The sequence below is a fragment of the Methylobacterium hispanicum genome, assembly GCF_022179285.1.
GTDB classification, from domain to species: Bacteria; Pseudomonadota; Alphaproteobacteria; order Rhizobiales; family Beijerinckiaceae; genus Methylobacterium; species Methylobacterium hispanicum.
This window is the reverse complement of sequence record NZ_BPQO01000022.1, coordinates 1-57,108: the sequence shown is the minus strand read 5'-3', so window position 1 is coordinate 57,108 and position 57,108 is coordinate 1. Positions and strand designations below refer to the sequence as shown.

Annotated in this window: 49 protein-coding genes and 1 tRNA gene (1 of these 50 only partly in view); 20 read left to right on the top strand and 30 right to left on the bottom strand. The window is 68.8% G+C overall.

Annotated elements, in window-relative coordinates; genetic code table 11:
* The 3 genes from MFF56_RS22115 to MFF56_RS22105 all read left to right on the top strand — a co-directional run.
* Positions 1-681 carry the 3' portion of an Eco57I restriction-modification methylase domain-containing protein gene (locus MFF56_RS22115; RefSeq protein ID WP_238231072.1) on the top strand. 693 nt of this gene lie to the left of the window's left edge, so only the last 681 of its 1,374 coding nucleotides appear in the window; its start codon lies off the left edge, out of view; it ends in the stop codon at positions 679-681.
* A gap of 176 nt (positions 682-857) precedes the next feature.
* Positions 858-1,801 (top strand): IS630 family transposase gene (locus MFF56_RS22110; RefSeq protein ID WP_238231070.1). Its coding sequence is split into 2 segments (ribosomal slippage): positions 858-1,194 and positions 1,194-1,801, totalling 945 coding nucleotides; the frame shifts between segments, so codons are not numbered across the junction.
* A gap of 46 nt (positions 1,802-1,847) precedes the next feature.
* On the top strand, positions 1,848-2,378 hold the full coding sequence (locus tag MFF56_RS22105; protein WP_238231068.1) for a hypothetical protein: 531 nt from the start codon (positions 1,848-1,850) through the stop codon (positions 2,376-2,378).
* A 144-nt stretch (positions 2,379-2,522) separates the two neighbouring features.
* Here MFF56_RS22105 and dinB read toward each other — a convergent pair whose 3' ends face one another.
* Complete coding sequence (gene dinB, locus MFF56_RS22100) at positions 2,523-3,662, bottom strand: DNA polymerase IV (RefSeq protein ID WP_283207440.1); 1,140 nt, start codon at positions 3,660-3,662, stop codon at positions 2,523-2,525.
* Between the two features lie 220 nt (positions 3,663-3,882).
* A complete protein-coding gene (locus tag MFF56_RS22095; protein ID WP_238231067.1) occupies positions 3,883-4,419 on the bottom strand; it encodes a DUF262 domain-containing protein in 537 nt (178 codons plus the stop codon).
* Between the two features lie 256 nt (positions 4,420-4,675).
* Here MFF56_RS22095 and MFF56_RS22090 point away from each other — a divergent pair, with 256 nt between their 5' ends.
* From MFF56_RS22090 to MFF56_RS22080, 3 genes are all read left to right on the top strand, one after another.
* The gene (locus tag MFF56_RS22090) at positions 4,676-5,038 is read left to right on the top strand and encodes a hypothetical protein (protein WP_238231065.1); all 363 of its coding nucleotides are present in this window, start codon (positions 4,676-4,678) and stop codon (positions 5,036-5,038) included.
* Between the two features lie 15 nt (positions 5,039-5,053).
* The gene (locus tag MFF56_RS22085) at positions 5,054-5,521 is read left to right on the top strand and encodes a hypothetical protein (protein WP_238231063.1); all 468 of its coding nucleotides are present in this window, start codon (positions 5,054-5,056) and stop codon (positions 5,519-5,521) included.
* Between the two features lie 138 nt (positions 5,522-5,659).
* Positions 5,660-6,406, top strand: a complete 747-nt coding sequence (locus MFF56_RS22080) for a metallophosphoesterase family protein (protein WP_238231061.1) — start codon at positions 5,660-5,662, stop codon at positions 6,404-6,406.
* Positions 6,407-6,426: 20 nt separating this feature from the next.
* On the opposite strand, the gene MFF56_RS22075 is transcribed toward MFF56_RS22080, so the two are convergent.
* Positions 6,427-7,326: a hypothetical protein gene (locus MFF56_RS22075; protein ID WP_238231059.1), complete on the bottom strand. Its 900-nt coding sequence runs from the start codon at positions 7,324-7,326 to the stop codon at positions 6,427-6,429.
* Positions 7,327-7,473: 147 nt separating this feature from the next.
* Here MFF56_RS22075 and MFF56_RS22070 point away from each other — a divergent pair, with 147 nt between their 5' ends.
* Positions 7,474-8,007, top strand: coding sequence for a hypothetical protein (locus MFF56_RS22070; protein WP_238231058.1), 534 nt, complete (start codon positions 7,474-7,476; stop codon positions 8,005-8,007).
* A gap of 82 nt (positions 8,008-8,089) precedes the next feature.
* On the opposite strand, the gene MFF56_RS22065 is transcribed toward MFF56_RS22070, so the two are convergent.
* The 4 genes from MFF56_RS22065 to MFF56_RS22050 form a co-directional block, all read right to left on the bottom strand.
* Positions 8,090-9,121 (bottom strand): hypothetical protein, encoded by a 1,032-nt coding sequence (locus tag MFF56_RS22065; protein ID WP_238231056.1) that lies wholly within the window; start codon positions 9,119-9,121, stop codon positions 8,090-8,092.
* Between the two features lie 134 nt (positions 9,122-9,255).
* Complete coding sequence (locus tag MFF56_RS22060) at positions 9,256-24,420, bottom strand: putative Ig domain-containing protein (protein ID WP_238231054.1); 15,165 nt, start codon at positions 24,418-24,420, stop codon at positions 9,256-9,258.
* A 151-nt stretch (positions 24,421-24,571) separates the two neighbouring features.
* The gene (locus MFF56_RS22055; protein ID WP_238231053.1) at positions 24,572-25,369 is read right to left on the bottom strand and encodes a hypothetical protein; all 798 of its coding nucleotides are present in this window, start codon (positions 25,367-25,369) and stop codon (positions 24,572-24,574) included.
* A 22-nt stretch (positions 25,370-25,391) separates the two neighbouring features.
* Positions 25,392-26,357: a hypothetical protein gene (locus MFF56_RS22050; RefSeq protein ID WP_238231052.1), complete on the bottom strand. Its 966-nt coding sequence runs from the start codon at positions 26,355-26,357 to the stop codon at positions 25,392-25,394.
* A 116-nt stretch (positions 26,358-26,473) separates the two neighbouring features.
* On the opposite strand from MFF56_RS22050, the gene MFF56_RS22045 reads away from it, so the two are divergent.
* Positions 26,474-26,656 carry a hypothetical protein gene (locus tag MFF56_RS22045; RefSeq protein WP_238231051.1) on the top strand — a complete coding sequence of 61 codons (183 nt, stop codon included), beginning with the start codon at positions 26,474-26,476 and terminating at the stop codon, positions 26,654-26,656.
* A 34-nt stretch (positions 26,657-26,690) separates the two neighbouring features.
* Positions 26,691-27,155 carry a hypothetical protein gene (locus MFF56_RS22040; protein ID WP_238231050.1) on the top strand — a complete coding sequence of 155 codons (465 nt, stop codon included), beginning with the start codon at positions 26,691-26,693 and terminating at the stop codon, positions 27,153-27,155.
* 4 nt (positions 27,156-27,159) lie between these two features.
* On the opposite strand, the gene MFF56_RS22035 is transcribed toward MFF56_RS22040, so the two are convergent.
* Positions 27,160-28,074 carry a hypothetical protein gene (locus MFF56_RS22035; RefSeq protein WP_238231049.1) on the bottom strand — a complete coding sequence of 305 codons (915 nt, stop codon included), beginning with the start codon at positions 28,072-28,074 and terminating at the stop codon, positions 27,160-27,162.
* A gap of 40 nt (positions 28,075-28,114) precedes the next feature.
* Here MFF56_RS22035 and MFF56_RS22030 point away from each other — a divergent pair, with 40 nt between their 5' ends.
* Positions 28,115-28,477 (top strand): hypothetical protein, encoded by a 363-nt coding sequence (locus MFF56_RS22030; protein WP_238231048.1) that lies wholly within the window; start codon positions 28,115-28,117, stop codon positions 28,475-28,477.
* Between the two features lie 21 nt (positions 28,478-28,498).
* On the opposite strand, the gene MFF56_RS22025 is transcribed toward MFF56_RS22030, so the two are convergent.
* The 3 genes from MFF56_RS22025 to MFF56_RS22015 all read right to left on the bottom strand — a co-directional run bounded on the left by MFF56_RS22025 (position 28,499) and on the right by MFF56_RS22015 (position 29,757).
* Positions 28,499-28,897, bottom strand: coding sequence for a hypothetical protein (locus MFF56_RS22025; RefSeq protein WP_238231047.1), 399 nt, complete (start codon positions 28,895-28,897; stop codon positions 28,499-28,501).
* Positions 28,898-29,035: 138 nt separating this feature from the next.
* Entirely contained in the window at positions 29,036-29,305 is a 270-nt protein-coding gene (locus MFF56_RS22020; protein ID WP_238231046.1) for a hypothetical protein, read from the bottom strand.
* 164 nt (positions 29,306-29,469) lie between these two features.
* Entirely contained in the window at positions 29,470-29,757 is a 288-nt protein-coding gene (locus tag MFF56_RS22015) for a hypothetical protein (RefSeq protein ID WP_238231045.1), read from the bottom strand.
* Positions 29,758-29,864: 107 nt separating this feature from the next.
* Between MFF56_RS22015 and MFF56_RS22010 the strand changes: the two genes are divergently transcribed.
* Together MFF56_RS22010 and MFF56_RS22005 are read left to right on the top strand one after the other, a co-directional pair.
* Complete coding sequence (locus tag MFF56_RS22010) at positions 29,865-30,338, top strand: hypothetical protein (protein ID WP_238231044.1); 474 nt, start codon at positions 29,865-29,867, stop codon at positions 30,336-30,338.
* Positions 30,335-30,682: an SPOR domain-containing protein gene (locus tag MFF56_RS22005; protein ID WP_238231043.1), complete on the top strand. Its 348-nt coding sequence runs from the start codon at positions 30,335-30,337 to the stop codon at positions 30,680-30,682. Before MFF56_RS22010 ends, MFF56_RS22005 begins: the two co-directional genes overlap by 4 nt.
* 4 nt (positions 30,683-30,686) lie before the next feature.
* On the opposite strand, the gene MFF56_RS22000 is transcribed toward MFF56_RS22005, so the two are convergent.
* From MFF56_RS22000 to MFF56_RS21980, 5 genes are all read right to left on the bottom strand, one after another.
* Positions 30,687-31,100 carry a hypothetical protein gene (locus MFF56_RS22000; protein ID WP_238231042.1) on the bottom strand — a complete coding sequence of 138 codons (414 nt, stop codon included), beginning with the start codon at positions 31,098-31,100 and terminating at the stop codon, positions 30,687-30,689.
* An 11-nt stretch (positions 31,101-31,111) separates the two neighbouring features.
* Positions 31,112-31,531, bottom strand: coding sequence for a hypothetical protein (locus MFF56_RS21995; protein ID WP_238231041.1), 420 nt, complete (start codon positions 31,529-31,531; stop codon positions 31,112-31,114).
* A gap of 59 nt (positions 31,532-31,590) precedes the next feature.
* A complete protein-coding gene (locus MFF56_RS21990; protein ID WP_238231040.1) occupies positions 31,591-32,619 on the bottom strand; it encodes a hypothetical protein in 1,029 nt (342 codons plus the stop codon).
* A gap of 168 nt (positions 32,620-32,787) precedes the next feature.
* Complete coding sequence (locus MFF56_RS21985) at positions 32,788-37,206, bottom strand: bifunctional RecB family nuclease/DEAD/DEAH box helicase (protein ID WP_238231039.1); 4,419 nt, start codon at positions 37,204-37,206, stop codon at positions 32,788-32,790.
* Positions 37,207-37,305: 99 nt separating this feature from the next.
* Positions 37,306-38,916: a pentapeptide repeat-containing protein gene (locus tag MFF56_RS21980; RefSeq protein WP_238231036.1), complete on the bottom strand. Its 1,611-nt coding sequence runs from the start codon at positions 38,914-38,916 to the stop codon at positions 37,306-37,308.
* A gap of 124 nt (positions 38,917-39,040) precedes the next feature.
* Here MFF56_RS21980 and MFF56_RS21975 point away from each other — a divergent pair, with 124 nt between their 5' ends.
* The gene (locus MFF56_RS21975; RefSeq protein ID WP_238231035.1) at positions 39,041-40,069 is read left to right on the top strand and encodes a COG3904 family protein; all 1,029 of its coding nucleotides are present in this window, start codon (positions 39,041-39,043) and stop codon (positions 40,067-40,069) included.
* Between the two features lie 86 nt (positions 40,070-40,155).
* Here MFF56_RS21975 and MFF56_RS21970 read toward each other — a convergent pair whose 3' ends face one another.
* Complete coding sequence (locus MFF56_RS21970) at positions 40,156-41,466, bottom strand: hypothetical protein (protein ID WP_238231033.1); 1,311 nt, start codon at positions 41,464-41,466, stop codon at positions 40,156-40,158.
* A 252-nt stretch (positions 41,467-41,718) separates the two neighbouring features.
* Positions 41,719-42,351, bottom strand: coding sequence for a hypothetical protein (locus MFF56_RS21965; protein WP_238231030.1), 633 nt, complete (start codon positions 42,349-42,351; stop codon positions 41,719-41,721).
* 149 nt (positions 42,352-42,500) lie between these two features.
* On the opposite strand from MFF56_RS21965, the gene MFF56_RS21960 reads away from it, so the two are divergent.
* Positions 42,501-42,576: transfer RNA gene (locus MFF56_RS21960), tRNA-Ala, on the top strand.
* 210 nt (positions 42,577-42,786) lie between these two features.
* Positions 42,787-42,993, top strand: a complete 207-nt coding sequence (locus tag MFF56_RS21955; RefSeq protein WP_238231027.1) for a hypothetical protein — start codon at positions 42,787-42,789, stop codon at positions 42,991-42,993.
* A gap of 4 nt (positions 42,994-42,997) precedes the next feature.
* Here MFF56_RS21955 and MFF56_RS21950 read toward each other — a convergent pair whose 3' ends face one another.
* The 3 genes from MFF56_RS21950 to MFF56_RS21940 form a co-directional block, all read right to left on the bottom strand.
* On the bottom strand, positions 42,998-43,912 hold the full coding sequence (locus MFF56_RS21950) for a cobaltochelatase CobT-related protein (RefSeq protein ID WP_238231025.1): 915 nt from the start codon (positions 43,910-43,912) through the stop codon (positions 42,998-43,000).
* Positions 43,913-43,923: 11 nt separating this feature from the next.
* Entirely contained in the window at positions 43,924-44,745 is an 822-nt protein-coding gene (locus tag MFF56_RS21945) for a hypothetical protein (protein ID WP_238231023.1), read from the bottom strand.
* Positions 44,746-44,815: 70 nt separating this feature from the next.
* Positions 44,816-45,856 (bottom strand): HD-GYP domain-containing protein, encoded by a 1,041-nt coding sequence (locus MFF56_RS21940; protein ID WP_238231021.1) that lies wholly within the window; start codon positions 45,854-45,856, stop codon positions 44,816-44,818.
* 223 nt (positions 45,857-46,079) lie between these two features.
* Between MFF56_RS21940 and MFF56_RS21935 the strand changes: the two genes are divergently transcribed.
* Positions 46,080-46,277 carry a hypothetical protein gene (locus tag MFF56_RS21935; protein WP_238231020.1) on the top strand — a complete coding sequence of 66 codons (198 nt, stop codon included), beginning with the start codon at positions 46,080-46,082 and terminating at the stop codon, positions 46,275-46,277.
* Positions 46,278-46,499: 222 nt separating this feature from the next.
* Positions 46,500-46,820: a hypothetical protein gene (locus MFF56_RS21930; RefSeq protein WP_238231017.1), complete on the top strand. Its 321-nt coding sequence runs from the start codon at positions 46,500-46,502 to the stop codon at positions 46,818-46,820.
* Between the two features lie 209 nt (positions 46,821-47,029).
* On the opposite strand, the gene MFF56_RS21925 is transcribed toward MFF56_RS21930, so the two are convergent.
* A complete protein-coding gene (locus MFF56_RS21925; RefSeq protein ID WP_238231015.1) occupies positions 47,030-47,419 on the bottom strand; it encodes a hypothetical protein in 390 nt (129 codons plus the stop codon).
* 175 nt (positions 47,420-47,594) lie between these two features.
* Between MFF56_RS21925 and MFF56_RS21920 the strand changes: the two genes are divergently transcribed.
* Positions 47,595-48,014 (top strand): hypothetical protein, encoded by a 420-nt coding sequence (locus MFF56_RS21920; RefSeq protein WP_238231012.1) that lies wholly within the window; start codon positions 47,595-47,597, stop codon positions 48,012-48,014.
* 51 nt (positions 48,015-48,065) lie between these two features.
* Here the strand turns inward: MFF56_RS21920 and MFF56_RS21915 are convergent, their stop codons facing one another.
* Together MFF56_RS21915 and MFF56_RS21910 are read right to left on the bottom strand one after the other, a co-directional pair.
* Positions 48,066-48,395, bottom strand: coding sequence for a hypothetical protein (locus MFF56_RS21915; RefSeq protein ID WP_238231010.1), 330 nt, complete (start codon positions 48,393-48,395; stop codon positions 48,066-48,068).
* A 51-nt stretch (positions 48,396-48,446) separates the two neighbouring features.
* On the bottom strand, positions 48,447-49,373 hold the full coding sequence (locus MFF56_RS21910) for a hypothetical protein (protein ID WP_238231008.1): 927 nt from the start codon (positions 49,371-49,373) through the stop codon (positions 48,447-48,449).
* A gap of 97 nt (positions 49,374-49,470) precedes the next feature.
* Between MFF56_RS21910 and MFF56_RS21905 the strand changes: the two genes are divergently transcribed.
* Entirely contained in the window at positions 49,471-50,355 is an 885-nt protein-coding gene (locus MFF56_RS21905; protein ID WP_238231007.1) for a hypothetical protein, read from the top strand.
* A gap of 70 nt (positions 50,356-50,425) precedes the next feature.
* On the top strand, positions 50,426-50,917 hold the full coding sequence (locus MFF56_RS21900) for a hypothetical protein (protein ID WP_238231005.1): 492 nt from the start codon (positions 50,426-50,428) through the stop codon (positions 50,915-50,917).
* Here MFF56_RS21900 and MFF56_RS21895 read toward each other — a convergent pair.
* The 6 genes from MFF56_RS21895 to MFF56_RS21870 form a co-directional block, all read right to left on the bottom strand.
* Positions 50,890-51,429 carry a hypothetical protein gene (locus tag MFF56_RS21895; RefSeq protein WP_238231004.1) on the bottom strand — a complete coding sequence of 180 codons (540 nt, stop codon included), beginning with the start codon at positions 51,427-51,429 and terminating at the stop codon, positions 50,890-50,892. The two genes, MFF56_RS21900 and MFF56_RS21895, sit on opposite strands and share 28 nt — an antisense overlap.
* Complete coding sequence (locus tag MFF56_RS21890; protein ID WP_238231003.1) at positions 51,426-52,010, bottom strand: metallophosphoesterase; 585 nt, start codon at positions 52,008-52,010, stop codon at positions 51,426-51,428. The genes MFF56_RS21895 and MFF56_RS21890 overlap by 4 nt, the downstream gene beginning before the upstream one ends.
* The gene (locus MFF56_RS21885; RefSeq protein ID WP_238231002.1) at positions 52,007-52,822 is read right to left on the bottom strand and encodes a hypothetical protein; all 816 of its coding nucleotides are present in this window, start codon (positions 52,820-52,822) and stop codon (positions 52,007-52,009) included. Before MFF56_RS21885 ends, MFF56_RS21890 begins: the two co-directional genes overlap by 4 nt.
* A gap of 398 nt (positions 52,823-53,220) precedes the next feature.
* Entirely contained in the window at positions 53,221-53,757 is a 537-nt protein-coding gene (locus MFF56_RS21880; protein WP_308445281.1) for a very short patch repair endonuclease, read from the bottom strand.
* Between the two features lie 33 nt (positions 53,758-53,790).
* Positions 53,791-54,141 (bottom strand): septal ring lytic transglycosylase RlpA family protein, encoded by a 351-nt coding sequence (locus MFF56_RS21875; RefSeq protein WP_238231177.1) that lies wholly within the window; start codon positions 54,139-54,141, stop codon positions 53,791-53,793.
* 505 nt (positions 54,142-54,646) lie between these two features.
* On the bottom strand, positions 54,647-57,108 hold a 2,462-nt coding region (locus MFF56_RS21870; protein ID WP_238231000.1), incomplete at its 5' end, for an Ig domain-containing protein.

Here is a 57,108-nt window from a genome sequence, read left to right as displayed (position 1 = left end):
AAGAACAGCGCTCCACGCGTCCATCCCGTCGAGGTCGTGCTCCGCCCCCTCGGCGCAGACGTTTTGCGGCTCTGCGGCCGCCCGATATCGCCGGACGGCGCCTTCGACGAGGCCCACGAGGGACCGCTGCTCGCCGACGTGGCCACGGTGAAGCTGGCGCCGTGGCTCGGCCCCAAGGGCATCTTCCTGCTCGACACCGAGCAGGCCCAGGCGCTGCCTGACGCGGATCTCCTGCCGGCGGTCGACAGCGACGACATCGATCCCGGCACGGACGTCCTGGGCCCGCCGACGCGGTTCGCCATCAGAACCAGCCGGGATGCGGAGCCCGTCGGCGCCGTCCGCGAACACCTGCTGTCGTCGCGCGAGCGGATGCCCAAGCGCGGACGCCTGGGCCGCTGGTGGATGCCGCCGGAGGCCATCACCCTGCCGCTCGACCGCCCGGCCCTCCTGGTCCCGCGCATCGGCAAGCGGATCCGCGCCGTCCGGCTTCCAGCGGGCGTGCTCCCCGTGAACCACAACCTCTACGTGGTCGCCGGGCAGGCCGGCCGATCCCTCGACGAGATCGAGGCCATCCTCCTCTCGGACGCGACGCAGGCCTGGGTCGCCCGCAACGCGCCGCGCCTTGAGGACGGCTACCTCGACATCCGCGCCGGTCTGATCCGGCGCATCCCCGTCGCCTGACGGAGCTGCAGGCGCTTCGACCATCCCGACCCGACTTCGGCGGCTGATGCCACGGCGCACTAGCGCCGGCGGTCGGCGGGATCTAGAGCGTTTTCGGTTTGGGCTGAGTCGGCTTGGCGGGGTTCACAGGGCTTTTGTGAGCTGATTCAGTGCTCGCTCCGGATGAGGAGCGAGACATGGGCCGACCCTACAGCTCGGACCTGCGCGAGCGGGTGGTGGATGCGGCCGCAGCGACGTCACGGCGTCAGGCCGCCGCCCGCTTCGGGGTCGGGATCGCCACGGCGATCCGCTGGGCGGCGGCCGTCGAGGCCACCGGCACGGTGGCGGCCCGTCCCCAGGGCCGTCCCCGCACCTCGAAGCTCGATCCGCACGAGGCGTTCCTGCGCGGCCTGATCGACGAGAAGGACGACATCACCCTGGAGGAGATGCGTGGCCGGCTGTTGGCCGAGTGTGATCTGAAGGTCGGACTGGGCACGCTGTGGGCCTTCCTCGACGCACGCCACCTCACCTTCAAAAAAAGACAGCGCATGCCGCCGAGCAGGAGCGGCCGGACGTGAAGGCGGCGCGGGAAGCTTGGTTCGAGGACCAGCCCGACCTCGACCCGGCCCGCTTGATCTTCATCGACGAGACCTGGACAGCGACCAACATGGCCCGCACCCGCGGCCGTTGTCAGCGCGGCCAGCGACTGCGCTCGCCCGTACCTCACGGCCATTGGAAGACGACGACCTTCGTGGCGGGCCTGCGCCTGTCCGGGATCGCGGCCCCGTTCGTGCTCGACGGGCCGATCAACCGCGTGGCCTTCCAGACCTATGTCGAACAGGTGCTGGTGCCCGAACTCATGCCCGGCGACATCGTGGTGATGGACAACCTCGGTAGCCACAAGGGCGGGGCCGTTCGGGCCGCCATCGAGGCGGCAGGCGCGCGGCTCTTGTTCCTGCCGCCCTACAGCCCGGACTTCAATCCGATCGAGATGGCCTTCTCCAAACTCAAAGCGCTGCTGCGCAAAGCGGCCCAGCGCACCGTCGAGGGGCTCTGGTCAGCCATCGGACGCCTTATCGACGCCGTCACCGCCGAGGAGTGCGCCAACTTCTTCACCGCCGCTGGGTATGATCCCAATTAAACCGAAAATGCTCTAGCGCTCGCCTCCGGCATCGGGAGGTAGGGACATGGAGCTCAAGGAGATCGTCGCCGTCGGTCTGGCGGCGATTTGCGTGATGCTGTTCCTGCACTTCCGGACAGCCGAGGCGGATCGGCGCAGGACCCGACGGCACGAGTCGGTGAGTGAAGCGAACGCCCGGGAGATCGCGTTCGCACGCGATCTCCTACTGGAACACGGCTACGCCCTGGAATCGAAGGAACTGGGATCGGACGGGACGGTCGAGCACGCCTACGCCAAGGAACTCGACGACGCGCAGACGTGCCGTCGCTTGTCGTGCCACTTCACCGAGGGCGGCACGGACGACGTCGTCTTCACCATCTTCGCCCACGACTTCCTGGCGCGTGTCGAGCTTCGGTATGCCGGCGGCCGGATCGACGCTGACGATCTCGCCCGGATGGAGGCGTTCAGCCACCCCAGGGCCACGAGGGTGAACGGAAACCACCGCTTGCCCTCCGCCCGCGTCGCCGATTGGCAAGAGCGGCACGGATCGTCCCATGCGGATGCGGCGGCGCAGAAGCGACCGAAGGCGATCTACTGATCGAGATCCGAACTCGGCCGCACGTCGGCGATACTTCAACCTGCGGCCCATGCAGCCTATGGTCGTCGGGCGCGCCCCTCGGGACACGCATCCCCGCGGGGCGCCACCGGAGGGCAATCCACGGCGCCCCGCGGGGGACCCGGCTCAGATCGCCAACGAGAGCTGCCGCGGCTCCTCGCGTTCGTTGTCGAGCCCCGACATCGTCACGCCGAGCAGCCTGACGCCGAGGCGCATCGGGAAGAGCTGCCGAAGCAGATCGGCCGCGATCCCCTCGAGGTCGTCCCGGGAGCCGACGTCGACCGCCGTCGAGCGACTGCGCGTGATCTGCTCGAAGTCGGAGAACTTCACCTTGAGGGTAACGGTGCGGCCGCGGACCCCGGTCGCCGCGCACCGCGACCAGACCTTGTCGACGATCGGCTGCAGGTGCTCCCGCATCTCTTCGATGCCCGCGAGATCGCGCTCGAAGGTGTTCTCCGCGCCGACGGACTTCCGAATGCGGTCCGGGCGCACGGGCCTGTGGTCGATTCCCCGGGCGATGCCGTGGAAGTAGGCGCCCGACTTGCCGAAGTGCTCCTGCAGGAAGGCGAGGGACTTGCCCTTCAGATCCGCGCCCGTCGCGATGCCGAGCCGCGCCATCTTGGCCTCGGTCGCCGGGCCGATGCCGTGGAAGCGGCCGACCGGCAGGGTCAGCACGAACTCGGGCGCCATCCGCGGCGTGATCACGAAGAGGCCGTCGGGCTTGCGATAGTCGGACGCCAGCTTCGCCAGCATCTTGTTCGGCGCGCACCCGGCCGAGGCGGTGAGGTTCAGCCGCTCGCTGATGGCCGTCTTGATCTCGCGGGCGATCTGCGTGGCGGTTTCGATCCCCTTCAGGTTCTCGGTCACGTCGAGATAGGCCTCGTCGAGCGAGAGCGGCTCGATGAGCGGCGTGTGCTCGGCGAAGATCGCCCGGATGGCCATGCTGACCTCGCGGTAGACCTCGAACCTTGGCTTCACGAAGACGAGCTCGGGACATTTGCGGCGGGCGGTCACCGACGCCATCGCCGAGCGCACGCCGAACTTCCTGGCCTCGTAGCTGGCCGCCGCCACGACGCCCCGCTCGCGCGAGCCGCCGACCGCGATCGGTCGACCGCGAAGCGAGGGGTCGTCGCGCTGTTCCACGGACGCGTAGAAGGCGTCCATGTCGACGTGGATGATCTTTCGGGGCCGATCGGGCGCCGTCGATGCGGATGCCGCATCGTCGTCCGCATCGACGAAGTCCGGCCCGGAGCCGTTGGAGAGCATGCACCGAGGATAGACCGGCTCGGCGCGATTGTCCCGGGCCTGAGGGCAACGATCCCTGAGCCTCTCCTCGACGACCCACCCACGGCACCGGGGTGCGGTCCGGGGACGGACCGGAACCTACCGGGCGGCGATCAGCCCGTGGGGCCGGGCCCGCGCAACTGGCGCCTGAGGCGTACCACTCCCGCCGGCGGCCATGGGCGACCGGAGGGGCGCTGCCCGACTAGCGGACGGAGGGAACGGAGCCGATCAGTTGGCGGTCGGCAGGATCGTGCGGCGTGCCGCCGTAAGCCAAACGGTCGTAGATGTCCCGAAGGACGTTCTCGTCCGCGTAGGCGGTGCGGATGCAGGTCCAGGGCCGATTCATGAAGAATCGTCTGTCGATGGTGGAGACCTCGCTCCAGCGGTATCCCAGAACGGGGAACTTGTCCTCCACGTAGTCGAAGACGGCCGTCCAGCGCTGCTGTCCGTCGATCAGCCACTCGTCGGTGTGGCAGTCCAACTCGTCCGTTTGATTGAAGACGTAGGCGGGCAACGGCATGCGCGACCAGACCGACTCGATCCAGCGGACCTGCTGATCCTGGTCCCAGACCGCGGGCCTCTGGAACGGCGGTAGGATGAAATGGCCGAGCGCGCGCTCGCCCGCGTCGACGTCGACCTCGCGCCGCAAACGGGCGAAGCCGAAGTCGATCGTGAATTCGCAGGTCGCTCCCCTGATGAAGGAGGAGTTGCGGAGGTTCGTATCGACGGTTGCGGACATGTCGGCTCCTTCGAGGGCAGCCTGACGCGGGAACGCGAAAAGGACAAAGGGCTGCACGCCGGCCGGAACGCCGACCGAGAGCCGAGGCCTGGGCGGTTCGGACGCCCTCGCCGGGTACGCGGCGGTCCAGTGACTGGCGTGGGTTCCGCCGCACGGCCCCGTTCTTTCGCGGCACGATTCGTTCCAATGCCGCGCCTCACCTTAACCCCTCGCAAGGCGGACAGATCTAGGATCCGGAGATCGTAGGGAGGATTCCATGCCCGAAGACTGGAAGGACGAGCTCCGTCAGCGGTACGCGTGGGCCGCCCGTACGCCGCTGGCCGTCGGCGAGGGTTGGCGGGCGCTGCTCGCGGACACTTTCGAACGCCTCGACGCCGCCATTCGGTCGGTGCCGGCCGACGCGAACGGGATGGCGTTTCAATGCCACGACGTGAAGGAGAAGTACGGCACTCTGCGGATCGAGATGGTGCCCTACGTCGAAGAGGTCGAAGCGATCTGCCTCGACGCCGAGAACCGCTCCGAGACCGTCTGCGACGTCTGCGGCAGCACGGGCCGCGTCCGGGAAGGAGCCTGGGTGATGGTTCGTTGCGACGCGCACGCGAAGGGGCTGGGAGCCTGAGGCCGGGAGTGATGCATGAGGAAGGTCGTTTCGCGCATTGCGGGCGCAGGGCTACCGCTCCTGGCCCTCATGCCCGTCGGAACCCTGGCCGAGGTGCCGGGCAGGCCGACGGCGTGGACGGCCGGACCGGCGAAGATCGAGATTCCGGCGCGCTTCCGAGGCGTATGGGCCTTCGTCGCCCAGCGGACCGGCGAGTGCCGCGCATCGGATTGGAAAGGCGTGGCCGCGAGCGACGACAGCCTCGTCGAGATCGGGCCCAAGTCCCTGAAGGCTTTCGAATCCGGTTGCGACGTCAACGGAGTGAAGCGTTCCGAAGGCCCTGCGGGGGAAGGACCGGCGACGATGTCCTTCACCTGCTCCGGCGAAGGCAGCACCGAGACCGTACGGGAGACGTGGGACATCGTCCGGCACAAAGGCGACGAACTCCTGATCACGTCGCAGATCGGCAAGCCGCGGATCGTCGCGTACATGCGCTGCCGCTGAGGGCATGCCGGCAGCTGCCGGCCGCGCCACGGGCGCACGTTTCAGAACCTGGGGCCGGGAAGTCCCCCCGACGCAAATGACGTTCCCTGTCTCTGCCTTACCGGCGCCCGTTCTTCATTCCGAGCCGATACCCGCCTGATGCCCCGTCTCTGGATCCTATCCGACCAGCACGAAGAGATCTCGCCGGAGACGGTGCGCAGATTCGATCCGCCCGATTTCGACATCCTGGTCTGCGCCGGCGACGTTTGCGAAGGCGACGTCCGTGGTTGCGTGGAAGGAGTGGCCCGCGTTGCCGCCGGCAGACCTGCGGTGATGGTCCTGGGCAACCACGATTACTATGGGCTCCCGATCGACCGAGCGGCGCTCGTCGCCCGGAAGATCGGGCTCCCTCTGGGCGTGCACGTGCTCGAACGCTCGTCGATCGAGGTCGGAGGCTTGCGCTTCGCCGGCGGAACGCTCTGGGAGCCCTTCGCGCTGCAGGACGGAGCCAAGCCGGACCTGACCGACATCCTGGCCGGAACGTCCCCTTCCTTCTTCGCTCCGATGCCGAGCGCACCCTTCGGCGAACCCGTGCAGGTGGAGGATGCCGACGGCAGCCGGCCGGCTACCTTCGCGGACATCCGGGCGCGGCGCCTGCACACCCTGGCGGCGATCGCAGCCGGCAAGGCCGACGTGATCGTCACCCACTACCCGCCGGTACGCGAGGATCTCGGGCACGCGGGCGGGGCGGCGACCTGGATCCATGGCCACACGCACACCTTCGCCCGGGAGGTCGTCGACGGGATCGACGTCGTCGTGAACGCCGTGCCGTTCAGGCTCTTCGCGGACAGGATGGTCGTCGACGTCCGGCCGCGGCAGCGCCCCGTACCCGGACAGGCTCCGTAGCACGGGGTTACCGCCCCGCTTCAGGCCACCCGCGGCGCGTACGGGGGATCGAGTTCGGCGTCGGTCAACCGGCGCATGACGGACGCGATCGCCTGCTCGCGCCGCTCGAGAGCGGCGGCGTCCGGGTAGTTGTCGGGCGCGATGGCGAGCTGCTCGTACAGACCCATCTCGCGGGCGATCTCCTGATAGCGGCGGAACGTCGGATCGGACCGACCGCAGGACAGGACGCTTCCGGCCGGCCCGGTGTTGAGTTGGGCGAGCTCCGCCTCCTGCTCGGGCGTGGGATCGGGCAACCCTTCCAGGCTACGGATGCGAGACATCGCGTCGATGGTCCCGAGGGTCAGCGTGCTGAGGATCGCCCTCCTCGATCCATCCCAGCCCCAGATCGGAGAGGCGAAGGTCTGCCCGATTGAGGACCCGGCCTCGAAGGCGCCGGGCTCGGGCGCGGCGGCCGTCTGCAGGAGGGCACCGTTCCGGGCCTCGACGTCGAACATCACCCGCTCGGCGAGGCTCCCCCTCCGCACGACCACGAGGCCCAGGGCGGCATGGACGATGCGGTCCGGCGGCGCGGGAAACCGCGTCTCCCGCATGTAGAAGCTCCCGAACGCCAGCTCGGGCGACCACCCCTCGGGTGGCCGCGTCCGGATCTCCGTGCCGAGCCCCGGGAGATCGCTCTCGCCTGCCCAATGAAACCCGGGATCGTAGGCCGTGCCTGCAAATCGCAGGAACAGCCCGCCGGCGTCCGCCCCCAGAAGGACATCCGCCATCCTCTCGTCTTCGACCGCTCCGCGCGGAGCCTCGACGAGGCCCAGGCCGAGCATGACCTGAGCAGGGCTCTCCCGATCGACGGGGCGCGTCTCCCAGGACGGCTGCGACGCGTCCCTCCGGTGGGCGACGGCATCGCGGAAGATCAACTGCATGCGCATGGTCGGAACGCCTTCGCGAAAGAGTCGTGGTCATCCTGGCGGTGCCCAGCGAAAACGGCCAACGGACCGGACCACCGGCGTCGCGACCCTTTTGCCTGGATCGCGGCTACGCTGTGCTCAAGGCCGGCGCGGACGAGAGCGATGACCCTCTTCGATCAGATCATGCGTCGCGGCATGCCGCAGGCGGCGTCGCCTTCGGAACAAGACCCCGTCTGGTCCTGGACGGAAGAGGAGATCCTGGCCCACTACACCCAGGGTCAATGCCACGTATTCGCGGTAGCGCTCAGCCGCCTCACCGGCCTGCCGCTGGCCGCGCTCTGGAATCCCTTCGAGTGGCACGTGCAACCCGACGAGGACGGCCATGGCGGCGTTCCAGAGATCGTCCACGTCTATGTGACGACGCCGGCCGGCACCGTGGTCGACGTCCGGGGCGAGCGCACGCTTGAGGAACTTCGTCGGTCCGAGGCCGGCCCGGACTGGCAGGTCTGCCCCTTCGGTCCGCTGACGGACGAGAGGCTCTACGGGCTCGTCCACGTTTCGGGCAACCTCCGACCATACGACGAAGCCGACATCGCGGACGCCCTTGAGGTGATCCGCCGAACGCCGCATCTCGCGGAGGCCGCCGCACGGTATGGCGAAGTCGCGGAGCCGGGGGCTTCCGCCCCGCGGATCTGAGACCTCCGAACCGTTCGAGCCCGCAGCACGGACCGGGACGGGCCACGGATCCAGTCCGGAACCGCAGACGGCTGCCACCGCTTCAGCGCGGCGCGCGGGAAGGATCCGGGCGGTCGCCGTCCAGGCGGGCCGCGATGCCGTCCCGCAGCGCATCCATCCGTTCGAGCAGGAGCCTCAGGTGGTCGGCGGCCTTCTCGGAATCGTACTCGCGGATCCGGTGCTCCAGTGCCGCGGCGGCCTGCCCGAGGCTCAGCATGGCGGCGCCTGCCACCTCGAGGGCGTTGACGTGCTGGCCGGCGGCGCAGGAGGGCAGCAGCGGTCGGTTGGCGTATGTGAGGCCGTATCCGGCGGCCCAGGTCTCCGCGAGCCCGAGCAGGGTCTCGCCGAGGTCGGGGTGAAGTTCGGCGCCGGACCGGACACGCGGGTTCAGGCCGCCGCGCGGTCCGCACATGAACGCCGTGAAGCAGGGGGCGAACTCGAAATGCCCGCCGCCGCCGAAGCACCGCGAGAGCGTCGGCAGCGTCTCGGTCCTACCGTCGAGGAAGACGTAGTCGGATCCCTTGCGGAGATTGAGAAGGTCGTAGCGCCCGGTATCGTAGTCGAGCGTGCGGTCGGCCAGTCCCGCGGCGGCGTCCCGCATCGCCTCGAGAACCGCTGCGGCCGCCTCCATCGGGGACGGCATGCCGTAGGTCGTGCCTGCGAGGTGCTGCCAAGTGGCGGCCGAGAAGACTGCCAGGCCGAGCACCTTCGGCTCCGGATCGTCGCCCCCGAACATCGGCATCGCGGGCTGGTAGGTCTTCAACGCCGCACCGGTGCGGAAATCGAGGGCCGTCGCGCCGAACGCGTCCCAGTCGGCGGCGCCCGCCATCTCGCAGGCGAATCGGACCGCGGCTTGGCCGGGATGCGGCACGAGGTCGTTGTATCCGCCTGCGAGGCCCCGGATCGGGAGCGAGGCGGCCTCGAAGAGATGACAGGGTCCGACCGCGGCGATCGCGGCGTGCCGCTCGGCGTCGGGATAGCCGCCCGTTCGGCGCGCGAGGACCAGCGCGACGACTTCCTCACCCTCTCGGAGCGACATGCCCGTCAATGCGTCGGCCGGCGCCGTCAATCCCATCGGACGTGCTCCTTCCTGCGACCACGCAGGTCTGCCCGAGCGCCATGAAAGATGGTTTTCCGGGCGGTGTGCGAACCTCCGGGAGAGAGCCAGCTCATCTCCGCTTGCCTCCCGGAGACGAGGCCGGTCCTTCCTCAGCGGATCCAGACGACGGTATCCTCCCCGTTGACGTTGGGTGCGGTCTCCATCTGTCCGATGCCGATCGCGTAGTCGACTTCGTAGGCGGTAGCCTGGGGATCCATGCTCAGCAATGCGGAAGTATCCTCGTAGCCCCCGCGCCCGCCGCCGCGGGAACCATCGGTGACTTTCCAGCGACACAAGTTCACCGGAGGGAAGCTGCCCAGCGAGGACGCAGAGGCACCCGTCGTGACGTTCGGGAGGGGTCCCCAGCTGATGCTGTCGAGCGATGATGCGAGCGAACTGCCGCCACCGGCGTTGGGCAAGTCGCAGATCGCGGCGTACTTTGCCCCCGCCACGGCACCGCTTCCTGTGTCTTGCCTGAACCCGACCCTGTTCAGGTAGCGAAGTTGCTTGGCCCGGACGTACATGACGGACAGCTGGTCGTAGATCTGCTCGATCGAACCATTCGCCAGGACGAATGCCTGCGTCCACCCGCCCCCGTCCGTGGTCATGTCGCAGTAGACATCGAAGACTACGCCCTGGGGGTTGATACGGTATACGCCGTCTCCCGTGGCGCCGTTGTAGACCTTGGGCGCGGCCGGATTCCGGTAGGCGTGGCAGCTGTCTGCATAGCTGCCGTCCGCCCAACCCAGATAACCAAGGAACTGTACGACCCCTACTTCGCGCGTGTCCCGAAGCCTGAACGTCGTGACCGAACTTCTGTTCAGCGCGTTCGTAGCGGTGACCTGGAAGGTGTCGCTGACGCTGTACCGCTTGCCGCTGGGGACCGACACCAACCCGGTTGACGATACCGTGATGCCGGCCGGCAACGTCCCGGCGACGTAGCTGAGGCCTCCCCCGCGGTAGGGGTCGCCGGAGGAGTACCGGAGCTGGAACGTGACGGCGCTGCCGGAGTAGTCGCCAACGAAGAAGACGCCCTGCCCATCGCTGCCGTAGCCGAGCGGGGTCGGAGCCGAACCCTGCGTGGCGCCGTCGATGTTGTACTCGCCGACCGTGATCGCGGACGCCCCGACGTTGCGCAGCCTGTAGGTACGGGCGATCCGCGCATCGCTGCCGTTCAGAAGACCGGCTTGGTTCTCGACGGCCGTCCAGCCTCCGATCTGGTTCGGGACCTCCAGCTGCCAGGACTGGGATGACAGATTTCGCCCGGTCGCCGCGGACTGCAGGTAGACGTACCTCGAGAACGTCCAGGTGATCGACTGTCCCGCCTCCAGGGTGCTGCCGGCTGCGGTCACGCCGTCGATCATCATGGTGAACAGGTCGGCATCTGTCGGGCTTTTGACGGTGGTCTGAGCCGGACGGAGCACCGCGTTGGCTCGTGCGGGATCCGGCGAGAAGTTCGTCACGCGAGTGACGCCGAAGCCACGCGGATCCGTCGCCTTGATCGGCATCTGCACGAGGCCGAAGGGGAAGGCTTCGCGGTCCGTAACCGTGAGCAGCCCGTCCGCCGAGAGGGTGAAGCCCTCCGGGGGCATGAAGCCGTTGCCCCAGGACCAAGCGAGACTGCCTTCGCCGGGCGACCTGACGGTTCCGAGAAGCCGCATGGTCAGGCCGGTGCTGTTGGCGGTCGGCGTGCCTCCCCCGACGGCATCGACGATCGTCGAGGGCGTGACGTAGCGCGTGCTCAGGGTCGTTCCGAAGACGGGAGCATAGGACCCTGCACCGTCCAGGCGCCACTCGATGAGCGGCGCGGACGCTTGGCCGACGTTGCGCAGGCGCCAGACCTTCGAGGGGTACGGGGTGCCGAGGTTGATCCCGCTCGATGTCCCCCCCGACATCGCGCGCGTCTCCATCGTCTGCCAGGAGCCGTCGGGAAGCTGGCGCTCGACCAGCAGGGTCGTAGAGGACGCGTTCGCCACGACGGACGACGTCGTGAGGAGATGCGTCCACTTCGGATAGGTCCAGGTGACGGACTGGCCGGGCGCCAGCGTGAGGGCGTTGGTCGACGAGGTCGATACGTCGTCGTCGTAGAGGCCCGCGTAGACGCTCTGTCCCGACGGATCGAGCACGGATGCGGGCGCGACCGTGGCCGCCCGGACGCTCTGCGGCACGAACGTGAACGTCCGGTCGAGGCTATGGAAGCCGAGGGCGCTCGTAGCGCGGATCGGCAGGGCGACGGTGCCGGCCGGAAACACCGAGGCCGCCGGGACCGTGAGCACGCCGCCGTTCGTGAGCGAGAAGCCCTCCGGGGGGACGAAGCCCGGCTTCCAGCCGTAAGAGACGGACGGGTCGCCCGGGTAGCCCGAGGTCGCCTGCATGATCAGGGTGAGGCCGTCCGTAAACGGGGCGGTCGTGCCGTTGTTCGTGGACGCGATGCGGTCATCCCCGACGAAGAAGGTGCCTCCCTGACCCCAGGTCAGGCCGTAGGAAGCGGGAGCGTCGAGACGGAACTCCTTCAGGCTGGTCGTGGCGGCCCCCGTGTTCCGCAGGCGGAAGATCCTCGACTGGTTCAACACGTTGTTGAAGACGGCCGAACTCGTGAAGGTGGAGTCCGTGATGGCGAAACGATGGGAGGCCCCCCAGCTTCCGTCCTGCATCGGCACCTCCAGAAGGAAGCCCCCGGTCCCGGACATGCTGGCGGCATAGGCGCCGGCCGCCGTGGACACGTCCGTGACGTTCACGAACCGGTCGAAGGTGAAGGTGACGGATGCGCCGGACTGGAGATCGAACGCGGTCGAGGTGTCGCCATCGTAGAGTTTGGCGAACAGATCCTCTCCGCCGGGTCCGACGACGGAGGCGGGCTTGATCGTTCTGGCGTCGACCGACGACGCGAGGAACCCGAAGTTCGCAGTCGCCCTGAAGCCCTTGGTGTCGACCGCCTGCACCGGCATGTTGACGAAGCCGAACGGGAAGTCCGGGCCTACCGGCACGGTCAGGAACCCCGCCGAACTCAACGTGAAGCCGATCGGGGTCGCGCCGGAGAGCGACCACGTGAAGCCGGCGGCGTCCGGATGGCCGGACACCGCGGTCAGCTGGATGGACAGCCCCTCCGCGCCGACGATGCGATTGTTCACGGCCGTCGTGATGGCGGCGCCGTAGCTCTGCGCCCGGTCCAGCCGGAAGTCGAAGAGCGTGATGGCAGGCGTACCGACGTTGCGCAGGCGGAAGACCTTCGAAGCACGTTGGGCGGAGATGTACGCGGCCGCAACGCCAGCGGAGTTCGTGTCGAAGAATGCGACCGTCTGCCAGCCGCCGTCCTGCAACGGTGCTTCGAGGCGGAGGCTGCCGTTCGCGACGCCGGACAAATAGTAGGCTGCCGAAGCCCCGCTATCGATGCCGGCATCGGCTACGGTGACGTAGCGGTCGTAGGTGTAGGTGACGGATGCGCCCGGCTGCAGCGTGAACCTAGTGTTTGCGCCCCCGTCGTACAGGACGGTGGCGAGATCCTCGCCGTTGGGACCCGCGACGGAGACGGGCGGCACCGTTCTCGCGCGGACGCTGTTCGCCATGAAGGAGTAGGTGGCGAACGCGGTGTAGCCTCTGTCGTCCTTCGCTTGCACCGGTACGGTGACGAGGCCGAACGGGAAGTCCGCCAGCGCCGGAACGGTCAGGAGACCGTCGGCACCCAGGGTGAACCCGGTCGGCGTCACGCCGGTCAGGCTCCAGGTCACGGACTTCGAGAGCGGATGCCCGGGCTGGGCTGCGAGCTGCAGGCCGAGGCCGGCCGGGGACGCGTCGCGGATCGTGTCGATGCCGTTCGTGTCGTCGACGTAGCGCAGCTGCGTTCCCGTGCCGATCGCCAGTCCGTAGCTGGGCGGATTGTCGAGCCTGAAATCGCTCAGCCGCGTCGCCTGACTGCCCAGGTTCCGAACCCTGAAGATCTTTGCTGTATTGTCCGCCCACGGGAGACTGGAGGCGTAGATCGACGAGCTGTCGGCCCAGAAGACGGCGACCTGCGTCCAGCCGCCATACTGGTTCGGCACCTCGAGCGAGAGCTGGTTGATTTGTCCAGCAATCAGTGAATTGCCGACGTAACCGCTGCCCGGCGAGACGCTGGAGACCTGGACGAAGCGATCGTAGGTGTAGGTGATCGACTGTCCGGCCTGCAGGGTGAAGGTCGAAGCGGATCCGTCGTACAGGGCGATGCGAAGGTCCTCGTTGTTGGGCCCGACGACCGAGTCCGGAGCGACGGTGTTCGCCCGGACGCTCGCGGCCTGGAACTGGAAGTTTCCGGTGGCGCCGAAGCCCTGATCGTCGAGGGCCCTCACCGGCATGTTCACTACGCCGAAGGGAAATTCCGGACCGGTCGGAACCGTGGCGAGGCCGCTTTCCGAGAGCGTGAAGCCCGTCGGCATGACGCCTGTCAGGGTCCAGCGGACGCTTTTGACTGCCGGATTGCTGGTCGAGGCTGCGAGTTGCAGAGAGGTACCGGCCGGGTTTGCACCGATGATTCCGGCACCGTTCACCGTCCTTGCGGCTTGGCTCGTCGCGATCGTGAGGCCGTAGCTCGGAGCACCGTCGAGACGGAACTCGGCCACGGACATCGGCCGTCGGGTGACGACCCTGAAGACCTTCGACGTCGTGAGATTCGGGTTCAGATAATCGCCGAAGGCGGTCGAAGAATTATAGTAGAAATACCCCGCGCTCGACCAGCCTCCGAACTGATTGGGGACTTGGAGTTCCACATTCGGGTAATTGGTATTGGTCGCATACCCGCCCGTCGATTGGGTGAAATTTTCCACGCGGACGAAACGATCGTAGGTGTAGACGACGGCATGGTCGGTGGCGAGGTCGGCGACGTAGTTGTTGACGGCATTGTCGTAGAGGCCGATCCGCAGATCCTTTTCGCCGGGACCGACGACGGAGACGGGCGATACCGTGGCGGCGCGCACCGAGTCCGGACGGAACGGGAAGGCCGCATCGCCGGCGAAGCCTCGGCTGTTGGTCGCCCGTGCGTAGACGGTGACGTTGCCGCTGGGGAAGGCGGTGCCGGGCGGCACGGTGATCAGGCCGTCCGCGCTCAGGGTCACGCCCTCCGGCAGCGGGTTGTAGGCCGACCACGTGATCCTGCCGCCTGCCGGATAGTTGTCGGTCGCGGCGAGCTGGAGCGTGAAAGCCGCCGGCGACGCGCCCCGTATGCCGTTCTCGTCGACCACCCGCCCCGTCGTGGACGTGGTGATCTGCGGGCGGAAGTTGGCCGCGCCGTCGAGCGGAGCGTTGTAGAAGAGGTTGCTGCCCGTCAGCGCGTTTCTGATCCTGAAGATCTTCGACGCGGCATAGTCCGCATTGTAGGTGTTCTGGGATCCGTTCTGGACGCCGACGGCGACCGTCCAGCCACCGTTCTGGTTCGGAACTTCGATGACGTAGGTGTTCGCGGTGTGCGTCTGGATGGCCGTCGTGCCATCGACGACGGTGACGAACCTGTCGAAGGTGTAGGTGATCGACTGGCCGGCGCCGAGCGTGAAGGTGGTGTCGCTGCGTCCGTCGTACATGGCGACGAACAGATCCTCGCCGTTGGGGCCGACCACGCTCTGCGGGATCACGCCTTTCGCTCGTACCGAGGCGGGTACGAAGGGATAGTCGGCATCGCGGGTGTAGCCGCGGTCGTCGACCGCCTGCACGGGCACGATCACGCGACCGAACGGGAAGTCCGACCCTCGGGGCACGCTCACGACGCCGTCGCCGCTGACTGCGAACCCGATCGGCGTGACGCCGCGCAGCATCCAGGACAGGCTCTTCGAGGCCGGATGGGACCACTTGCCGGCGAGCTGCAGATCGAAGCCGGCCTTCGTCGCGCCCGAAATCGTGCTTTCGTCGACGAGGCGCTGATCGGTCGGCGTCGTGATGCTCACGCCGTAGCCGGGCCCGTTGTCCGGACGCAGCTCGGAGAAGGCGGTCGGCGAACCCGAAGTGTTCACGATCCGGAAGGTGCGTCCGTATCGGTTGGCGCCCGACGCGGCGGTCGTGTCCGAGATCGATCCCGTCGCGGGGACCGCGTAGCTTCCGATCCGTCTCCAGGAGCCATCCTGAGCCAGGGTCTCGATCGCGTAGAGGACGCCCGGCGTGCGCGGAGCGGGGCTCGCCTTCACGACGTCGGCCACCTGGACCCAGCGGTCCCAGGTGAAGGTGACGGCCTGACCCGCGGCCAGCGTGTACGCGGTGTCGCCACGGTCGTCGTAGAGGGCGACGCGCAGGTCCTCTCCGTTCGGGCCGCTCACGGCCGCAGGGGGGACGCTCTGGGCGCGCACGGCGGCGGAGGGGATGAATGTCAGGGTCTGGTCGGCGTAGAAGCCGAGGCCGTCGCTGGCGCGCACGGTCAGGTCGACGCGGCCGCTCGGCATGTCGGACGCGGCCGGCACGCCGATCCGTCCGGCCGGGTCGACCACGAAGCCCTCGGGCACCGTTTGGCCCGCGACCAGGGCGTAGGTCAGGGCGCCCGTGGCAGGCGACTGCTTCGTCGCGGCCAGGGGCATCGACAGACCGGACTGGCCGGCGACCTTGTCGTCGTCGATGCCGAACGGCCCCGTTCCGGTCACCCAGGCGGGCTCGAGGGACGGAGCTTGATCGAGGCGCTGCTCCCGCAGCAGCGCACCGGTCGTACCGGCATTGCGGATGCGGAATGATTTCGAGGTCCGCTGGGCGATGTCGCCCCAGACGCCATCCTGGCTGTCGTTGACGATCTGCTCGAGCGTCGACCACGAACCGTCGACGTTCGGGCGCTCCGTGACGAGGGTGGCGACGTAGCCGGTCCCGAACCAGGACGAACGGTTGGCGATGCGGACGTACTGGGCGAAGTCCACGGTCACGGCTTCGCCGGGCTGCAGGACCACCGAACGATCCGTTCTGCCGTCGTAGAGTTCCGCGTAGACGCTGGCGCCGCTCGGCCCCGTCACGCTCGTCGGTTTGACGCTCGAGGCGGGGACGCTCGACGCGTGGAAGACGAGATTCTGATCCGCGTAGAAGCCGCGCGAGTCCGTGGCGCGGACCGTGAAGTCCGCCGAGCCGTGGGTGAAGCTCTCGCCCTGTGGCACGACGACGAGACCGCTCGACGAAAGACCGAAGTTCGACGGCAGCGCCTTGGATCCCGGCGCGAGAGCGTAGGTGAACGCGTCGGTCGAGTCCGGATAGGTCTTCCGGGTCCCGATCTGGAAGGACAGCGCCGCCGGCGTGGCTCCGAGGACCTGCGTCTGGTTCACCTCCCACGGGCCGCCCGTGGTTGCGAAGGTCGGCTTGTACGCCGGTCCCTGGTCGATGCGGTATTCGCCGAGCGTCAATGCGGCGGCGGTGTTGTTCTTCACGCGGAACTGTCGACCGACGTTGTACGGTGCGGTTTGCAACAGTTCGTTCGACAAAGCTACGGATCTGTTGCCGTTGACCGTCGAAATGACGAACCTATTGCTGGTGACCGGGATCCAAGTACCGTCGGCACGCATGAGCTCGACGGTGAGCGCGCCACCCATGTTGACGTCGCGCCAAGTCACCGCCGAGTAGCGGGTGACGTTCACGAATTTGGGGAAGGTGACCGTTACGCTTTGATTGGGAGCCAGTTCGACGACGCGGTCCACGAGACCGTCGTACAGGGTCGTGAAGACGTCGGCCCCGTCCGCTCCCGCGACGGAGGAAGGAGCGAGCGAGCTCGCGGCGACGGAAGCCGGATAGAAGTTGAACGTGCGGTCCGAGTAGAAGCCCCGGGTGTCGGTCACGCGGACCGGGATGACGGCGAAGCCGCCCGTGAAGCTCTCTCCGACGGGGACCCGCAGGCTGCCTCTCGGCAGGACCTCGAACCCGGCAGGCAGAACCGCTCCGGGAGCGGCGGCGTACGAGAGGCCGGTCGCTCCGGAGAAGACTTGGTTCGCGGACAGATCGACGCTGAGCTGGGTCGACGAAACCGCGCTCGTCGTCAGGCCGCCGACGACGGTCTGGGTCACCATGTAGGGGTTGGTGTTCGAAGTGTTCCAAGTCGGTGCCTGGGCGGGAACACCTCCGAGTCGGGCGCTGGATACCTGGATGTCGACGCCCGAGGTGTTCCGGAGACGGTAGGTCCTGCCGTAAGCGCCGACGACGCCGGTGGCCCCGGGATTGTTGGCGTAATGCAGCAGCGTCCAGCTTCCGTCCTGGGCCGGCGTCTCAAGCGCGAGGAAGCTCAGGTTTGTGTTCGCCACATAGAAGGAGGCGGCGGCGGGCGTCACGAAGCGCGGGAAGGTCCAGGTCACGGACTGGCCGGCCCGGATGGTCACGACGACGTCGTTGAGACCCGAATACAGCGGGACGAACACGTCCGGGCCATCGGGACCGGCGACGCTCGACGGCATCTGAGCCGTCATCGCCACGACCTCGGGCAGGAAGTTGAAGGCTAGATCGGCGAAGAAGCCGGTCGAATCCCAGACCCGGACGGCGAAGTTGACGGTGCCGACCGGGAAGGCGCTGGCCTTCGGCACGGTGACTAGCCCGGTCTGCGTCATCGCGAAGCCGGCCGGGAGCGGAGCGGAGCCCGGCGCGAGCTCGTAGCGCAGCGGATCGTTGGAGTAGGGCGACCGGTTGGTGGCCTGGAGCTGCAGCGAGAGCGTCGCGGGCGAGGTCGTGCCGATCGTCGTCTCGGTGACCGTCCGGCTGCCGCCGGCCGTCACCCATGCCGGGGACAGGAAGGTGCCGGCTCCGTCGAGACGGTACTCGCGGACGAGGGTCCCGGCGGCGGTCGAGCGGATGCGGAAGCGGCGGCCGATCGAGTCGACCGACGATGGGACGACCCATTCACCCTCGGCCCGCTCGACCTCGAAGACGAGGTTGCCGAGGTTGACGCCGTCGACGTTGGCCGCGGCGACGTTCTGGACGAAGCGCGGATAGGTCCAGATGATGCTCTCGCCCGCGTTCAAGGTCACGCCGGTCGCCGAGGTACCGGTCGCGCCGTCGTAGAGCGGGACGACGACGGAGGCGCCCGACTTGTCCAGGACGGAGGTCGGGGCGATCGAGTTCAGGCGCACGCTCGCAGGATTGAAGACGAAAGTGCGGTCCGACGTGTAGTCGTCGGCCGTGGCGCGGACCACGGGCATGACGCGACCGTAGGGGAAGCTCTCGCCGGCGGGGACGACGAGCTTGCCGTCGGCCGAGACCGCGAAGCCGGCCGGAGCCGTGAAGGCCGGCGCGAGCGCGTATCCCACGGGGGAAGCGGTCAAGGCGGTCTTGGACGCGCCCAGCGGGAGGGACAGTCCGGCCGGCGTATAGCCGACGATGGTGGACTGGTTGACCGTATAGGGCCCCGCCGAAGTCCCCCAGACGGGGCCGAGAGCCGGGAGGCCGCCGAGACGGGCCTCGCGGAGCGACGAACTGCCCGTGGTCTGGCGCAGACGGAACACGCGGCCGACCTGGTCGACGTGGGCCGCCGGGTAGATCGAGAAGGGCGCGGTGCTCAAGGAGACCCAGCTTCCGTCGCCTGCCTGCACCTCCAGGCCGAGGTTCGAGGTACCCACGTCGAAGAAGGCCGCGGCCTGGATCAGAACCCAGCGGTCGTAGGTATAGACGATGGTCTGTCCGGTGGTGACCGTGACGGCTTCGTCCGCGGCCGCCATGCGGCCGTCGAGCAACGCGACGCGCACGTCCGCGCCGTCGCCGGTCGCGACCGTCTTCGGCACGACGCCCGCGGCCGCGGTGCCGGCCGGGTGGAACGTGAAGGTCCGATCCGAGGTGTAGTCGTCGGTGGTGGCTCGGATCGGAAGGTCGTAGCGCCGTGCGGCGAAGCTCTCGCCCCGCGGGACGCTCACCTTGCCCTCGGCCGTCAGGGAGAATCCCGGCGGCGGCGTGTAGCCCGGCGCGAAGGCATAGGAGACGGGACCCGTGATGGCCGTCCGCGTCGTCGAAAGCTGGAACTCGAACCCTGCCGGCGCGACCCCGATGATCATGGACTGATCGACCGGATAGGGGCCCGCTGCCGTCTGCCAGACGGGTCCGAGGACCGGCAGTCCGCCGAGGCGGGCCTCGCGCAGGGTGGAGGAGCCAGTGACTTGGCGGATGCGGAACTTGCGGCCGCCCTGATCCTGGACGGCGGCGGGGAAGGCGGAGGCCGGGGAGGGGGTCATCTGCACCCAGCCGCCGTCGGCGGCGACCGTCTCCAGCACGGCGCCCGTCGGGGCGACGTCGAACACGGAGGCGGCGGCCACGCGCACCCACTGGGTGCCGTAGTCGTAGACGATGCTCTGGCCGGCCTGGAGCACGACGGACGCGTCGGACGCGGCGGTGCGGCCGTCGAGCATGGCCACGCGCAGGTCGGCGCCGGCGTCGCTCGCGACCGTCTTGGGCGCGAAGGTCGACGCCGGGACGGCGAGCGGGTGGAACGCGAAGGTGCGGTCGACGAAGTTGCCGACCGGATCGGTGGCGCGCACCGGCACGTTCACGCGGCCGGCCGGGAAGACGTCCGCGGAGGGCACGGAGATCAGGCCGGTGGCCGAGAGGGTGAAGCCCTGGGGCAGGCTGGCGCCCGGGACGAGGGCGTAGGCCATCGCGCCGGCGAAGGGCGAGTTGTTGGCGGCCACGGTCTGCAGCTGCAGACCCGTCTGGCCGGCGACGGCGGTGGGCGAGACCTCCCAGGGCTGGGCGGCGGTGGTCCAAGTCGGCAGGACGAAGGCGCCCACGCCGTCGAGGCGGTACTCGCGCACGGTCACGGCCGCGGTGGCGCGGATGCGGAAGCGCTTGCCGGTGTCGAGGGAGCTTGCGGGCACCCAGCCGGCGGGTCCGCCGTCGGTCTCGAGGACCAGGGCGGCAGGCGCGGTGGCGTCGACGACGTTGTCGGCCGGGACGACCTTCACGTAGCGCGGGAAGGACCAGACGACCGTCTGGCCGGCGGCCAGGGCGACGCCCGCGGCGGAGGAGCCCTTCACGTCGTCGTTGAGGATCTGCGTGACGGTCGCACCGTTCGGATCGACGACGTTCGACGGGATCACGGTCTTCGCACGCACGGAGGCGGGCTGGAACGCGAACTCCCGATCGGTCGCGAAACCGACGGCATCGGTCGCGCGCAGCACGAACGAGAGGGAGCCGGAGGTGAAGCTTTCCCCCGGGGGAACGACGAGCGTCGAACCGGAGAGCGAGAACCCCTGTGGGAACGGCTTGGTCGGAGCGTAGGCGATCGGCGACCCGAAGCGCGACTGGATCGACGTCGAGAGGGCGAGCGCGAGCCCGGCCTGATCGACGGTCCGCAAGGTACCCAGGGTATCCCAGATCGGAGGCAACTGGACTTCGAGGCCGTCGAGGCGCGCCTCGCGGATGATGCCTGGATCGGTCGCCCGGAAGCGGAAGCGCTTGGCGCGGCTGTTCACCGATCCGGGCGGGACCCAGCCCGTTCCGGTCTCGGCCTCGAAGACGTAGGAGCCCGTGGAGTCGATGGTCGACGAAGCGTACAGGAAGACGTAGCGACCGAAGTCGAACACGAGGCTCTCGCCGACGGCCAGGGCCGTACCGGCAGCCCCCGCTCCGACGACGCCGTCCGACATCTGGCGGAACAGGTCGTCGTCGCCGGCCGGGCCCTTGACGAACGGCTTCACGTGGATCGCGCGCGGGGCGGAGGGCATCAACGGGATCGAGAGATCGCTGTAGACGCCGACGCTGTCGGTCGCCCGCACGGTGACCGACAGAAGGCCCGCCGGCAGCTGCTCTCCGGATGGCGTGCTCAGGCTGCCGCCGTTCACCGCGAAGCCTTCCGGAAGCGGACCGGCTGCCGAGTATGTGACGGTCCGCTGGTCGGAGAACTCGGATTGCGGCCGCGCACTCAGACCGATGCTGGTCGGCGAAGCGATCTCGCGGACCGGCAATTGCGCCGTCAGCCATTCGGGGCCCGACTGGGCGGGCAGACCGTCGAGGCGGACCTCGCTGAGGAAGGCGTCGGTGACGGCCCGGACGCGGTATGCGTGAGCGATCCAGTCGGCATCCTTGGCGGGGATCCAGCCCGACGCGGTCTGGGCCTCGACCACGACGGTACCGGTCGAGGAGACGGCGGCCCCGTTCGAGGCGTTCACCCACTGACCGTAGCTCAGCGTGACGGCCTCGCCCGCCTTCAGCTGGACCCCGAGGTTCGAACGGCCATCCGACATGATGCCGAAGACGTCGGCGCCCGCGGGATCGCGCACATCGGGCTTGATCGGGCGCGCACGGACCCACTTCGGATTGAAGGCGAACGTGCGGTCCGCGTAGAAGCCGGTGCCGTCTTCGGCCCGGACGGTGACGCCGACCCGGCCCGACGGGAAGGCGCTGCCGTTGAGGACGGAGATCGTCTGCCCGCTGACCGTGAAGCCGTTGGGCAGTACGTTGCGCAGGGCGTAGGTGGGCGCCGCCGTCGTGAACGGATTGCGGGTCGTGGCGTCGAAATCCAGCGTGAAGCCGGTCCGTCCTTCGATCGAGCGGTCGTCGACGACGTACGGTCCAGCCGACGTGTTCCAGAGCGGCGCCTGTGGAGCCGCCGCGCCGTCGATGCGGAACTCGCGCACGTCGACCGCCGCGGTGGCGCGGACACGGTACCGGCGCGAGACGGTGTTGACGGCAGCGACGGGAACCCAGCCCTCGTCGGTATCGGCTTCGAGGGCGAGGCGGCTCGGATCGGTCGCATCCACCACGTTCGCTTGCTCGATCCGGACGAATCGCCCGTAGTCCCAGACGACGGTATCGTCAGCTTGGAGGCTGATCGCACGGGCGTCGGCACCGATCTCGCCATCGTTGAGGACGAAGAAGGGGTCGTCGATCCCACCTCCCGCGACCTTGGGCACGATCGACGCCGCGCGGACGCTCGCCGGCTGGAACGGGTAGACCTGCGTGGAGGCGACGCCGAGGCCGTCGACGGCCGCGAGCGTCACGTGCACGAGGCCCGCCGGGAAGGATTGGCCGTAGGGAACCCGGATGACGCCGTCGGCGAAGGTAAACCCGCGCGGGAGCGGCTTGGGAGCCGTGACGACGGCCGGAATGTCGGAGTAGGGATTGCGCTCCACGGCCGCAACGGCGAGCCGGAGGTCTCCGCTGCCGCCGATCCCGGCTTCGTCCACCGTCCGCAGACTGGCCGCGGGGGACCACGTCGGCTTCAGGATCGGCGAGGCTCCGTCGAGACGAAACTCCGACACCTTGACGGCCGCCGTCGCGCGGACGCGGAAGCGCTTGGCGATACCCGCGACCCGGGACGGATCGACCCATCCGTCGACGGTCTCGGCTTCCAGAAGAAGGGCATCCCCTTTCGAGGCGACCACGACGGCCTTGTCCTTGACCTCGACGTAGCGGCCGAAGGACCAGACGAGCTCCTCGCCGATCGCGAGATCGATGGCTGCGTCGGTCTCCCCGTCGTTGAGCAGCAGGGAAACGTCGCCGCTCGGGCCGGCGATGCTGGGCATGCGGGTCGCGGCGCGGACCGTCTCCGGCCTGAACAGGAACGTGCGCTCCGACCAGAAGCCCATCGGATCCGCCGCGCGCAGCTTCGCCGACAGCTGACCGGACGGAAAGTCCTCGCCCTTCGGCAACGTGAAGGCGCCGTCCCCAAAGATCAGGCCCTCCGGCAGCTTGGTCCCGGGGGCGACCATGACGGTCGCCGGCCCCTGGTCGAAGATGTTCAGGGACCGGGTCTCGATCGTCAGCTGGTGGGCGGGAACCTGCGCCGCCGCTTCGACGACTTTCCCCGAAACCGGATCACGCACGCCCGCGAAGGACATGCCCTCGGCGCCCACTGACCACGGGCCCTCGGCGGTCTTCCACTCGGGCGGATGGTTGTAGTCGGCTTCGTCGAGGCGGGCCTCGGTCAACGTCGCCGCGCCGCCGCTCTGGTTAACGAGCCGCCAGCGCTTGGCGATGCCCCCGACCAGGGTCGGATCCACCCACTGGTCGGGACCTGCTTCGGCCTCGAGCGCCATCGTGCCGACGTTCGCGCCGGCGAGAATGGTCCGGCCGACGACCCGCACGAAGCGGCCGTAGTCGAAGAGCATCGTGCCGCCGGCCGGGACGGTCTCCGAGGCGTCGTCGGAGCCGGTCTTGCCGTCCGACATCTCGAAGCGGACGTTCGGCCCCGAACCGACCGCGACGGTCTTCGGGTAGGCCGTCCGAGCCGGGACGGCGTCGGGGGTGATGAAGTAGTTCCGCTCGGTCCAGTATCCGATGCCGTCGGTAGCGCGGAGGCGGAAGTCGATGCGCCCGTAGGGGAAGCCCTCGCCGTCGGGCCCTGTGAACTCGCCGTTCTCCTTGATGCCGAAGCCCTGCGGCAGGGTGGATCCGCCGGCGAGTTCGAAGCGGGTGGGGAGGTTGGAGTAGGGGGACTGCTCGGGCGCGACGATCGAGACGCCGAGGGGGACCGGTCCGACGGCCACGAGCAGGCCCTCGGGGGTCTGCCAGGCCGGGGGCGGGTTGGGCGGGGCCGAGGCGATGCGCAGCTCCGAGAGGCGCATGCGGCAGCCGTTGGTGAGGTTGACGCGCCAGTCGGTCGAGACGAAGCCCGAGCGCGGGGTCGGCATCAGGTTGAAGGCGGAGAGCACGCCGCCGGAGGCGAGCGAGGAGGCGCGGTGGACCGGGCGCCACTTGTCGTCCTCGTCCTTGGCCTCGAGGTCGTACGAGCAGGCGCCGCCGGCGGCCTCGGTGGAGAAGGCGACCACGGCGGTCTTGGCGCGCACGGGCTGGTCGAAGCGGACCGCGACGGTGGATCCGAAGCCGGTGGTGGCGACGTCCGTGGTGGCGGAACCGTCGAAGATCGGCTGGGGGGAGGGGAGCTTGGCGCCGTCGACGAAGGCCTCGACGGGGTAGGCGTGGAACTGGCTCTCGTCGAAGTCGTCGAGCCACGTGACGGTGAAGGGGTCGGACTGGGCGATGCGGCCGCGCGCGTCCTGGACGGCCATGACGTAGGAGGCCGAGCCGGGCAGCTTGGTGGTGCCGACGAAGTTGCCTTTGCGGGGATCGAAGGAGAGGCCCTTGGGCAGGGCGGGGCCGATCAGCGAGAAGGCGTAGGGGCGATTGCCGCCCCGGACGTTGACGGTGAGGTCGGCCTTCTCGCCGATGAAGAACTTGCGGGGCTGGACGACCTTGACGACGGGGGTGTCGTAGAGGCTCGGGTCGAGGCCGTCGATGCGGTAGCGGAAGAAGTTGCCGTAGCCCTGGATCTCGCCTTCGGACTGCTGCGCGATCTGCTCGGCCAGCGTTTGGGCGTTGGCGGCCGCGCCCACCAGGGCGGCCACCGAGACGACCGACAGAAGGAAGGAACGAATGTGCATCGGCAGGCCCCTCGGTCCGCACGCCTTATGAGTGCGCAGAGACCGTACCTCTCCGCATACAGCGGGGCCCGGCAGCTGTCAAAGGAACGAAGCCGGCAGATCGCACCGGACTGCAGCATGCTTTTGCGGACCGGAAGGAGTGGGGCAGGGCCTATGGGGAGGGCGTGCCGGTCCCGTGACGCCAATGAAGCCCCAAGCCTTCGAGCACCGTCAGATCCCGGTCGAGATGCCCCGCGGCCTCCCAGCTCTCTCGCTCGTAGATGCGGCCGTCGTGAGAAGTCGGTGCACCGACGATCCGGGAGGTGACGCCGTCCCGCTCGTATGCGCCGTCGATCGAGGGCCACGCGCGGTACGCGTGCCCCGTCTCGGGATCGTGCCACGCGAAGGTCGGCTCGTCCTCGACGAACGATTCGATAGCCCAGCCGCCGTGCGCGAGCGCGTACTGGACGGACTGACCCTGATGCCCGAGGATGAATTCGAAGCATTCGTCGTCCGTGCCGACGAACCGCACCTCGCCCTCGTGCACGACCGCTTTCCGATCGGGACGCGCCTTCTCGAAGGCGGCCATCGCGTCGACGATCAAGGGGTGGTTCTCGGGCAGACCGAGTTCCAGGGCCGCCCGCACCAGGGGGCCGAGCGCGCGGAACATTTCGCGGGAGGCCGCCATCAGGCGGACGTTGTCTTCGAAAGAGGCGCGCACCGCCGGCCCGTTCGGCCGTCGGTGGAAGTCGACCGCCCGTATCTCGGCGACCGCGTCACCATTCGCGACCTGGACCAGCTCGGAGCTCTTTCGCCCGGTCGCCTTCTCGAAGTGCAGGAACCACGTCTCGCCGGTTATCATCGCGGGGCCACTATGGTCTCGTGCCGGAAGATGGGCCGCGGGCTGGCAACCCGCGAACGCAACAAAGGAACGGATCGGTCGCAGCCCCTGGCAGGCCGGCGCCTCCATCCAGCGTCGGCCGCCTGCGGTTTCAGCGGAAGTCCGGCCTGGATGCCGAGGCAGCCTTGAGGAGAGCCGGGTGGCGGTCGAACCATGCGGGCAGATCGGCGATCCTGCGGCAGGCCCGGCGGATCTCGCGCGCTTCGGCGCCATCCGCCCGGCCTATTGTTTCGCCGCCCCGGCGGACCTCGATTGCGACCTCGTCCGTCTCGACGACCGCGAGGCCATTCCACGGCTCGTTGCGGAGCGAGCGCGGGTAGGCGAGGTGCCGTCGGGCGATCTCCGGCATGCGGCCGTTGTGGAAGATGCCCACCTCCGCCCTGTTCGCCTCGAGCAATCGCAACGCGTCGTCACCTTCGAAGGAACCGGCGAGGCCCGTTCCGAGATCGCGGATGGTGAAGACGCCCCGCCGGTCGTAGGCCAAGTCGAAAGCGCTGCCGCCACCGGGAAGGGAGATGCTGCCGCGGCATCCTTCGCGGTCGAGCAGGTCGTGCGCCGCCGCGTTGGGCTTCCAGACGATGCCGAGCGGCTCGTCCGCACCGCACTGACCGTCGCCGAGGTAGGGGAGGGCGGTCTCGAGGACGATCGGGTTGATGTCGAATCCGGACCAGCCGAGCATCGAATTGATCCCGTCCCCGACGATCTCGATCCTTCCGCGGGAAACGGCCCCCGTGCGGGCGTTCGTCATCCACGACAGCCTGCGCAGGGTCTCGACGACGTTTCGGCGAATGGCCGGCTCGTCGCGCGGCTCGCGAATCCAGGGCTCGAGCTCGAACCGGGACATGGTCGCGCGGGCGGCGCTGCTGTCGAACCCGCGGGAGTAGCCGTGCAGGGAAATGCCGACGTGATATCGGTCGCGGTCGTCGACGACCACTCCGAACTCGCCCGCCGGCATGTCGAAGCCGTGCAGGATCGGGGAGCCGGGCTTCGCGAGTCGGACGAGGTCGCCCTTCTCCCACTCGTACTCGGTCCAGGTGCCGTGGTCGGTCGACTTCATGGGCCCTCTCCTCGGCCGACGCTAGGCACGAGGGCCGCAAGACGCCATCGGGTGCGAAGGAACGGTTGTGCTTTGCCTCCAGAGGCCCGATCCTTCCGAAACCTCAAGGGCGGATCATGCCGGTCACCCACAAGTTCGACGAGTTCGCCCTGCGGCCCTCGCGGTTCCGGAAGGCGCGTCGCGTCGCCGAGCGGCTCTCGGACGCGCTTGGCGTGCGCGTCCGAGAGCAGGGCCCCCCGGAAGAGGCACCGTACCTCGATCCTGACTACTCGGCGCCCTCTGGATCGAAGGCGGCCTGAGAGGACGGTGGCCCCGCGCGGCAGGCCTTCCCGGATGGGTCTTCATCGGCGTCTCGATGTCGAGGAGGCCGAGGTTTGCGGGGGTTCCAATGCCCAATCTGCCGGGCCCTACGTGATCGAGAACGGCGACGTCTGGGCCGTCACCGGGGATGGGACGCCGGGCGGACGGGCGCTGGGCCTGGACCGCCGCCATGTCTGTCGCGGATCCGAGCGCCTAGCCGCATGCTTCGGCGCGGAGAGCGGAACCCTGCACAAGCACGGGGGCGAGCAGGGGGTCGAGGCGTGGGCGGCGGCCACCCGAAAACGTCTCGCGGAAGCCGGTTTCCCCGAGATGGCGGACGAGATCGTCGTGGTGGCCTTCCCCCCGACTGTCCACACGGTCGCCGAGCTCAACGCGTGCATCGCGACGACGGGCAGGGTCCTGCGCCTCACCGAACGTCTCGCGGAGATCGCCGACGCCATCCCGCGAGACGAGTGGCCGCGGGTCTATCCGCGGTAGCCGATCAGGGCCCAGGCCGCGGCGCTGGGGACGGCAGCGCCGCGAGCAGACGGCGCGCGGCGTCGCTCGCATGCACGCCCTCGTAGGGCCATGCAGAGACCTCCAGCTGGTCGAACGCGACGGCGTGCACGTGCAGGCCGGCGGCGGCGGCGAGGTCCGCGGGCGTGTTCTCGCTGCCGATGCTGACGTCCGGGAACGTGAACATCCAGAGCCAGCGACCCGGCCCGATGTCGGCGACCAGCGACCGCTCCTGCGAGAACAGAGTGGCGAAAAGGTCCGACTCAGCCAGCCGGCTGGCCACAGGACCGAATGACTCCTCTCCCGGGACCGCCTCGGCGGCTTCGGGAGCCGGGAGCGCCCTCGGCGGCACGGCCTCCCCCGCTGCGGACCTGTAGGCGTAGCGGGGCGGAGGCCGGTCGCGGTCGGGCTCGTGCCGGCTGCGGCGTCCGCCCGGGGCATGGGCGTCCGGGAACCCCAGGGCCGCCAGCGTGTCGGCCTGCCGGGCACTCGTCCCCCGTCCGTAGACCAGGGACGAGCGGAACGAATCCGCGTGCACCCGGATCCAGCCCGCATCCTCCAGCTCGCCGACATGCTTCCCGAGCAGTGCGTGGGCTAGATCGTCGTGGGCGAAGAAGGCGCAGCCGTAGAAGCGACCCTCGGGCGAGAGCCAGCCCTGGTCCGACCAGGGGTCGAGAAGCAGGCGCGACGCGTGTTCGCGTTCCAGAGCGGCGATCTCGGGCGGGCGGCGTCTGAGAAGGGCGGCCGGATTCTCCGCCTCTACGACCGCGAGCGGCCGTCCTTCGTCGTAGGGCGTCCTGCGGGCCTTGAAGTCGATCCAGAAGGGACCGCCCTCCGCGTGGCCGAGCTCGCACCAACGCGGCATGCGGACGCCGTCGTCGACCAGAAAATACTCGGGCATGGTCTGCTCCTTCGGCGGGAAGCCTACCGCCGGGTGCCGCATGGGGCGAGCGCCAGCGCCGCTTGCGGGGGCCGCGTCCAATCTCCTCAAGCAAGGAAGGAGTGAATCCAAGGACGGCGAGAACAACACGCTACATCAGCTCGCGGAGGAGTTCCACGGAGCCAACGCCGACATCTGCGACGGGCTGGCTGCCGAATTGAAGGCGGCCGGAGCCGACCAGCACGCGCTCGACGACATCGTGCACGACGGCGCCGAGAACGACGGTCGGGACGTCGACGAGGCGAGCGACGTCGACAACCAGGGCTTCTCCCTGCAGGCCGCCTCGATCCTGGAGGGCAACGGAATCGAGGAGGGAACGCGCCTCGTCCGGTCCGCGATGCCTGCAGCCGCCCCCCGCGCCTGAACGGCTTCCGGTGTCGGCGCTTCACGGAGCCGGCACCGGCCCCTCGCGGACGACGGACCGGATCGCTTGGTTCCCGAGGCCCTCCATCAGGCGCGGAATATTGGAGGGGCGTCCCGCGCGGGATTGTTCGAGCACCGAGCACGCGGCCAGGAAGGCCGCTTCCGCCTCCGTCGCGGCCTCGACGGGTTCCTTCCAAGGGCTTCCGTTCGCCGCGACTCCTTCGACGATCCAGTCGACCCGTTCGCCGTCCGCAAGCTGCATGCCCGCGAACTCCCCGGTCGGGTTGGCTTCGGATGCGGCTGCGGCGGCCGACGGTATGGCGGCCACGAAGTCGGCGTAGACCGGATCCTCCGGCAGTTCGACATCGACGAGCACGTCCGCGTAGACCCTGCCGAGCAGCTGAACCACCTTCACGCGCATACGCAGATCCTCCACCTCAGATCCTAGCGGGATGCCGCCCCGCCCGCCATGCTCGGCTCCTTCCGTATGCGTCGGAGAAGGATCCGCGCGACCGAAAAACCACCCGTCCGAGGATCGGATCCCGAAACACCCGTACGATCAGTGTCTGACCGTCGCGGAGGGGCCGCAGGGGCCGTATCCGTGCCCGCGAAGGCAGGCGGCCATCCGGGCGAACGCCTCCGGGCTGCTGTCGCGGACGTGGCTCCAGTCCCAGCCGCCGTTGATCCCGGCGAGTTCGTCGGGATCGCGACGACCGAAGCCGTCGGCGAGGCAGTAGACCTCCCAGGCGATCCCCTCGGGAAGCAGATCGCTCCGGCTTCCCGAATGATGCAGATAGGCGATCACGAGCTCACGATCCTCGTCCACCATGCCCGTCCCCCTCTCAGCCTCGCGGCGCCGCCGGTGCCGTGCCCGGAACCGCATCAGGGATAGGCGCCCCGATCAGGATCTGGAACCAGGCCTCCGAGAAGGGGGCGTAGGGCAGGGCGCGCAGTGGGCCGCCGCAACCGCGAGGACGTCGTCCGCCGCCGGCATCAGCAGGCGGGCGCGAGGACGGAAACAGCCTCCGGCCACTCGGCCGCGATCGCCTCGGCGACGGCCTCCCGGAAGAAGCGCAGATGCCTCACGTTGCCGACCATCTGACCAATTTCCGCTGCCATGTCGTAGACGACGTCCGGATAGTCGTCGCGGTCTTCGGAGAGGGCGTCCGCGGCGGCGATCCCGGCGGCCTTCTCGGGAACGTCCGCCGTGCCGATGCTCTCCCCGTCGCACAGCACGTCGACGCGACCGTCGGGCAGGCGTTCGATGGTGTACCGGGTCACGTCGACCTCCAAGCTGCTGTCGCGGCAGATTGAGGAGCGCCGACGAAAAGGTAAATTCAGGGGGCCGTCGCATCCTGCGACTCGACATGTCCGCCTGGAGGCCGCGCTTGACGCACGACACCGTCCATCCTCCGAAGAACCGCTTGCCTGCGAGCCGTCCCATCCTCGATCTGGAGATCGAGCACCGGAGCGGGGTCGAGCATTTCGATCCGAACACGCAGATCATGGCGCTGGCCGCGCAGCCGGATTTCGTAGCCGGATGGCAGCCGGTCGAGGGCGTCGTAAGCGTCATCTCCGGGCAGCCCGCGATCGTCTACAGGGCGGCCGATCTCGAGATTCCTCTGACCGTGGACGAGTACGCCGGCCTCGTCGGCTGCGAACTCGATCCGGACGAGCACAGGAAGCTCCTGGAGGCGTACGGCATGTTCTACGAGATCCACGACGACTTCTACAGCCCGGCCACGGGAGAGGCGTTCCAGCCGAAGGATCTGCGCTCCCGGGTCCGAGAGGCGGCAGCGGCCCTGGCACCCGGTGCCGGTACGGCCGGCGGGCCGGGCGCCCTTCCCGGATCGAAAACGTGAGCGCGTCCGGGATCCGGGTCCTGCTCGCGGCCGCGCTTTCGGCGGCCGCCTGCTCCCATGCCGTCGCCCTCGACGAAGGCCTCTGGCTCGTCGCCGGATCCTTCCGGAACCCGGACTACGCGAATTTCCAGGCCGAGGCCGTCCGGAAGGCCTCCGCCGCCGTCAGACGCTGCGGCCTGAGGCCGTTCAACGACTTCAGCGGCAAGTTCGGCTTCGCCGAGGGCTTCGACGTGGTCGTGGTGGGGCCCTACCGGACGAGGAGCGAGGCGGACGCCGTCCTGCGCCGCCTGAGGCCCTGCATATCCGACGCCTTCGTGAAGCCGGGCCGCTATCTGGGCGAGTGACGACTTAGAGCGTCGGCGCGGACGGGGCGTCCGCCGGCCCGAGCGCCTCGCGCAGCCGCGCCTCAAGCGCCTCCATGTCGAGGGGCGCGCCCATACATCCGCTGTCGTCGGCGAGACGCAGCACCGAGTCCTCCTCGCCGGCTTCGCCGAAATACTCGGGAGGTCCGTCCCACGCCCTCCCGACGGCCTCGGCGCTCGATGCGCCTGCGGCGTCGTAGTAGTCCTCCCCCACCTTCAACAGGACGTGGTCGGCGTATTCGGGATGGCCGCCGTCGACGATGTGGAACTCGCCCACGTCGCCGAGCGCGTGGTTCAGCGCGATCGCGAAGCGGGCGCAGTTGCCCGAGAAGCCGTCGAAGCGGCCGCCGGCGACGACCTCGGCGATCGCCGTCGCGATCCGACTGCTGGAATAGGTCATCCCGCAGCCTCTCAGACGGCGCCCGGCGCCGGAGCAGCCGCGACGGCCTCCTGCATGCGGGCCCTGAGGACGCCGAGCCCCTCCTGAAGGGATTCGATCTGTATCGCGATCTGAACCGGATCGTCCTCGCCGCCGACGAGCAGACCTTCGAGCAGGCGGTAGAGCGGATCCGAACGGGAGCCCGTGGACTGGTCGATCGCGACGGAGTCGTAGGCCTGCCGCAGCGCGCCGATCAGGACCGGGTGCGAAGTCTCCCCGGAGGCGAGATGGTCGGCGTAACCCTCCATCGCCGCCAGCAGGGTCGGTCCGGTGCAAGGAACGGCGGGGTCAAGCAGACCGATGGCGACGCCGGTCCTGTGCAGCGTGTCGGCCAGCGCGTCGCGCTGGGCGACTGCCTGTTCGAGGTTCGCGGGCTTCTTGAGGAGAAGCATGGCGGGACTCCGGCTGCGGAAGGGGTCGGATCGAAGGTACGGATGCCTGATCGAAGGTATCACGGCCTCACGACATACGTCTTGTCCACGATGCCGATGGAGGGGTCGCCCCGGACGTGGTGCGACCACCAGTAGACGCCGGTGCTGCGGACCTTCAGATGTCCGCGGACCCAGTGGGCCTGCGTCTCGGCGTCCACTTCGCCGCCGCGGCCGGCGCCCAGCCGGACGACGTGGCGGGGCATGCGCAACGTCAGCACCTTGTGGTCGAGCAGGGGCGGGCGTCCGAGCCGCCGCCGGAGCCTGTGCGAACGTTCGTCGGCGCAGACGTCCCTGATCTCGACCCCGTTCTTGAGGTTGAGGATCACGAGGTTCTTGGCGGCCTCGCGTGCGGCCCAGACCGCGTAGTTGACGTCCTCGCCGGCGCTCGGGAGGCCCGTGACGACGTCCGGCGGGAGCCCTTGCCTGCGGAGCACCTCCGCCATCATCGGCATCACGCCGTAGTCGAAGCGGCCGTTGTAGGCCGCGTGAGCTTCGCGCTCGGCGTCGTCGGCCAGGTACCGCGCCATCCGGCGTCCGAGTTCGGTGTGGCCTGTCTCCCGGTACCAATCCTGCTGCCGGCGCACGTCGTACCGGGTGGCCAAAGGCCCTGGAGGAGGTGGATCGTCCCCGAAGTCGGCCGTGCCGGAATGCAGCATCAGGCGCATGCCGCCGTCGACGAATTGGACGACCGGCATCGCCCGATAGGCCCGCTCGCCGCCGGCGGCCTCGACCAGGATGCCGACCCGCCGAACGCGGCTTTCGTCCGGTCCGAGAGGTCTGGGATCGTCGCCGTCGTAGCGGCGGCGCGCCTCGGACACGTCCTCCTGGGCGTGCTCGAACCATACGAGGGGATAGGGGGAGCGGATGCTGCCCATCGCCGACATCAGCGTCGTCGGGCGACCGTAGACGAGGCTCTGCGTCATGCCGAGCGCCTCCGGCGTCAGAACGAACCGCTGCGCGCGCTCGACGCATTCGGCGAACGCGCGGTAGACGGCGTTCTGGTGCGGGTCGGCGCTGCGGAGCCGCTGTACCACGTCGTCGGCGAGCAATGCGGACCTCCGGTTGACGCGCGAGGCTACCGACTAGGCACGAAAAGGCGAACGTCGACGATCGGCGCCACGGGAGGGGCACCGGCGTGCTGGTGCGCCGGCGCGAACCGGATCAGGAAGTCGGCCGCGTGCGCGAGCCCCGATCGACGGATCGGATGCCCGGCCCGCTCATCCCGCCGCGGCCGCCGGCGCCGGATGGAGGACCCCGGTATGCGGCTTCGGCCCGGCCCTGCGGATCTCGCACCGTCCGAGGCCGGGGATGCGCGCATGGGCGACGGAGGGAAGGTGGCGGCCGACGAAGCCCTTCAGGAGCCTGGAGCCGCGCAGGACCGCGAGATCGCGCGGGAGATGGTCGGCGAGACTGCGGCTCATCACGACGACGAGCTTCGCCCGCGCCCGTGAGGCGATCACGTTGAAGCGGTTGAGACCGAACAGGAACTCCTCCTCGGCTGCGATCTGGTCGGCGTCGCCGATCCCGAAGCTCGCGACCATCACGGCCTTCTGCTGCCCCTGGAACCGCTCGACGGTGTCTACGGCGGCCGTCATCGCATCCCGATCGACCTCGGGCGGCAGCCGCGCGCCCAGTCGCTCCAGGATGGCGGCCTGCTGCGCCCTGTGCGGCGTCACGACCCCGACCCCCTCGCGGAAGAAGGAGACGCCGTCGAGGATCTCGCCGGGACGCTCGAGAGAGCCCAGGCGGCCGTACAGCGCCGAGATCGTCGCGGCGACGAGGTCGGCTTCCGCCTCGTTGCGCTGGCTCGAGAACACGTCCTCGTGCACGACCGCGACCAACGGCTCCTCCGGGTCGAGGATGGCCTCCAGCGCACGGGATGGCGCGACCTCTCCTGGGCCGGGACGACGGAGGTCGATGCGCAGATCCGGATGGGCCGAACGCAGATCCCGGCCGTAGCCCGCGTCCCTGAAGAAATCGACGATCTCGGCGTTCGAGCGATAGTTCACGTCGAGCATCGTCGGGGCGATGCCGTCGTCCGGGCGACCGGTGCGGTAGAGCCGGAAGAAGTCGTAGACCGAGCCGACGAGGTGGGCCCCGCCGTCCGGCGGATCCACGGGATGGATCGGCGGCATCTGAAGGTCGTCGCCGACCACCGTCAGACAGGCGTCCTCGGCCAAGGCCGTAAAGGCCACCACCGCGTGGGCGACGTCCATCTGCGAGGCCTCGTCGACCAGCATGAAGTCGACGATGGGCGCACGCGGCGCCTCCTTGTCCTGGCTGGCGATCTTGACGAGCCGCGCGATCTGCTCGGCGGTGCCCGACAGCACGACGTGTTCGGTTCGCGCTTCAAGGACGCCGAGCAAGTCCCTGGTCGCCTTGTCGTCCTTGGCCCCGCTCGGTGCCAGGATGTGGTCGCGCAGGTTCTCGTGGACGCTCGCGACCGTCGCCCGAGACGAGGCGAGGCGTACGTGGCGCACCGGCCCGATCCCGGCCCTGGCGAAGGCCTCCGGCAGTTCCGCGGCCACGTTCTCGATCGCGACCCAGGTCGGTCCGGTGACCGCGATGCGCAGCTTCCGATCCCGGCTCACCGCCAGAAGGGCGATGAGGAGCGAGACGGCCGTCCGGCTCTTGCCTGTTCCGGGCGGCCCCCAGAGCAGGCTGAGGCGCTGCCCGACCGCGCGCGATACGGCGTCCGCCTGCCGAGGCGTCAGGCTCCGGCCGATACGGGCGAGGAACGCCAGTGCCTCGACCCCCGAACGCCCGCTCGGCTCCTCGGCCAAGCCGTCGGCGTCCCAGACGAACCGCTCGGCCGGGACGGAGGGGCCGCTCCGTCTGGATCGCCGCAGCGCGACGTTCGAGACGTCACGCGCGAAAAGGGGTCTCGACACCGACAGCGGAGGCACGCCGTAGCTCCGCAGCGCCGGCTCGAGCCGGGGACCGACGAAGAAGTCGCGCGAGATCGGGTCGAGGATGCCGCCGGCTCCGGCCGAGCCGTCGAAGTCGAGGCTCCAGATTCCGAGCTCGTGGAAAAGGGTCGGAAGGCCCTCGTCGTCCTCGACGGCCACGATCCGCGCGATCCGGTCCAGTGCGAGCACCGTGACGGGGCAGTTCTCCCGGATCCGGCGGCCGTCCCGGACGAAGTCGTCCTTGATGCGCTTCGACAGTTCGGGGTGGTCGCGCTTCAGCATCCGGAGCGTCGCGTGCTGCAGCCGGAGGCTGTCTTCCGGCATCAAGGACAGGTTGAAGTCGCCGACCTTGATCTTGGCCTCCAGCGAGGACGCGCGGAACTCGAAGACGTGGATGCGGGGACCGGCGGCGACGCCGTTCGCGGCCATGAACTCGGCGGCCTCGGTGGCGGGCAGCCTGCGCAGCAGCCGCATGCTCCGGTAGCGCGCCTCCCGTTCCTGGGGCGGCATCGCCATGGCGAGATCGACGTCGAGAGCTTCCGCGGCCTTCATCAGACGCGCGTGGTGGCGGAGGATCTGGCCGTCGTCGGACACCCCGTCCAGACGGGCTTGATCGTGCATGACGCTGCGGATCGTCGGAGCCTGCGACGAGAGGGTCTCGTCTAGGTCGTCCGTCAGGCGGCGCACGATCGACAGCATCGCGTCGAGCTTGATCGCGACGGTCTGGCGCAGCTTCGCCGCGTGGGCGTCCCGCCCCATGGTCTCCACGAGCCGGCTTCCCGACCAGATCTCCAGACCTCGCTCGGACGGGACTTGGTCCGACAACGGGTCCTTGAAGAGGTTGCTCACGGGAAAGCGTCGGGTCGCCTTCGCGAGCTTGACGATGCCGACCATCTGGTAGCGGGCGGCGACCTCCAGGATCGAGTAATGGTGCGGGATGTCGACCGCGAGCAGGCGGACGGCTTCCGCGACGATGGTCACGGGCGAGTTCCGGCTGATGTTGCGTGCGTCCTTGAGCAGCTGCGCGGCCGGGAAGATCCACGACATGGGCGAGGCCGTGACGCCCTCCACCTCGGACTCGCGCACGGCATCCAGATGGCGCCCCATGAGGCGGGACAGGTGCTCGAACGAGTTGCGGTCCCAGATGTAAAACTGGACGGTCGGCGGCTGGCGCTTCGCCCTCTCCTTGGCCGCGCGGCCGAGGGCACGCTCGCGTCCCTCCAGGATGATCCGCTCCGCATCCATCAGGTCGGCCTGCAGGCGGGCCATGAGAGCCGCGAAGACCTGCCGCTCCTCCCCGAGGCTCTTGGATCCGACGAGTTCGACGGCCTCCCGGGTCTCGGCCGCGACCCCGCCCGACAGGATCAGGAGCTTGTAGCCGAAGGCGAAGGTGAGCCCGCTGGCCACGTCGTAGTCGACGGAGAACGCGACCCTGGCGTCGGCCCATTTCGGCAGGACCGCGGAGGTCCCCGCCTTGTCGGGCACGCCGATCGTCCGACCCTGCGCCAGCGCCTCCGCACGGTGGCGCAGCACGGCCCGGCCCGCCTTGAGGGCCTGATGCTCCTCGTAGGCCGGATCGTCGGGCGGGAGCGCCGCGAAGGCGGCGATGTCGCGGATCCCGCGGCGTGCGAGCTTGCCGCAGGCGCCGGCCGTCATGCCCGGTATCCGGCTGAGATGCCCTTCCCGGGCGGCGCGGTTCCAGCAGTAGTCCTCGCGCCCCGCTCCGGAGGCGTCCTCCGGCGGCGGAACGGGGTCCTCGGGATCGTCGCGACCCCACGAGAATCCGAGCCAATCGCAACCGCTGCAGCTCCGTCCGACGTGCCAGGGCAGCGCCCGCCAGTCGGGCTCGGAGACGACCTCGCGAAGTTCGGCCGCAAGGAAGCGTTTCACGCGCTCCACCACGACCTCGGCTGGCAGGACCTCCAGGCTCGCGAGCCACGCGGCCGCAGCGGTCTCTGGATCGATCGGGGCGCCCGAGGCTTCGTCAAGGAGCGCCTTCAGAGCCGACCCCTGGTGGTTGCCCGGCCAGATGCCGGCATCCGCGAGGACGAGGAAGCGGCCGCCGAGGCCTGCTTGGTCCAGCCACGCGTCGAGGGTCATCGCGTAGTAGGCGAGTTCTGCGAAATGGGCCGGGCCGGGCTCGCTCGCGAGCTTCACGTCGACGATGCGCAGCCCGAGCCGGCCGTCGTCGGGAGGTACGATCCGAATCTCCCCGTCGGCCCGGATCGCCCGCCGCTCTCCTCCCCCGCAGGCCTCGACCCGCACGATGTCGGGCCGGACCTTCGCGTACGTCATTCGGCCGCCGCCGGCGGTGGCCTCGCCCATCTCCAGATCCCTCAATCCGTGGGCGCGCCGGAAGCCGGCGCAGACGTCGAACTCGCCCTCGACGATGAAATCGCCGGGCTCGGCAGTAGGCAGATAATCGCCCAGGGCGATCTTCTGAAAGGCGCGCTCGTCGTCCGCCTCGACGACCTCGGGGCCGAAGAAGACCCGACCGGGAAACAGGTCGAAGAGTTCCTTGAAGGCCGCTCGCTCGTGCGCACGGCCGTGAGACACCAGGAGGCCGGGATTGCGTCCGTCCTTCGGCGGAATGCCGGCGCGGGAGCGCGAGACGTCGCCGGCATGCATCTCGAAGCGCAGCCGCAACCTGCATCCGGTCTGGACGTACTGCGAGATCGCCTTCTTGCCGAGCCGGTACAAACGCGGTTCCTTCGATTCGCGCGCCATCGCCGACGACGGACCATCCGCCGGGTCCGACGAACCGTCAAGCTGCCATCCCGCTCCTTCGTTCGTCTTAACGCGTTCGGCACGATTGCGGGCAATCGCTCAGGCGGACGGCGCGGGCAGGTCGTGCGCATCCTCGACCCCGGCTCCCATGTCCCGATCCGAGCCGAGAGCCGACGGGGCGCCGACGGCGCCCTCCCAAAGTCGCCCGTCCACCACGGCCTTCCTCTCGCCGTCGAGCGTCAGGACCGCCGGACCCACCCAGTTCCCGACGTTGCGGGCGATGTGATCGACGACCAGCAGTGCGCCGTCGGGTCCCGCCTCGAAGTGGTTCGAGAACCAGTGGGTCGCGATCGGAGCGACGCCGTGGTCGGCGAACACGGCCGCCTGGAACGCGCCCTTGGCGGAGAATCCGCCGTCGTCGGCCGCCGCACCTTCCGGAAGGGTCCCGGTCGTCGTCGGCGCTCCCCTGATGCCCCACGTCGCCGTGCCCTCGGGATGGACGGCGGTGACGCTTCCGTCAGCATGCAGCCGCAGGGCGAGCGGGCCGTCGCCGCACGCACCTTGGCGGACCAGGACGGTCTCCGCCTCGCCGCGGCTGCCCGGAATCCGTGGGCGGGAGAGTTCCTGCATGGCGAGGGCAAGATGACGCCGATCGCAGAAGACGATCTTGATGGATCCCAGCGCCAGTCGCGCGAAGCCGGCCGTCCACCCTCTCGCGTCGGCCTTTGCCCGGGTCGCCAGTACCGCGCGGTGCACGGCGTTGGAGCCGCCGTGCCAGAGTAGGGCCACGAGGTCGCGGGCCGCCGATCCGGCCCTCATCGCCCGGTCCATCGCTTGGGCGGCCCCCTGGACGATCCGATCCGCATGGGGCTGGAGGGCGTCGCGGATCCGGCCGCCGACGATCGTGCGCACGAGAAGCGGGGCGCCGACCAGGGCGACGACGGCGGCCCCGCTGCGCACGAGATCGGGACCGACCTTCGCATCGACGATGTTGGGCACCAGAACCATCGCGGCGAGCGCCCCCAGCCCGCCCGCCGCGCCTGTCGAGACGGCGTTCACGGCCCAACCGATCCACGTGTCGCGGCGGAAGGCCGCGAGCCCCGGGCAGAGCTTCGCCTTCGGGGAGAACTTGTTGCCCACGACCCGTGCCCCGAGACTGCGGTCGGGACGCATCGCCAGCGGGAGCCCCTCGACCGCCGAGGTCAGGTCGGCTTCCTGGAGATCGTTGCCGTACAGCGTGGCGTCGGCGAACCGCACGTCGACGAGCCGCGCGCGCTGGAAATGCCCGTCCACGAGAACCGCGCCCGTCATGTCCGCGCCGGAGGCGTCGGCGTCGTCGAAGCGGGCGCCTCGCGCGGCGAAACCGATCATCCATGCCTGCCGCAGGCCGGCGCCGCCGAAATTGCCGCCGTCGGCGATCGCTCCTTCGAGGACCGCCCCCGCGAAACCCGCGCCCTGCGCCGATACGTTCGCGAGGCTCGCGCGTGACAGAGAGGCGCCGTCGAATCGCGTCTGCCGCAGATTGGCGCCGTCGAGCCTCGCGTCGGGAAGGCAGGCCCGCCGCAGATCGAGCCCGGACAGATCGAGCCCCGCGAGATCGGCCCCCGGCAGCCGGCGGTTGCGTGCGACCGCCTCGACCAGCAGATCCCGGACGGAAGGGTGCGCCCCCTCCGCCAGCACCCGACCCGACTTGTCGCGAATGGCAACCATGGAATGCTCCTCGCCGAAGGAACGAACTTGGCAGATCGCCTCGAAATACGGAACGGAGGGCAAGCCGGGCCATTGAACGAGCCGGGGCGGTTCCATAGACTTCGCTCCGACCCGGGAGGCCATCTTGAGACCGTCCCCCATCGCCGTGATCGGCCTCCTCGCCATCCTTCTGTCCGTGCCCGCGGCGGCGGAGGCCCTCTCCTTCGAAACCGCGAGCTATCCGTCCTGCGGCGGCTGCACCGTGGTGTTCGCCGCCGGCGATATCGACATCGACGCAGGAGACCGCCTGCTCGCGGAGGCCCGCCGGCGCGGCCTCGGCCGCGGCACCGTTCTCGTCCTGGATTCGCCGGGCGGGCGACTTCTCGGGGGCCTGAATCTCGGACGCGCGATCCGTCAGCTCGGCTTCGACACCCGGGTCGGGCGTCTGGATGCGGAAGGCCGGCCAGCCGACGGCATCTGCGCCTCGGCCTGCGCCCTCGCGTTCCTGGGAGGCGTACGCCGCGACGTGTCGCCAGGCTCGAAATTCGGCGTGCACCGCTTCTACTTCCCGGGGGGCACCCGCTCCTACGACCCCGACGAGATCGGCGCCCTCCAGGAACTCACCGGCAACCTCGTCGCGTACGCCTCGGGCATGGGAGTCGACGCGCGCCTCGTTTCCGTCTCAAGCGCGCGGTCGGATCTCAGGCTGCTCTCCGCGGACGAGCTTCGCAGTTTCCGCGTGGTTTGGAATCCGATGGCGTTCTCGCCCTGGGAGGTCCGGACCTTCAGAGGGGGGCTGGCGGCGGTCTCGCACTCGGCTGACGGTCGGGCCGACCTGAGCCTCTTCTGCGACGAGACCGGTACGCGCAGGGCCGTGCTGGTCCACCGCTTCGACCCGCCGCTCGGAGCGGACGAGCAGACCCGTTACCGGCGGTGGTTCCGATCGGCGGGCGCCATCGAGCTTCTCGGACGGCAGGTCCCGGTTCGAGGGGCCGACTTCGCGTCCTCGGGAGACGAGCTGTACCTCGCCCTGCGGCTGCCCGCCGGCTTCCGCCCCAGGCCCGGCGCCGTGCCGCGCCTCGCGGAGGCGTCGGGGAACATCGACTACACGGTCGGCGCGGGCAACCTGGAGCCGGCGCTGGATGCGGCGTTCCGCAACTGCGTGGCCCGCTGAAGCGGTGCCCGAGCAGCATGGATCGGCTTCGGCGCGGACCGCATGTACATCGCCTTCATGGCCTGCCCACGACGGCCCGCCGTCCCTCACGGGAGGCATGCGGTCCTGAAGTCCGATACCGGCTTCTGGAACTTGCCCTGCTCGATCGCGAACGACCATTTGTCGATGGAGGTCGAGACCGAGATCGGCTTGCGTCGGAGGCCGTCGAAGTAGGTACCGAGCTGCTCCGGTCCGTCCAGCACCACCGTCCGGGCCTGCATGCCGAACAGCTTGGCGAATGCAGTCTCCTCCTGGGTCCCGGTAGGGGGCATTGCCACCGCGGCGCCCTGCGCGACGAGCGCGGCGACGTCTCCCGGCGCCGTCCTGGTGAAGAAGGTCATCGTCGGCGATCTGTAATCGCACGCAAAGGCGAGGCAGGCATTTCCCTTGCCCTCGTCGAGGTTGTCGCAAGACCAGACCAGCTTCCGGTCGGCGTCGTAGGTCCATTCGGTCAGCGTTCCGGGAGGCGGAGCCTCCATGCCGGCTTCGGTCGTCAGGGCAGCCGGGGCCGCACCGTCGCACCGCAGGTAGCTCCTGATCTTGCGCTCCTTGTCCAGGACGGAGAGCGTGCCGTTGGCTTCCGCCACGTAGGTCGCGTTCTCCTTCCAGGTCTCTCCCTCGCCGGTGCAGGACATCGCAAGTTCCCATCCCTCGCCCTGCATCGTCGCCCTGTCGATGGTGCACTCGGACTCCCAGCCTTTGTAGGTGGTCCCCTCGATCCGGAAGTTGCCGTCGGAGGGCTCCTTGCAGTCCTTGGCGTCCGAGGCCCAAAAGCCCTCGTAGGGGCGCTTGCCGGATTGCGGCCCGCAGGTCCTACCCGGCCCCGCGTCACGCTCGCCCATCGTTTCGAAGCTTACGCCGTTCCACACGAACGCCTCGGTGCGGCAGCCCTCCCCGATCCGCCATTTCGCGATCACCAGCCGGCTGCCGGGTCGATAGTCGAGATCGAGCTCCGGGTGGCTGTCGGAATTGAGTGGAAAGGTCGAGACGCGGCCGGTCGGCAGGTCGACGACAGGAAGGAAGACGCAGCGGGTCCCGCACCCGATCTCGATCATCCTGGTGCGGCCGGCGAAGTTGGGCGGTCCCTGCATCCCCTGCAGGATGCGCGTCCTGTAGTTGGCGTACGCCCGATCCCTCCCTCTGAAGTCGGGCGGCCGCGAAGGCCCATGGTGGACGTCGACGCGATAGGCGTCGAAATCCGGCTGGCGGGCGGCCGGGCGTTGCGAGGTCGCCTGCCGGTTCCCCTCGTCGTAGCATTGCAACCGCTTGAACGGGTCGTCGAGCGTCGAGCAGTCCCGCGCATGCGCCTGGGCGATCGTCCCGAGGAGGACGACGAGGGCGGCTGCGAACGGCTTCATGGCATCCTTCGAGGCTCGGCGCGGCAGCTTCGACGAGCTCGACGGGCATGGCAAGCGATCTGGGATCGAGTCTACGCCGAGGCAGGGCCGGGTGCCTCGTCGGATGTATCGGTGGGATCGAGGTCGCCGCGCCCGAGGGATCGCGTCGTCCAACGAGCCTTCGGACGTTCCACGTCAGACGAATGCCGCCGCTGGCTCGCTGCCGCAGGCTGCGACGCATATGGTCCAAACCGATCGGACACCGGTCCAGGTTCAGCCCAGCAGAGCCCGGCTGAGCGCGGCCAAGCCGGCCTCGAGCCGGAACGCGTCGGCGACCGAGAGAACCACGAACGTGGCGGCGAGCCAGATCGGGCCGGGCAGGAAGGGCGTCGTCAGGCGCGCCAGCTGCGGCAGAACGGGATCCTGCGGCCGCAACCCGGCGAGGCGGGAGAGCGAGACGCCGAAGCCGTAGACGACCGCCACGGCGCCGATCGACAGGAGGGCTTCCCGGGAGAAGGAGTATGCGAACGCGGCGTTCGCGGCGACGATGCCGCCTCCCGCCGAAAGAACGAGAACGGCCTCGGCGATGCCTCGGGCCTCGCGGCGGCCCTCGACACGCGAAAGCCGGGCCGGGAGAAGGACCAACGGTATCGTCAGGCTTTGGACGACCATCACGAACAGCGTCGCGGCCGTCGTGTTCACCACCGCGGCGAGGAGGGGACCGCCCATACAGCCGTAGCCGAAGGCTCCCAGCATCAGCGCCCAGAGCATCGGGATCCCGATCGCGGATCGTGTCAGATCGAGGAGCCCCGCGTCGTCCAGGACCGGTTCGCTCTTGCCGGCCGCCACGCGGGCGAGACGGCCGACGGAGGCCGCGAGGGGTTGGGCCGGATAGGTGGACGACATCGGTTTCCCCGGTGGCCTGCCCGGCGTCAACGGCATCTCCCTGCCACCGGGTTCCCCGAAGCAATGCATCCGGCCTGATCCAGGCCGGTTGACAACATCGGGGCGCGACCCTCATGGAAGGAACGGAGTGGGAAATCCACTCCATCGAAGGGGCCATAGCTCAGTTGGGAGAGCGCCTGCATGGCATGCAGGAGGTCGGCGGTTCGATTCCGCCTGGCTCCACCAATTCCGATCCCGGGGGGCGGCGCGGTGCTTCGGGTCGAGCGGCGGGGGATCCGGATGCGGCCATCCTCGGAAAGGCTTGAGGAACTCCGCCTCGCTCTCCAGGCTCCGAGCGAGCGCCTCAGGAAGATAGCCAGGGCCTACGCGGCAGAGATCGAAGCGGCGGGCCAGCCGGTTGCCGCAGGTCCGTCGATCGATCTCGCCGAAGCAATCATGATCCGTCACCGGGACCGCATGATGCGGATCCTCGCGATCGACGGCCGGCTTCGCGAGGGCATGGCCGATCCCGGCACGGTCGCGGCCGAAATGGAGGAGGCCGTCCTCGCGACGGAGGCGGACCTGCGCCTGATGGAAGGCGCGGCTCCGCATGTCGAGGCGGCCATGGCCGGGGCTCCGGAGCGGGTCCGCGTCCTGAACTAGCGGTCTATCCGCGCGGCGCAGCGGACGCCGTCGGCGCGGGACGAACACCGAGCGCCTCCAGAACCGCTCCGCAAGCCGCCACGGGATCCATCGGCCGACCCTCGGGCGGTTGGTAGGTGACCTTGGGGTAGAACTCCGCGATCCGCGCCTCGGCCCGGACCCCGACCGTCTCGATCGACACGCAGTCGCGCGCCGCGCGCCGGACGCTTCTCATCAGGTCCGCTTCGAGGAACTGCGGGCTCTCGACGGAGCAGGTGGCATCGTCGATCGGCGTCGCATCGCCGATCACCACGACGGCGCGATCCGCCTGCTCCCGTCCGCCCAGGCGGTCGAGCGCCCACCCGAGCGCCTCGCCGTCCAGCCCCTCCCGCTGGAAGGGATCGCGCATCATCAGGTCGAGACGCTCGCGAGGAGAGGGATCGCCCTCCGTCCAGACCTCGTCGAGGTCCTTGTGGACGACATGCAGAAGATCGTTCAGCCGTCCCGGGCTCTCCGGCCGACCTGCGGCGACCCATTTCTCGCGCGAGAGCCCTCCCTTCCAGCGCAATGTGGAGAAGGCGAGCACCTCGAATGGGACGCCGGCACGCTCGAGGGAAAGCGCAAGACGGTCGACGCATGCGACCATCCGATCGCTGTCGGGGCCCCTCAGACCGCCCGACTGGTCGACCAGGATCGCGACGACGCGACCGTCGGACGCCACGAGAGCCGGAAGCCCCGCCACGGCCTCCGGGTCGAGCAGCCGGGCGCTCCGACGTCCGGGATGTTCCAGGCACGTCTGCGGAAGCTCGGCCCGCCGCGCGAGCGAGGCGGCATAAGGTCCGAAGCCGGGATCGGCGAGGATGGCCGTGGACGAGCCGACATAGTCGAACTCCCGTGTGAAGATCCGCGTCTCCGCAGGGCCCGGCCTCGTTCTGCGCATGTGCTTGTCTCTCAGGCTGCCCGGCCGAGCCGCGGGCGGGTCATGGCGTCGAGCGCGGCCTCGGCGGCGAGCTTCGCCCACCGGACGGCGACGGGGTCCGGCGGAGAGCCGTCCAGTCGGGTCTCGCCGAACCAGTCGCCTCGAAGGCGTCCTTGGGCGGCGAAGTGAACCGTGTGGACGAACGTCGTGGAGTCGTCCCCGTAGCTGACGGCGTTGATCCGGCGCCAGGAGGGTGGGCGGCCCCGGGCCTGCCGGATCAGCCGTTCGGCCTCGTCCACGTAGTTGCCCTTGGCTCCGGTGCCCATCAGCACGACGAGCCGGGTCTCGGCGGGCAGCCGTCCGAGATGACGCTCGGCGCAGGCGCCGGCGACGCGACGCCCGAACTCATGGGAGACGAAGCCCCCCAGCATGTCGCCGCCGGTTCCTTTCCAGACCCCCTTCTTCTCGTCGAAGCGCTCGACCGTGCACCGGACCAGCGAGCCGAACGCGAAGCGTCCGTCCGGATCCGCCACGAGGCGGTCGATCTCGCGGTTCATCGCCTCGGTGCCCCCCGGGTCCGAGATCAGGCCGAGCCTCGCCAGGATGCGCGCGACCCATATCCGCTGGCCCTTGAAGGCGACATGGTCGTGCGGCGTGCGGGCCAGATCGCCGGCCTGGGTCGGCCCCTTCGAGAACCCGAGAACGAGCACCTGGGGGGCGCGGGCGCCCCAGGAGAGCGGGTTCGCCCGGATCCGCCAAGCGGGGGTGCCGGCCGCGACTTCGTCGAAGGCCGCCGGCGCGGCATGGCAGACCGTGCAGGAGATCCGGCCGTGGGCCGGCAGAAGACAGGTCATGGGCTATCCGTACGGTCGGCGGTCGCCGGCATCGTAGCCGCCCCGCAGCCCCGGAGAAAGATCCGTTCCTTCAGGCCGCCGCTTCCAGCGGCACGATCCCGTACACCTGCGCGATCTCGCCCCAACCTTCGACGAAGGCGTTCACGCAGCCCGGATCGAATTGCCGGCCGGCGTTTTCCTGCAGATAGGCGATCGCCCTGGCGGCGGGCCATGCCTGCTTGTAGGGGCGGTCGGAGGCGAGGGCGTCGAACACGTCGGCTACCGCCGCGATGCGGCCGGAGAGGGGGATCTCCTCGCCCTTCAGTCCCTTCGGGTATCCCGTTCCATCCCAGCGCTCGTGGTGCGAGCAGGCGATCTCGGCCGCGACCTGGACCAGCGGGATCGCGGAATCGCGGAGGATCTCGTAGCCCTCGAGGACATGGCCCTCCATGATCCGCCGCTCCGCCTCGTCGAGACGGCCGGGCTTGAGCAGAACGGCGTCGGGTACGCCGATCTTGCCGATGTCGTGCATCGGCGAGGCCCGATGGATCAGGCGGACGGTCTCCTCGTCCAACCCGAGACGACGCGCGATCACGCGCGCGGTCTGGGCCATGCGCACGATGTGGTTGCCCGTATCGTCGTCCCGTCGCTCCGCGGCCCGGAGCAGCCGCCCCACGAGCTCCTCGGCGCCTCGCTCGACCTGAACCCGATGCTCCGCGACGAGACGGCTCGTCGAGGCCTTCTCGTCGGCGAGCGCCTTCCTGGCGGCGACCAACTTGCGGACGTTGGCGATCCGGACGCGGAACTCCCGGTGGTCGAGAGGATGCACGAGATGCTCGTCGGCGCCCGCATCGAACGCCGCATAGCGGAGATCGCGCGCGGCCTCGGTCGTCAGCATCATGACATGCGGCTCGGAGCCGCGCGCATCCCGGTACCTGCGCACGAACTCGATGCCGTCCATGCCCGGCATGCCGTACGCGACGATCAGCAGATCCGGCGGCTCCCGGACGATATGGGCCAAGGCCTCCGCCGCGTCCGCGAACGTGGCGATCGCGCAGGCCCCGACGCCGCGCAGCATGCCTTCCATGACTGCCAGATCGGACCGATCGTCATCCACGAGGACCACGCGCATGCCTACCCCTTTCGTTGGTAGAGTTCTCGCGCATCGTACCTTTAACGGCAGTCAAAGGAACCGCGCGGATCCGGGTCCCAAGACCGTTCCAACCGACATCGTTAGCTTGGCTTTAACGCAACCGATTCAATGCTGACGGTCGCACGCCGTTTCGGACGCGCGGAAACACTTCGCGGAACCTGCGGCTGGGACCGCCCGTTCCTGCCATGCCTGGAGGAACGCCATGTTGCGGCACCCCTATCTGATCTCTGCGGCCGCGTTCGGAGCGACGGTGACGTTCGGCGCATTCGGTCTCGTCCTGGCCGCGGCACTGCCCGTCACCTTGCCGCCCGGCCTGCTGCCCGAGCCGGCTCCGCAGATCGCGGAGCCGGGCGCAAAGCAGGTCCGGATCGTGCTGCAGAGCCCGTTCAACCAGCACTGACCCGACGCTCCCCGCGACCGCCGTGGCGTCGCCGGACGGCGTTGCCGGCTTGCGCCTCGGGCCGATCCCACGTCCTGTTCCACGGCACCCGTCCCGGCCCGATCGCGCGTCGACCCACCTTGCGGCGGACGTGCGAACCCGACGCCCTGGCGTCGCGGCGTCCTACCCTGCATTGCTCCTTGCATCGGCCGACGCCAACTTGGCGCCGGAAGGAGCGCGAACATGCCCGCATACCTCGTCGCCGACGAAAACACGGCGCTTTGGCCCCACATCTTCCATGATCAGCGCGAGCGGATGACGCGTTTCGTCTACGACATGGACCAGAAACGCCTGCTCGCCGTCCAGATCCAGACCGGCCCTGTCGCCGGTTGGCGGGATGCGGAAACGCATGAGTTCGACGACGTTGCGGAGGACGTCTCCTGCAACGAACCCTTCAAGGATCCCGACGGCTGGGACCTGGTCGTCGTAGACGCCCTGCCGCTCTGGGCCGAGAGCATCGTCGCCGCACGCGCCGAAGCGGCCGGGGTTTCCCCCGGACCATGAGACGCCGCATTCGGTTTCGCCACCCGCACGGTCAATCGTCTCCGTACTCGGAGCCGAGGCCGCCGGCGACCGCCCTGACGACCCTCCCGCCGAGCTGCGACGCACCCCCTAGGCAGGAAGGTGCAGCGGACGGATCGCTGCGGCATGCACCACGACTCGCAGGCCGATGGCGGGGATCTGCAGTGCGTGGTCGTACCTTCCCGCTCCGATCAGGGGCGGGGCCCGGCGGTGCGTTCGGCTGATGCGCGCTCCGTCTGGAGCCGGGCCGCCTCGGTTGCCCTCGCCACGATCGGAACCGCCCAGCCGCGGGCGGCTTCCTCGACGGTACGGTAGAGATGCCGGAGGCCTGCGACCTGGAACATGCCGGAGGGCGTCGGCCGGATCGTGCAGCGCCCGAGCCGCCCGTCCCCGAGCGAGGCGCCCCACTCGTAGACGGGATCCTGCGCCATGCCGGGGCCCCGGCCGCGCATCATCTGCACGACGTGTTCGTGGGGCGTGGGTGGACGATTGCGCCTGAAGTGGCGAGCCTCGACGACGACTTTCGTACCGTCGACGTCGTAGCCCTCCCGCCAACCGTTCCGGAATTCCGCTCCGTCCATACGCATCGGCATCCCAGCCCGACCTCTACCCGTCCAAGCCCCCCATCTTTGCGCTTTTCGCGACAGGGAGCCAGATCGTGGAATGCGCTCGCTCCTGATCGTCGTCCATCCCGGCTCGGCCTGCGGCTCCGCCGATTTCAACCTGGGACCAGCCGAGGCCGGCCGAGCCCGCGGGTTGCTCGCCGAGGACCTCGACGACTGGACGGGACCGATCGCCGTCATCGACGGCGAGCTCAGCGCGGAACTGCGGCAGCGTTCTTATCGGGATCTCGGAACGGCGCTCGAAGGCGCATTGGAGCGCGCGGCCGAGGGCGGCCACCGGTTTTTGCGGATGCGGGGGGACAACGAGGAGGAGTTCGACCAAGCCGCGGCAGCAGAAGCGATCGTTGCGGGCCTGCAGCTGGCCGGCGGCGGATGGCGCGTCGAGCTGACGGGCGCGTGGTTCGATCCGGAGCGCCGGGACGGCTGCGTGAACTCGGTCGCTCAGGTGCTCGAAGGGGCGGGCGTTCCCTACCTGATCCGCGACAGCGCGATCGGACTCCTCGATGCGGCGGCATCCGCCGATGCGGAAGAGCTTCCGGTGCCGTCCGCCTGAGGCCCCGCCGCCAGCTGAGCGGCCGCCGGGGAGCGAGGAGCGCCCCGCTCCTCAATACCTGAAGCCGGGAGTGCCGCGGCTGCGGGCTTCGAGTTCGACGTCCACGCATCCGCCGAGGACGATGTAGCTGCCCGATCCCGTCCAGGCGGCGATCTTCCGACAGGTGGTCTTGACCTCCGCAGGCACCGCGGCCCAGCGGGCCTTCAGGCCGTCGTAGGACGTCTGCTCCTGCTCGTAGCACGCCGATCTGGCGAACGACGAATTGCCGAGCGTGCCGGCCGCCGCCGCGCACAATGCATCGACGTCGTAGCGCGGGACTGCATCCTGGGCCGCGGCCGGAAGAGCGGTCAGCAGGAGAGCGATCAGGATCTTGTCGTTCACGGAGCACCTCACCCCCGAGCTTTGCAGAACGGCTCGGGGATTTCGAGGGTCTCAGGCGGCGCCCGGCATCGGGCGCATGGAGCTGTCGACCACGGGCTCGAGTCGGTTCTTGTACATCATTCCGAAGCGCTCGAGCTTGAGCAGCCGCTGCTCGTAGCCTGCGATGTCGACCTGCAGCCGCCGGCGCGCACGGATGATCTGCGACGCGGCCGTGAGGTCGGGATGATTGGTGCGCACCACTTCCGCGAGTTCGAGAAGCGCCGATCTGAGCATGGGGGGCACATCCTCCTTCTTCTCGGAGGCGAAGATGTTCACCAGCGTGATCGCCGGGTCGTGCTCCCTATCGAGAGGAAGCGCCGCTTCCAGGCGGCAGATCTTGCCGCTCACGGTGATGGAGCCGCTGAAGCCGCCTCCCATCACGGAGAGTTCGCCCTCGGACGGTGAGACCCAGACCGTTCCGAACCAGAGATCGAAGCGCCTGGCCAGGACGCAGTCGCCCTCGCCCGGCAGCCTGGCGAGATCCTCGCGCGCCTTGGCCAGGGCCTGCTCCTCCTCCGACTTCCTGCGGGCGATGTCGCTCAGCGCCAGCGGCAGGATCGCCGCTTCCTGCTGCAGCATGAAGTTCGAGGCGGCCTTCCGGAGCGCGCGGACGATGTTGTCCCGGCTGACGAGATGGGCGCACTGCGGAACCTCGGGGTACTTCACGACCTGCAGCGGCCCGACGTAGCTTGCGCCGTAGTAGGTGAACTCCATGACGGCCTCCCAATGGTAGCCGCCGTGCTCCAGCACGCCCCGCAGAGGCTCCGCGATGACGGACCCGCGCTGGCTCACCCATACGCGGATGGGCCCTGCGTCCGACTTGTAGGTGATCGGTCGCGGACCGCTCGGGATATGGTCGCGCAGTCTCGCGTCCGTGCGCACGACGTCGTGGCGACGGACGATGACCTCTTCGATGTCTCCAGCTCCCGACTGGCTCATATCCAGATCCGATGAGGCAGGCGGCCCGCAAGCCGCCTCGGCCAGCCCAAGATTACCGTTTCTCGCGGCACATTCCGGGCCATCTCCTTGAAGAAGGGTGCACGACGCGCGCTACAAACAACATTCGGCGCAATGTCACGCCTTGTCCGCAAGGGTCAACAGGTCCGGCATCCCCAAAAAACGGGATGGGCAGGGGTGTAAACACGTAGACGGACCGGTTCCCGAGTGGACGCGCGACGCAGATCGGACCACGGAACGGAACGGGAACATACTTCGCAGCGGTCCGAAAATGCAAGATGGGGATCCGGAGATTCCGCTCGTCGTTCCCACGCCCTCGGCTGCCATCGCCGGCAGGATCCGAGCCCTGCGCGAGGAGGCGGAAGCGAACCTGCGCGCGGATCGCGAGCGGACGCGAGCGGGCCTGGAGCGGAAGATCGAAGCCGTGCAGGCGGCCAAGGATGCCTTCGACCGGATGCTCGTCGGCCGCCTCGACAAAGCCGCCAGGGCATGGGCGGCGCTGGCGCAGGCAGCATATGCCGGTGCGCTCGACGACGCCGACGCGGCCTCGCGCGACGACCTTCCCGGAGCATCCGTCGAGGTGCCCGGCGCGCGTCCCGAGTTCCGGATCCTGGCGGGGGGCGGGATCCTCGGCGTCAGGCCGGCGTCGTCAGGCCGGCATCGCGTCGATTGGCGGACCGCCCCGGGGGCGCACCCCGTGCTGACCGGTGAGATCCTGAGAGGGCCGGATCGGACGTTCACCCTCGTCGCAGCCGTTCCCGAAGCTCGCGCGACCCCGCACCTGCGCTCCGCCATCGAGACAGCGGTTGCTGCCGTCCTCGGCGAACCCTGGCGCGAAGGCGTCTGCACGCTGATCGACAGGTGCGACGAGCTCTCGATGTACGCCCGTCTCGTGTCCGGTCCTTGTCTGGCAGACCGCTCTCGCTCCTTCGACGGGCATGTGGATCGCGACCCGAAGGAATAAGGTGGACACTCCTGCGAATCCGTGATCCATCGATAGGAATGACCTCGACGAACGGGCGAAGGAGCTGCCGATGTCGTCCCCGTACATCCTCTTCCGCTCGTCGATCGCCATGGCGGTCCTCGCTTGTTCCCTGGGATCGGCCGTCGCCGGCGGCCTGACCCGCGTCGCGCCACCCGATCCACGCGTTCGGACCGAAGACGGCTACATGGCCAACTACCGCTCCTGCATCGACGGAACCGGCTGCGACCGACAGCTGCTCTCGATCACCGACGAAGGCTTCGTCCGCGGAGCGGAATACGAGGGCAACCGCCGGGCCTGCGAGACGGGAAACACCGCCGCCTGCCGACCCGGACTGCTCGATCGCGACGATCGGGCCCGCATCTCGGGTCTTGGAACGGCGCCGGGCGTATTCCCGCTCGCCAGCCCGCTTCCGCCACCTCCCACGGCCGTTGCGCCGATCGTGAAGCGCCGCCGCCACGTGGCCTCGGCCGCCTCCTTCGCCTACCGCCGGCCCGCCAGGACGCCGCGCCACTACTACGTGCGCCGGGGCGCCCCCGAGTAGGAGGCCGCCGGGACCGAACGCGACGCCGCCTCGGCGCGGACTTCGGCGGGGACCCGCATGCCGGCGGCGACGGCGCGTTCGACCGCGATCCTGTGCGCGGCCGCATGGGCGGCGTATCCGGCGGGCGAGAAGCCGAGCCCGGAACGAGTGTCGTAGGTTGCCTTCCCGAGGCGAGCGACAAGGCAGAGGATCAGCGGCGTCGAGAGGCCCGCGCCACGCCGATCCTCGTCGATCCAAAGCTCTCCCCCCGCGTAGAAACCCACGCAGGTACCGCCTTCCGTCTCGAGGAGCACGGAGGTCGGCGGCTCCCAATCCGCGTCGGCAACGAGGTGGACGGCGTGCCGACCGTCCGGCGAAGTCCAGGCCGGGGCGAGTTCCCAGGGCGCTTCCCTGAAGAGGTCGTAATCGGAACTGCGACCGTCCACCCCGAACGCCGGCGCGACCATGCCCGGGCCGACGAACTGCTCGAGGGCAACGCCCCATACGGCGCGGGGCAGGGGAAACTCGGTCACGGCCTGGATCCTTCCGCGGTCTCCGGAGCGTCGTTCCCGCCTTCGTCCTCCGGCTCTCCCAGATCGAACGCCGGCAGGCTTTCGGCGCGCTGGATGACTTCTTCGACGGCGGCGGGCGCGAAGTTCCAGGCGTCCACCCCGACGTCGAGCGTGTTGCGGAACCCGGGCATGCGGTTGTGGCTGTGCCCGAAGGCATGGATCGCGCCGCTGCGGATGCCCGGCCAAGTGCGGAGGCCGTAGTGGAAGAGGCTGAAGCGGCGGTTGTTCGCCGACATCCGCAGGATGCCGCGCTCGATTGAGGTCCAGGACAGTGCCAGCGTCGCCGCATCGTCGTGGTTGCCCAAGACGAGGTGGATGGCTTTGGGCCGCGCGAGACGCCGCCAGATGCGCTGGAGGCGCTCCGGCGGGCATTTGTGGGCGAAATCCCCGAGGTAGTAGACCACGCTGTCGGGACGGATCCGCGCGTTCCAGTTCGCGATCAGGACCTCGTCCATCTCGTCGATGCACGCGAAGGGGCGCCCGGCGTTCCGGATGATCCCGGGATGCCCGAAATGGTGGTCGGCGGTGAGAAAGACGGTCATGTCCGGTCCGGTGAACGGCCCCAGATGTGCACGGCCCCGGGCGCACCGCAATAGAAGCGTCCGCTTCCGACCCAGTCCGGCCAGCTCTCGCGGATGGAGATGTCGGGCCTCGCCCAACTCCCGCCGATGGCGGACAGGGCAGCGACGGCGTCCAAGCCTGGCGGCAGGGTGACGGCCCAGGCGCCGGCGAAGCGGATGCGGGTCCACAGGAACCCATCGTGGCCGCGCTCCCTGCCGATGTGCTCGGGCCGGTTCTCGAGGGCGGCGCTCTCGGCGACGACGTCGCGCACCTCTCCGAATCCCCACCCCTCCCAGAGGCGCTCGTCCGGAAGATGCTCGATGGATCTGACGGACATCCGGCCGAGCGCCCCGTGGCCGGGCCGCACGTCCCGGGTCGCGGCGAAGGCCGAGATCTCGAAGGGCAGGAGGACCTCCACGCCAGCCGGCAGCAGGCCGGCATGGCTGTCCCAGACGTGCCGCCGCGCCGATACCCAATCCGATCCGATCGCTTGATCGTACTCGCGGCGCCCGTAGCGCAACTCGCCCGGCCCGGCCCGCAGACCCCGCGTCCTCTCGGCCCTCACCCGGACGTGGAGCGTGCTGGCGGCCGTGATCCGCAGGCGCTCCACGACCTCGGAAGCTGCCTCGAGGGCCAGCCGGAGGCACGTGTAGGTCGTCTGCACGTCCACGAGGACGCCGTCGTGCCAGAGCTCGACGACGCCGACTTCCTCCTCGACGACGTGGATCGTCCGCTTCGTCCGCCGGACGACTTCGACTTCCTCGCAAAATTCGTCGAGGACGACCTGGGACATTCACGTTCCCCGCAGCGCAGCCGTCGAGAAGGAACCGCAAGGCGGCGCGAGGGGCAAGGGTATCGATCGGAGGCGGTAGTGGCCGCGTTCGTCGTTCGGGGTCCCCGCCCTCGCCGCCGGTCTCCTCCGAGGGGAGGGCGACCAAGGCTGCCTCGGCCTCAACCGCAGCGGTTGGCGATGGAACGGCTGTCCGACCGAGCGGCCTTCCGAGTGCTCTACGGCTGTGGATCCGGGTGTCGAAACGGATGTGTCTGATAGGAGGGGCGAGCGTACGCCGAAGGAGCTGCGGACCACCGAGGTTCTCGACCGTCGTCTCGCGCGCCATGGGTTCTCCCCTGAGACCTCCGCAGTGTCCGTCGACCGGATGCAAAGGGCAAGACGTTCCTTCGGTCGATCCCTCAGTTGCGGTTGGGAACCGGCTGCCCGCGACCGCGCGCTCCCAGGAACCCGACGAGGATCGCGTCGATCTGGTCCGGCTTGGCCGTCTCGCACTCCCAGATCACGAGCACGCGCCATCCCGCCGCCGCAAGCCTCTCCTGCGCCTGGGCGTCCCGCTCGACGTTGCGGGCGAACTTGGCCTGCCAGAACTCGATTCTGGTCTTCGGCATGCTCGTCTTCCGGCAGCCCTCGTGGCGGTGCCAGAAGCAGCCGTGCACGAAGATGACGGCCCGGAGCGAAGGGAAGACGAGATCCGGCCTGCCGGGCAGGGACCGCCGATGCAGCCTGAACCGATAGCCGAGGCGATGGGCGGCGCGCCGCACCACCATTTCCGGCCCCGTATCGACACCTCGTATCCGCCCCATCAGGGCGGATCGCCTCGAAGGATCCAGCGTGTCCAAGTTCGGCCCTCGCCGTCCATGGAAGCCGGAAGTGGCGTGCAGGTTCGGGCGGTCAACCGGGTCGGACGGTAAGTCGCGACGCTTGGCGAACCGCACTGCGGATGGATTCGCGTGGGCGAGCCCCGCCCCTCAGTCGGCCGACGCTTCGGCAACGCGGTGGATGCTGACGTAGGTGGTGCCGCCCATGCCGAGCGCCCGGGCCGAGCCTCGGGAGAGATCGATGATGCGCCCGTGCACGAAGGGGCCGCGATCGTTGATCCGCACGACGACGGAGCGACCGGTGCGCTTGTCGGCGACGCGCACCCGCGTGCCGAAGGGCAGGCTGCGGTGGGCGGCGGTCAGACCGTTGGGGTCGAAGCGTTCGCCGTTCGCGGTCCGATGACCGCTGCCATACCATGAGGCGAGACCATGCTGAGCAACCGCGGATGGAGTTTCCTTGTGCTTCGAGGCCGTCGTCGCTGCTGTCGGGGAAGAATGCATCTGGGCGCCCGAATGGGTACAGGCCGCAGCGAACATGACGGAAGCGGTTACGACCAACCGGAGAAGCACACGCATCAAAACGATCTCTGGTCTGCGGCCGGACGGATGCGACCGCAGAGATTTGAGGAGTGAGGAGCAGCCCGGCCTGGGAAGGTATGAGCCACGATCGGGCAGGACCGGTATGGGCGCTAACGAAGGAACAGTCAAACATCGGTTCCTTCGGCCTGGGTGCGCCCTCCGCCGCGGTTGCCAACTCGCTCTTCCGCCGATCCACAATCGCTGGATGGACCTATCGAGGGCACGCCTGAGGCTGAATTGAATATCTACGGTTGGCCGGCCCATTCGTCGGCGATGCCGCAGGGTCCGATCGATCCTGACATGATCAGCGGGCTGTTGCGCGAAGCATCGTACGCCAGCTACGCGCCCCAGAACGCGCATGTTCAAACCGGCTGCGCGATGCACGGCCATGTCGGCAGCGCATCGCGAACAAGGTGGCCCAGCAACATTATGGCATGTTCTTGTATCTCACGCGGGCCGCCGTGATCCTTCCATCTAGCGACATCGCAGTTGCGACCAGATCATACGTAACATCCAATTCCATCCTCCCGCCGGAACCATTGGGGACATAGGCCACCGCCATGGCACCGGATAGCGTGCCGTACGCTCGACCGCTCAGGTTATCAAGGAACATGTCCGGCGGATCGGCGGCCTGATTGCTTGAGGGAACCCACCTCATGTCCCACTGTAAGTCTGACGGGAACAAAGATCTGCCTCGCAGCAATCCATGCCTTCCTCCTTTGAGGACAAACACCTGCAGATCCAGCGGAGTGTTGAATTTGCAGCAAGCGAAATACCCGGTGCCGTGAAGTGCTCCTGATTTTCGTTCGAAAATACCGCTGGCCACCGGTACTGGTAGATTTGTCGGCAGCTTCGCCCCCGCGTCCCGCACGAAGATCTGGAACCCGTTGTCGCAGTTCGTCGTCGTGCCTTGCACGTGATAGCCACAGGTCACGTTGAAGACGCCAGATTTCGTCGGCCGCCCGTAGATGATCCCCTCTCCATCGTTGATCTGGTATATTCCGACGCCTGGAGGGAGGCCGTTGGCGAAGGTATGCAGTTGCTTGTATGATCCACCGCGCGTCGCCCGAACGTACCCGGAGATCTCGTCACCGACCGCAAGGTCGTATGAGCTGACATCGAAGGCGGCCTTGTAGTCATTCTGCTCGAACGCTCGGAGGTTGACACCAGTCGATTGGACGTCGCCGTCTGCATCCTTGGCAATGATGGTAAAGATTCTATTTTCCTTATTGCGCCAGTAGGGGACGGACACCCTTCCGGAAATGACTCCGGTATCCTCATTCAAGGTCAGACCGATACTTCCCAGCGATCCGTCGGTCGGGCCGTAGGGTTGATGAAACTTGTACGGCGGGCGACCACCAGTGACAGTTACCTTAGAGCTATAATCGCCATTGCCAGTTATGGTCTGATAACCACCATTGATCGCCAACCTCTCATCCGGATTCAGCCCCACGGCCAGTGAAACGTCTTGGATGTCCTCCTGCTCTGAGGCATCTCTTGCTACGACCCGCACGGTCGAGCGCGTCAGTTGTGCGGGCGCTCCGGACAACGTGACCGTGTCCCTGGTAGTCGTCATGGTGAATCCGGCAGCGAGCGGCTCGCCAGCCAACGCGAAGGTGTATGGAGCCACTCCGCCAGATACCTTCAATGTCGCCGAGGCCTGCTGACCGACTAGCACTAGGCCCGTCTGCTGCGACAACGTCAAGTACATGTCCGATATGGTGATGCTGAACACATCGGATACAGATGTTACTTTGGTAACGTTGTTTGTTACCTTGAACGAAATTCCGCCATAGGTTCCCTTCCTTGTGGGCGTGCCATCGATGCGTACGTAGTTTGTGACGTCAGCATTGCCCGGATAGATGTTCAACCCGGGAGGTAGCCCCCCCGACGCAAGCGCGACGGTATACGAACCATTCAGCGAAAGGTCGAACCTCGCGGTATAAGGTTTATAGACCGCCCCGTAGGCTGCAGGGGTTCCAGTTATCACGGCCGCATCGCGTACGCAGATAGAGCCGACGGGACTGCTGACGGTCCTCCGACCGAGGCTGTCCGTCGCGGCGACCGTCAGCCCTCTATAGCACGCGACCTGAGTCGGTTTACCCGAGATCGCTCCGGTCGCGGCGTCTAACGTCAGGCCGGGCGGCAACTGACCCTCTGCCATCGCGTAGACGTACGGACCTCTGCCGTTGACCGCCGTGAAATTCGTCAAATAGTCCTGGCCACGGGCTGCCTGTTCGTTGAACGATCCCAAGATCTGGAGTGCGCGATCGATCGTGATCGCGAAGGTAGGCGTGATCTTCGTAGCGCCTGCGGTATCCATCACCTGGATCTGGATGCCGCCCAGGACACCCGCGCTTGAGGGATAGCCGAACATCCTGCCGTCGGAGGCCAGTGTGAGCCCAGTAGGTAGTCGACCCGCGACCAAGCTGAAGGTGTATGGGGCGGTGCCGCCGCTCGCGGCCACCTTCGAGGCGAAGTTCGCCCCGAGCATGCCGTAGAGGTTGTCCGGTCCGCTGATCTCAAGCGACCCGGATACGACGATCCGTGTCGCGGCGCTGTCCGTCCGTCCATCCGCATCCGCCACCCGAAGCGTGAGTGTCTGATCCGTAGGATTGGGCGGCGTGCCCGTGATGCTGCCGTCGTCGCGATTAAGCGATAGCCCGGTCGGCAGTTGCCCGGCCGCGACCGTGTAGATGTAGGGCGCTCGTCCGCCCTGCGCGCTCGCCTTGCCCAAGAAGACGCTGCCCGAGGTGCCGGGCAGGATGGCGGCGACGCTCAGTCTGAGAGGGGACGAGACCGCGATGGCGAACACGTCCGTCAGCGCGACACGACGATCGACGTCGGTGACCCGAACCTGCAGACCCGATGCGACCTGGACGGCCGTGG

Bases quoted from the DNA above. Each gene is read 5' to 3' on its own strand.
- MFF56_RS22105 (WP_238231068.1), top strand. From the start codon at position 1,848: ATGGAGCTCAAGGAGATCGTCGCCGTCGGTCTGGCGGCGATTTGCGTG.
- dinB (WP_283207440.1), bottom strand. From the start codon at position 3,662: ATGCTCTCCAACGGCTCCGGGCCGGACTTCGTCGATGCGGACGACGAT.
- MFF56_RS22095 (WP_238231067.1), bottom strand. From the start codon at position 4,419: ATGTCCGCAACCGTCGATACGAACCTCCGCAACTCCTCCTTCATCAGG.
- MFF56_RS22090 (WP_238231065.1), top strand. From the start codon at position 4,676: ATGCCCGAAGACTGGAAGGACGAGCTCCGTCAGCGGTACGCGTGGGCC.
- MFF56_RS22085 (WP_238231063.1), top strand. From the start codon at position 5,054: ATGAGGAAGGTCGTTTCGCGCATTGCGGGCGCAGGGCTACCGCTCCTG.
- MFF56_RS22080 (WP_238231061.1), top strand. From the start codon at position 5,660: ATGCCCCGTCTCTGGATCCTATCCGACCAGCACGAAGAGATCTCGCCG.
- MFF56_RS22075 (WP_238231059.1), bottom strand. From the start codon at position 7,326: ATGCAGTTGATCTTCCGCGATGCCGTCGCCCACCGGAGGGACGCGTCG.
- MFF56_RS22070 (WP_238231058.1), top strand. From the start codon at position 7,474: ATGACCCTCTTCGATCAGATCATGCGTCGCGGCATGCCGCAGGCGGCG.
- MFF56_RS22065 (WP_238231056.1), bottom strand. From the start codon at position 9,121: ATGGGATTGACGGCGCCGGCCGACGCATTGACGGGCATGTCGCTCCGA.
- MFF56_RS22060 (WP_238231054.1), bottom strand. From the start codon at position 24,420: ATGCACATTCGTTCCTTCCTTCTGTCGGTCGTCTCGGTGGCCGCCCTG.
- MFF56_RS22055 (WP_238231053.1), bottom strand. From the start codon at position 25,369: ATGGAGGCGCCGGCCTGCCAGGGGCTGCGACCGATCCGTTCCTTTGTT.
- MFF56_RS22050 (WP_238231052.1), bottom strand. From the start codon at position 26,357: ATGAAGTCGACCGACCACGGCACCTGGACCGAGTACGAGTGGGAGAAG.
- MFF56_RS22045 (WP_238231051.1), top strand. From the start codon at position 26,474: ATGCCGGTCACCCACAAGTTCGACGAGTTCGCCCTGCGGCCCTCGCGG.
- MFF56_RS22040 (WP_238231050.1), top strand. From the start codon at position 26,691: ATGGGTCTTCATCGGCGTCTCGATGTCGAGGAGGCCGAGGTTTGCGGG.
- MFF56_RS22035 (WP_238231049.1), bottom strand. From the start codon at position 28,074: ATGCCCGAGTATTTTCTGGTCGACGACGGCGTCCGCATGCCGCGTTGG.
- MFF56_RS22030 (WP_238231048.1), top strand. From the start codon at position 28,115: ATGGGGCGAGCGCCAGCGCCGCTTGCGGGGGCCGCGTCCAATCTCCTC.
- MFF56_RS22025 (WP_238231047.1), bottom strand. From the start codon at position 28,897: ATGCGCGTGAAGGTGGTTCAGCTGCTCGGCAGGGTCTACGCGGACGTG.
- MFF56_RS22020 (WP_238231046.1), bottom strand. From the start codon at position 29,305: ATGGTGGACGAGGATCGTGAGCTCGTGATCGCCTATCTGCATCATTCG.
- MFF56_RS22000 (WP_238231042.1), bottom strand. From the start codon at position 31,100: ATGACCTATTCCAGCAGTCGGATCGCGACGGCGATCGCCGAGGTCGTC.
- MFF56_RS21995 (WP_238231041.1), bottom strand. From the start codon at position 31,531: ATGCTTCTCCTCAAGAAGCCCGCGAACCTCGAACAGGCAGTCGCCCAG.
- MFF56_RS21985 (WP_238231039.1), bottom strand. From the start codon at position 37,206: ATGGCGCGCGAATCGAAGGAACCGCGTTTGTACCGGCTCGGCAAGAAG.
- MFF56_RS21980 (WP_238231036.1), bottom strand. From the start codon at position 38,916: ATGGTTGCCATTCGCGACAAGTCGGGTCGGGTGCTGGCGGAGGGGGCG.
- MFF56_RS21970 (WP_238231033.1), bottom strand. From the start codon at position 41,466: ATGAAGCCGTTCGCAGCCGCCCTCGTCGTCCTCCTCGGGACGATCGCC.
- MFF56_RS21965 (WP_238231030.1), bottom strand. From the start codon at position 42,351: ATGTCGTCCACCTATCCGGCCCAACCCCTCGCGGCCTCCGTCGGCCGT.
- MFF56_RS21955 (WP_238231027.1), top strand. From the start codon at position 42,787: ATGATCCGTCACCGGGACCGCATGATGCGGATCCTCGCGATCGACGGC.
- MFF56_RS21950 (WP_238231025.1), bottom strand. From the start codon at position 43,912: ATGCGCAGAACGAGGCCGGGCCCTGCGGAGACGCGGATCTTCACACGG.
- MFF56_RS21945 (WP_238231023.1), bottom strand. From the start codon at position 44,745: ATGACCTGTCTTCTGCCGGCCCACGGCCGGATCTCCTGCACGGTCTGC.
- MFF56_RS21940 (WP_238231021.1), bottom strand. From the start codon at position 45,856: ATGCGCGTGGTCCTCGTGGATGACGATCGGTCCGATCTGGCAGTCATG.
- MFF56_RS21935 (WP_238231020.1), top strand. From the start codon at position 46,080: ATGTTGCGGCACCCCTATCTGATCTCTGCGGCCGCGTTCGGAGCGACG.
- MFF56_RS21930 (WP_238231017.1), top strand. From the start codon at position 46,500: ATGCCCGCATACCTCGTCGCCGACGAAAACACGGCGCTTTGGCCCCAC.
- MFF56_RS21925 (WP_238231015.1), bottom strand. From the start codon at position 47,419: ATGGACGGAGCGGAATTCCGGAACGGTTGGCGGGAGGGCTACGACGTC.
- MFF56_RS21910 (WP_238231008.1), bottom strand. From the start codon at position 49,373: ATGAGCCAGTCGGGAGCTGGAGACATCGAAGAGGTCATCGTCCGTCGC.
- MFF56_RS21900 (WP_238231005.1), top strand. From the start codon at position 50,426: ATGTCGTCCCCGTACATCCTCTTCCGCTCGTCGATCGCCATGGCGGTC.
- MFF56_RS21890 (WP_238231003.1), bottom strand. From the start codon at position 52,010: ATGACCGTCTTTCTCACCGCCGACCACCATTTCGGGCATCCCGGGATC.
- MFF56_RS21885 (WP_238231002.1), bottom strand. From the start codon at position 52,822: ATGTCCCAGGTCGTCCTCGACGAATTTTGCGAGGAAGTCGAAGTCGTC.
- MFF56_RS21875 (WP_238231177.1), bottom strand. From the start codon at position 54,141: ATGCATTCTTCCCCGACAGCAGCGACGACGGCCTCGAAGCACAAGGAA.